This is a genomic window from Agrobacterium sp. ST15.16.055, from assembly GCF_027956555.1.
GTDB lineage: Bacteria > Pseudomonadota > Alphaproteobacteria > Rhizobiales > Rhizobiaceae > Agrobacterium > Agrobacterium salinitolerans.
Window position 1 is genome coordinate 342,691 of record NZ_JAQKGN010000003.1, and the last position, 56,466, is coordinate 399,156.

The 56,466-nt window shown below is 60.7% G+C and carries 55 protein-coding genes (2 of these 55 cut by a window edge); 28 read left to right on the forward strand and 27 right to left on the reverse strand.

The window, feature by feature from the left end; translation table 11 throughout:
- On the forward strand, window positions 1-419 hold the 3' portion of the coding sequence (locus PL599_RS07635) for an HAD family hydrolase (RefSeq protein ID WP_269823290.1). 319 nt of this gene lie to the left of the window's left edge; 419 of the gene's 738 nt are visible here — the last part of the coding sequence; its start codon lies off the left edge, out of view; the stop codon is at window positions 417-419.
- Window positions 420-567: 148 nt separating this feature from the next.
- Complete coding sequence (gene lpxK, locus PL599_RS07640) at window positions 568-1,614, forward strand: tetraacyldisaccharide 4'-kinase (protein WP_269823289.1); 1,047 nt, start codon at window positions 568-570, stop codon at window positions 1,612-1,614.
- A gap of 111 nt (window positions 1,615-1,725) precedes the next feature.
- On the opposite strand, the gene PL599_RS07645 is transcribed toward lpxK, so the two are convergent.
- Window positions 1,726-1,947 (reverse strand): DUF2093 domain-containing protein, encoded by a 222-nt coding sequence (locus PL599_RS07645; protein ID WP_137409844.1) that lies wholly within the window; start codon window positions 1,945-1,947, stop codon window positions 1,726-1,728.
- A gap of 139 nt (window positions 1,948-2,086) precedes the next feature.
- The gene (gene mutL, locus PL599_RS07650; protein ID WP_269823421.1) at window positions 2,087-3,919 is read right to left on the reverse strand and encodes a DNA mismatch repair endonuclease MutL; all 1,833 of its coding nucleotides are present in this window, start codon (window positions 3,917-3,919) and stop codon (window positions 2,087-2,089) included.
- Between the two features lie 410 nt (window positions 3,920-4,329).
- On the opposite strand from mutL, the gene PL599_RS07655 reads away from it, so the two are divergent.
- Together PL599_RS07655 and PL599_RS07660 are read left to right on the forward strand one after the other, a co-directional pair.
- The gene (locus PL599_RS07655; RefSeq protein WP_333782294.1) at window positions 4,330-5,940 is read left to right on the forward strand and encodes a response regulator; all 1,611 of its coding nucleotides are present in this window, start codon (window positions 4,330-4,332) and stop codon (window positions 5,938-5,940) included.
- 86 nt (window positions 5,941-6,026) lie between these two features.
- Window positions 6,027-7,379 carry a putative bifunctional diguanylate cyclase/phosphodiesterase gene (locus PL599_RS07660; RefSeq protein WP_077982856.1) on the forward strand — a complete coding sequence of 451 codons (1,353 nt, stop codon included), beginning with the start codon at window positions 6,027-6,029 and terminating at the stop codon, window positions 7,377-7,379.
- Between the two features lie 134 nt (window positions 7,380-7,513).
- Here the strand turns inward: PL599_RS07660 and PL599_RS07665 are convergent, their stop codons facing one another.
- The 4 genes from PL599_RS07665 to PL599_RS07680 are packed head-to-tail and all read right to left on the reverse strand — an operon-like array spanning window position 7,514 to window position 10,747.
- Window positions 7,514-8,401: an SMP-30/gluconolactonase/LRE family protein gene (locus tag PL599_RS07665; protein WP_142912828.1), complete on the reverse strand. Its 888-nt coding sequence runs from the start codon at window positions 8,399-8,401 to the stop codon at window positions 7,514-7,516.
- Between the two features lie 4 nt (window positions 8,402-8,405).
- On the reverse strand, window positions 8,406-9,035 hold the full coding sequence (locus PL599_RS07670; RefSeq protein WP_077982855.1) for a 2-dehydro-3-deoxy-6-phosphogalactonate aldolase: 630 nt from the start codon (window positions 9,033-9,035) through the stop codon (window positions 8,406-8,408).
- Window positions 9,036-9,050: 15 nt separating this feature from the next.
- Window positions 9,051-9,965 (reverse strand): 2-dehydro-3-deoxygalactonokinase, encoded by a 915-nt coding sequence (locus PL599_RS07675; protein ID WP_269823288.1) that lies wholly within the window; start codon window positions 9,963-9,965, stop codon window positions 9,051-9,053.
- The gene (locus PL599_RS07680) at window positions 9,965-10,747 is read right to left on the reverse strand and encodes an SDR family NAD(P)-dependent oxidoreductase (RefSeq protein ID WP_173988245.1); all 783 of its coding nucleotides are present in this window, start codon (window positions 10,745-10,747) and stop codon (window positions 9,965-9,967) included. Before PL599_RS07680 ends, PL599_RS07675 begins: the two co-directional genes overlap by 1 nt.
- A 71-nt stretch (window positions 10,748-10,818) precedes the next feature.
- On the opposite strand from PL599_RS07680, the gene PL599_RS07685 reads away from it, so the two are divergent.
- From PL599_RS07685 to PL599_RS07740, 12 genes are all read left to right on the forward strand, one after another.
- The gene (locus PL599_RS07685; RefSeq protein ID WP_269823287.1) at window positions 10,819-11,688 is read left to right on the forward strand and encodes an IclR family transcriptional regulator; all 870 of its coding nucleotides are present in this window, start codon (window positions 10,819-10,821) and stop codon (window positions 11,686-11,688) included.
- Between the two features lie 211 nt (window positions 11,689-11,899).
- Complete coding sequence (locus tag PL599_RS07690; RefSeq protein WP_269823286.1) at window positions 11,900-12,640, forward strand: helix-turn-helix transcriptional regulator; 741 nt, start codon at window positions 11,900-11,902, stop codon at window positions 12,638-12,640.
- 78 nt (window positions 12,641-12,718) lie between these two features.
- Entirely contained in the window at window positions 12,719-13,942 is a 1,224-nt protein-coding gene (locus PL599_RS07695; RefSeq protein WP_137409852.1) for a CmpA/NrtA family ABC transporter substrate-binding protein, read from the forward strand.
- Between the two features lie 122 nt (window positions 13,943-14,064).
- Window positions 14,065-15,195, forward strand: a complete 1,131-nt coding sequence (locus PL599_RS07700; RefSeq protein ID WP_173988249.1) for an Mrp/NBP35 family ATP-binding protein — start codon at window positions 14,065-14,067, stop codon at window positions 15,193-15,195.
- 338 nt (window positions 15,196-15,533) lie between these two features.
- Window positions 15,534-16,511 carry a magnesium transporter CorA family protein gene (locus PL599_RS07705; protein ID WP_162520479.1) on the forward strand — a complete coding sequence of 326 codons (978 nt, stop codon included), beginning with the start codon at window positions 15,534-15,536 and terminating at the stop codon, window positions 16,509-16,511.
- A gap of 15 nt (window positions 16,512-16,526) precedes the next feature.
- Entirely contained in the window at window positions 16,527-18,446 is a 1,920-nt protein-coding gene (locus PL599_RS07710) for a potassium transporter Kup (RefSeq protein WP_080791263.1), read from the forward strand.
- Between the two features lie 146 nt (window positions 18,447-18,592).
- Window positions 18,593-19,756, forward strand: coding sequence for a cell wall hydrolase (locus PL599_RS07715; protein ID WP_162520480.1), 1,164 nt, complete (start codon window positions 18,593-18,595; stop codon window positions 19,754-19,756).
- 270 nt (window positions 19,757-20,026) lie between these two features.
- Window positions 20,027-20,392 (forward strand): AtpZ/AtpI family protein, encoded by a 366-nt coding sequence (locus tag PL599_RS07720; RefSeq protein WP_077982850.1) that lies wholly within the window; start codon window positions 20,027-20,029, stop codon window positions 20,390-20,392.
- 60 nt (window positions 20,393-20,452) lie between these two features.
- Complete coding sequence (locus PL599_RS07725) at window positions 20,453-21,202, forward strand: F0F1 ATP synthase subunit A (protein ID WP_004440258.1); 750 nt, start codon at window positions 20,453-20,455, stop codon at window positions 21,200-21,202.
- A 73-nt stretch (window positions 21,203-21,275) separates the two neighbouring features.
- Window positions 21,276-21,503 carry a F0F1 ATP synthase subunit C gene (locus tag PL599_RS07730; RefSeq protein WP_003494147.1) on the forward strand — a complete coding sequence of 76 codons (228 nt, stop codon included), beginning with the start codon at window positions 21,276-21,278 and terminating at the stop codon, window positions 21,501-21,503.
- A gap of 79 nt (window positions 21,504-21,582) precedes the next feature.
- Window positions 21,583-22,224 carry a F0F1 ATP synthase subunit B gene (locus PL599_RS07735; RefSeq protein WP_271358973.1) on the forward strand — a complete coding sequence of 214 codons (642 nt, stop codon included), beginning with the start codon at window positions 21,583-21,585 and terminating at the stop codon, window positions 22,222-22,224.
- Window position 22,225: 1 nt separating this feature from the next.
- Window positions 22,226-22,711 carry a F0F1 ATP synthase subunit B gene (locus PL599_RS07740; protein ID WP_269823285.1) on the forward strand — a complete coding sequence of 162 codons (486 nt, stop codon included), beginning with the start codon at window positions 22,226-22,228 and terminating at the stop codon, window positions 22,709-22,711.
- Between the two features lie 328 nt (window positions 22,712-23,039).
- Here PL599_RS07740 and PL599_RS07745 read toward each other — a convergent pair whose 3' ends face one another.
- The 3 genes from PL599_RS07745 to PL599_RS07755 form a co-directional block, all read right to left on the reverse strand.
- Complete coding sequence (locus PL599_RS07745; protein ID WP_269823284.1) at window positions 23,040-24,215, reverse strand: peptidase S41; 1,176 nt, start codon at window positions 24,213-24,215, stop codon at window positions 23,040-23,042.
- A gap of 82 nt (window positions 24,216-24,297) precedes the next feature.
- Complete coding sequence (locus PL599_RS07750) at window positions 24,298-24,951, reverse strand: ribonuclease HII (protein WP_269823283.1); 654 nt, start codon at window positions 24,949-24,951, stop codon at window positions 24,298-24,300.
- Between the two features lie 336 nt (window positions 24,952-25,287).
- On the reverse strand, window positions 25,288-26,445 hold the full coding sequence (locus tag PL599_RS07755) for a PA0069 family radical SAM protein (protein WP_269823282.1): 1,158 nt from the start codon (window positions 26,443-26,445) through the stop codon (window positions 25,288-25,290).
- Window positions 26,446-26,719: 274 nt separating this feature from the next.
- Between PL599_RS07755 and PL599_RS07760 the strand changes: the two genes are divergently transcribed.
- Window positions 26,720-27,238, forward strand: coding sequence for a glycosyl transferase (locus tag PL599_RS07760; RefSeq protein WP_077983042.1), 519 nt, complete (start codon window positions 26,720-26,722; stop codon window positions 27,236-27,238).
- Window positions 27,239-27,251: 13 nt separating this feature from the next.
- On the opposite strand, the gene PL599_RS07765 is transcribed toward PL599_RS07760, so the two are convergent.
- From PL599_RS07765 to PL599_RS07775, 3 genes are all read right to left on the reverse strand, one after another.
- Entirely contained in the window at window positions 27,252-28,685 is a 1,434-nt protein-coding gene (locus tag PL599_RS07765) for an FAD-binding oxidoreductase (protein ID WP_271358974.1), read from the reverse strand.
- A 50-nt stretch (window positions 28,686-28,735) separates the two neighbouring features.
- A complete protein-coding gene (locus PL599_RS07770) occupies window positions 28,736-29,713 on the reverse strand; it encodes an L-threonylcarbamoyladenylate synthase (protein ID WP_269823420.1) in 978 nt (325 codons plus the stop codon).
- Between the two features lie 65 nt (window positions 29,714-29,778).
- A complete protein-coding gene (locus PL599_RS07775; protein WP_162520482.1) occupies window positions 29,779-30,387 on the reverse strand; it encodes a DUF6656 family protein in 609 nt (202 codons plus the stop codon).
- 331 nt (window positions 30,388-30,718) lie between these two features.
- Between PL599_RS07775 and PL599_RS07780 the strand changes: the two genes are divergently transcribed.
- From PL599_RS07780 to PL599_RS07795, 4 genes are all read left to right on the forward strand, one after another.
- Window positions 30,719-31,963, forward strand: a complete 1,245-nt coding sequence (locus PL599_RS07780) for an aromatic ring-hydroxylating oxygenase subunit alpha (RefSeq protein ID WP_077983039.1) — start codon at window positions 30,719-30,721, stop codon at window positions 31,961-31,963.
- A 7-nt stretch (window positions 31,964-31,970) separates the two neighbouring features.
- Window positions 31,971-33,053: a hybrid-cluster NAD(P)-dependent oxidoreductase gene (locus PL599_RS07785; protein ID WP_089153226.1), complete on the forward strand. Its 1,083-nt coding sequence runs from the start codon at window positions 31,971-31,973 to the stop codon at window positions 33,051-33,053.
- Between the two features lie 185 nt (window positions 33,054-33,238).
- Window positions 33,239-33,700 (forward strand): BA14K family protein, encoded by a 462-nt coding sequence (locus tag PL599_RS07790; protein WP_137409862.1) that lies wholly within the window; start codon window positions 33,239-33,241, stop codon window positions 33,698-33,700.
- A gap of 223 nt (window positions 33,701-33,923) precedes the next feature.
- Window positions 33,924-34,439 carry a BA14K family protein gene (locus PL599_RS07795; RefSeq protein WP_077982843.1) on the forward strand — a complete coding sequence of 172 codons (516 nt, stop codon included), beginning with the start codon at window positions 33,924-33,926 and terminating at the stop codon, window positions 34,437-34,439.
- Window positions 34,440-34,496: 57 nt separating this feature from the next.
- Here the strand turns inward: PL599_RS07795 and PL599_RS07800 are convergent, their stop codons facing one another.
- A complete protein-coding gene (locus tag PL599_RS07800) occupies window positions 34,497-35,492 on the reverse strand; it encodes a transporter (protein WP_269823279.1) in 996 nt (331 codons plus the stop codon).
- Window positions 35,493-35,712: 220 nt separating this feature from the next.
- On the opposite strand from PL599_RS07800, the gene PL599_RS07805 reads away from it, so the two are divergent.
- The 3 genes from PL599_RS07805 to PL599_RS07815 all read left to right on the forward strand — a co-directional run bounded on the left by PL599_RS07805 (window position 35,713) and on the right by PL599_RS07815 (window position 38,864).
- Window positions 35,713-37,497 (forward strand): acyl-CoA dehydrogenase, encoded by a 1,785-nt coding sequence (locus PL599_RS07805; RefSeq protein WP_269823278.1) that lies wholly within the window; start codon window positions 35,713-35,715, stop codon window positions 37,495-37,497.
- Between the two features lie 10 nt (window positions 37,498-37,507).
- Complete coding sequence (locus PL599_RS07810; protein ID WP_271358975.1) at window positions 37,508-38,266, forward strand: crotonase/enoyl-CoA hydratase family protein; 759 nt, start codon at window positions 37,508-37,510, stop codon at window positions 38,264-38,266.
- Between the two features lie 274 nt (window positions 38,267-38,540).
- Complete coding sequence (locus tag PL599_RS07815; protein WP_269823276.1) at window positions 38,541-38,864, forward strand: hypothetical protein; 324 nt, start codon at window positions 38,541-38,543, stop codon at window positions 38,862-38,864.
- On the opposite strand, the gene PL599_RS07820 is transcribed toward PL599_RS07815, so the two are convergent.
- Entirely contained in the window at window positions 38,865-40,115 is a 1,251-nt protein-coding gene (locus PL599_RS07820) for a class I SAM-dependent RNA methyltransferase (protein ID WP_191217018.1), read from the reverse strand.
- Window positions 40,112-40,864: a TlyA family RNA methyltransferase gene (locus PL599_RS07825; protein ID WP_077982838.1), complete on the reverse strand. Its 753-nt coding sequence runs from the start codon at window positions 40,862-40,864 to the stop codon at window positions 40,112-40,114. Before PL599_RS07825 ends, PL599_RS07820 begins: the two co-directional genes overlap by 4 nt.
- A 268-nt stretch (window positions 40,865-41,132) precedes the next feature.
- Between PL599_RS07825 and PL599_RS07830 the strand changes: the two genes are divergently transcribed.
- On the forward strand, window positions 41,133-43,154 hold the full coding sequence (locus tag PL599_RS07830) for a methyl-accepting chemotaxis protein (protein WP_269823274.1): 2,022 nt from the start codon (window positions 41,133-41,135) through the stop codon (window positions 43,152-43,154).
- A 78-nt stretch (window positions 43,155-43,232) separates the two neighbouring features.
- On the opposite strand, the gene PL599_RS07835 is transcribed toward PL599_RS07830, so the two are convergent.
- A complete protein-coding gene (locus tag PL599_RS07835; protein WP_269823273.1) occupies window positions 43,233-44,195 on the reverse strand; it encodes a nucleoside recognition domain-containing protein in 963 nt (320 codons plus the stop codon).
- Window positions 44,196-44,316: 121 nt separating this feature from the next.
- Here PL599_RS07835 and PL599_RS07840 point away from each other — a divergent pair, with 121 nt between their 5' ends.
- Window positions 44,317-44,769: an Lrp/AsnC family transcriptional regulator gene (locus PL599_RS07840; protein WP_137410964.1), complete on the forward strand. Its 453-nt coding sequence runs from the start codon at window positions 44,317-44,319 to the stop codon at window positions 44,767-44,769.
- A gap of 20 nt (window positions 44,770-44,789) precedes the next feature.
- Here PL599_RS07840 and PL599_RS07845 read toward each other — a convergent pair whose 3' ends face one another.
- Window positions 44,790-45,098: a putative quinol monooxygenase gene (locus PL599_RS07845; RefSeq protein WP_137409871.1), complete on the reverse strand. Its 309-nt coding sequence runs from the start codon at window positions 45,096-45,098 to the stop codon at window positions 44,790-44,792.
- Window positions 45,099-45,103: 5 nt separating this feature from the next.
- Window positions 45,104-45,898: a helix-turn-helix domain-containing protein gene (locus PL599_RS07850; RefSeq protein ID WP_137409872.1), complete on the reverse strand. Its 795-nt coding sequence runs from the start codon at window positions 45,896-45,898 to the stop codon at window positions 45,104-45,106.
- 107 nt (window positions 45,899-46,005) lie between these two features.
- On the opposite strand from PL599_RS07850, the gene PL599_RS07855 reads away from it, so the two are divergent.
- The gene (locus tag PL599_RS07855) at window positions 46,006-46,368 is read left to right on the forward strand and encodes a nuclear transport factor 2 family protein (protein ID WP_137409873.1); all 363 of its coding nucleotides are present in this window, start codon (window positions 46,006-46,008) and stop codon (window positions 46,366-46,368) included.
- A gap of 52 nt (window positions 46,369-46,420) precedes the next feature.
- Here the strand turns inward: PL599_RS07855 and dxs are convergent, their stop codons facing one another.
- From dxs to PL599_RS07890, 7 genes are all read right to left on the reverse strand, one after another.
- Window positions 46,421-48,340: a 1-deoxy-D-xylulose-5-phosphate synthase gene (gene dxs / locus PL599_RS07860; protein WP_077982831.1), complete on the reverse strand. Its 1,920-nt coding sequence runs from the start codon at window positions 48,338-48,340 to the stop codon at window positions 46,421-46,423.
- Window positions 48,341-48,439: 99 nt separating this feature from the next.
- Window positions 48,440-49,363 (reverse strand): pirin family protein, encoded by a 924-nt coding sequence (locus PL599_RS07865; protein WP_142914129.1) that lies wholly within the window; start codon window positions 49,361-49,363, stop codon window positions 48,440-48,442.
- 313 nt (window positions 49,364-49,676) lie between these two features.
- Complete coding sequence (locus PL599_RS07870; protein WP_003503059.1) at window positions 49,677-49,931, reverse strand: exodeoxyribonuclease VII small subunit; 255 nt, start codon at window positions 49,929-49,931, stop codon at window positions 49,677-49,679.
- A gap of 2 nt (window positions 49,932-49,933) precedes the next feature.
- Window positions 49,934-50,869 (reverse strand): histone deacetylase family protein, encoded by a 936-nt coding sequence (locus PL599_RS07875; protein ID WP_142914130.1) that lies wholly within the window; start codon window positions 50,867-50,869, stop codon window positions 49,934-49,936.
- 25 nt (window positions 50,870-50,894) lie between these two features.
- Complete coding sequence (locus PL599_RS07880) at window positions 50,895-51,458, reverse strand: biotin transporter BioY (protein WP_142914131.1); 564 nt, start codon at window positions 51,456-51,458, stop codon at window positions 50,895-50,897.
- Window positions 51,459-51,489: 31 nt separating this feature from the next.
- Entirely contained in the window at window positions 51,490-52,095 is a 606-nt protein-coding gene (locus PL599_RS07885; RefSeq protein ID WP_142914132.1) for an energy-coupling factor transporter transmembrane component T family protein, read from the reverse strand.
- On the reverse strand, window positions 52,092-52,772 hold the full coding sequence (locus tag PL599_RS07890; protein WP_269823272.1) for an energy-coupling factor ABC transporter ATP-binding protein: 681 nt from the start codon (window positions 52,770-52,772) through the stop codon (window positions 52,092-52,094). Before PL599_RS07890 ends, PL599_RS07885 begins: the two co-directional genes overlap by 4 nt.
- A gap of 112 nt (window positions 52,773-52,884) precedes the next feature.
- On the opposite strand from PL599_RS07890, the gene PL599_RS07895 reads away from it, so the two are divergent.
- Window positions 52,885-54,078, forward strand: a complete 1,194-nt coding sequence (locus tag PL599_RS07895) for a winged helix-turn-helix domain-containing protein (protein ID WP_269823271.1) — start codon at window positions 52,885-52,887, stop codon at window positions 54,076-54,078.
- 262 nt (window positions 54,079-54,340) lie between these two features.
- Here PL599_RS07895 and ribB read toward each other — a convergent pair whose 3' ends face one another.
- Together ribB and aroC are read right to left on the reverse strand one after the other, a co-directional pair.
- A complete protein-coding gene (gene ribB / locus PL599_RS07900) occupies window positions 54,341-55,441 on the reverse strand; it encodes a 3,4-dihydroxy-2-butanone-4-phosphate synthase (protein ID WP_077982825.1) in 1,101 nt (366 codons plus the stop codon).
- An 11-nt stretch (window positions 55,442-55,452) separates the two neighbouring features.
- Window positions 55,453-56,466 carry the 3' portion of a chorismate synthase gene (gene aroC, locus PL599_RS07905; RefSeq protein WP_269823270.1) on the reverse strand. It continues 84 nt past the right edge of the window, so the window shows 1,014 of its 1,098 coding nt (coding positions 85-1,098); its start codon lies beyond the right edge, outside the window — the gene reads right to left on this strand; the stop codon is at window positions 55,453-55,455.

Below are 56,466 nucleotides of genomic sequence, written 5' to 3' on the forward strand. Positions count from 1 at the left end.
CTGCGGATAAATCCGTGCCGGTAACCGATCTCAAGGCATTTTTCGCAAGGTTGAAGGCGCGGGGCTACAAGCTTGGCATCGCCTCCAGCGACAATGAAAACTCCATCCGCCAGACCGCCATCCGCTTCGGTTTCGAAAAGGACCTCGATTTTGTCGCGGGATATGACAGCGGTTACGGCACCAAGCCGCAGCCCGGTATGGTCCTGGGTTTCTGCGAGGCGATAGGCTTCCCGCCGGAACGCGTGGCTGTTGTCGGCGACAATAACCACGATCTGCACATGGCAAAGAGTGCTGGCGCCGGTCTGCGCATCGCCGTTTTGACCGGAACAGGCTCACGCGAAAGCCTTGACGCGGATGCCGATTATTGTTTCGATGACATTACCGCGCTCGAAGCGCTTTTGCCGGAACGGGCTCTCTGAACCCGGCGGGTTTCCGCCGGGCGGGGTGCGGCTCGGTCAGACCCGTTTATTCCATTTTTGCAATTTACGGTTTTTTCTGGCAAACAACCTCCTGACATGTGACGGGCGAACGGAATGCCGTGGGCGACGCGGCCGGGAGCGGGAATAGATGGTTTCTGAAGCGCCGCCGTTCTGGTGGCAGAAAGCGGGATGGCAGGCGTGGCTCCTGTCTCCTTTCTCGCTTGTTTACGGCAAGATAGCCGGCCGGCGGATGCAAACGGCGAAGAGGGCAAGCGTTGCCGTTCCGGTCATCTGCATCGGCAACTTCACCGTGGGAGGGGCCGGCAAGACACCGACGGCGATGGCAATTGCGAGAGCCGCCGTCGCCAAGGGCCTGAAACCCGGATTTCTCAGCCGTGGCTACGGCGGCACGCTCGACGTCACCACCCTTGTCGATCCCCGGCGTCACCGCTCCGCCGATGTCGGCGATGAGCCGCTGCTTCTGGCACGAGAAGCGATCACAGTCATTTCCCGCAAGCGCGTGGAAGGCGCACACCGTCTGGTGAAAGAAGGCGTCGATCTCATCATCATGGATGATGGTTTCCAGAGCGCGCGCCTGACGCTGGATTATGCGCTTGTCGTCATCGATACGATGCGCGGCATCGGTAACGGCCATCTCGTGCCGGGCGGTCCGGTGAGGGCGCCGCTTGCTGAACAGATGCGGCACATGACAGGACTTCTGAAGGTCGGCAAAGGCCACGCGGCCGATGCGCTGGTCAGGCAGGCGGCAAAGGCCGCCAAGCCCGTCTTCGTTGCGGCAATCACGCCGCAGGAGCCGCAGGATTTCAGGGGAAGGCGCGTGCTGGCCTATGCGGGCATCGCCGACCCGGCCAAGTTTTATCGAACCGTCGAGGCACTCGGCGGCGACATCGTGCTGCAGCGCTCTTTCCCGGATCATCACCATTTCAGCGACGACGAGATCGCCGATCTTTTGCAGGACGCCGGCAAAGATGATCTGCAACTGGTGACGACGGCCAAGGACGCTGTGCGGCTTAACGGACACCACGGCAGGGCGGAAGAATTGCTGTGGAACAGTCTGGTGATCGAAATCGACATGGTGTTCGACGACCCCAACGCGGCCGCGGCGATCATCGATACGGCGGTGGGAAACTGCCGCGCGCGTTTGCTGCGGGAAAATGCGCGGACGTCGGTTTAGAGTACCGAAGAAGATAAACCGCCGTGCACCCACTTCCTTCTCATCTCTGTGACAAGCACAGGGATGAGGGAAGGCACACGACGCGCAATACTCAACGCGCCGCTTCCCAACTCACGCGGGCAAATCGCCAGCCTTCTTTTCGGCCTCCAGCGAAGCCGCCGCATCCACATAGGCCTCCTGCCGCGCCACGCTCCAGTAGCGCAGCTCATCGAGCGGAATGGTCTTGGCCGTCATGGCGCAGATGACGTGCGAGCCGGTCTGGACGATGCGGAAGTCACCGTCGAGATATTCGATGACGGCGAGGCGGTTACCGCCTCCTTCAAATCTGTTCATCCGTTTTCGTCTCCTGCTCTGTCCTGTGAGCGCACCCAGTCCGAAACGGCGCAGCGTTTTCCTGAACAATTGGGTGCTCCAGTATCTCGAATTTATATAGCGCGGCGTGGCGCAAGGCCAGTCCCGCCTGCTTGCGGCGTCAGCTACGGCCGAAGAGCCGTTCTATATCGGAAAGTTTCAGTTCGATATAGGTCGGACGGCCGTGATTGCACTGGCCGGAACCCGGCGTGTTTTCCATTTGCCGCAGAAGCGCGTTCATCTCCTCCGGCCGCATGCGCCGGCCGGAACGCACGGAGCCGTGGCAGGCCATGGTGGCCGCGACATATTCCAGCTTGTTGGCAAGCGTTGAGGCTGCGTCCCATTCGGCGATCTCGTCAGCGAGCTGGCGCACCAGCCCCTGCACATTGACTTCGCCCAGCATGGCCGGCGTTTCCCGGACGGCGACGGCGCCCGGTCCGAAACGCTCGATGACGAGCCCGAGCGCATCGAAACCGGCGGCATGATCCATCAGCCGGTCGCAATCCTCTTCCGGCAGGTCGATGATCTCGGGGATGAGCAACACCTGCGAAGGCGGCCGCCTCGAATGCAGCGCATTGCGCATCTGTTCGAACACCAGCCGCTCGTGCGCGGCATGCTGGTCGACGATGACGAGGCCGTTTTCCGTCTGCGCGATGATGTAGTTCTCGTGCAGTTGCGCCCGCGCCGCTCCGAGCGGATATAGCACAGGTTCAGACGGGGGGCTTGCGGCGGTCTCGTCAGTGTCCCGAGGCTCGGCCCTCGCAGTCGGCATGGTGATGTCGGAAAAACGTGACTGCACCGCCTCGGCAAATTGCATGTCCCCGGAAACCGCAAGCGGGCGCGAAGGCGAGGTGGCAGCGGACCATGGCGCGGCGGCTGCTATGGAAGGCGAGGGCCGAAGGCCGGACGGGCTGTAGCCGGGGCGGAAGGCGTTCATCATCTGGCTCGCCCCCGTCGTCGCAGCCCTGTCGCCGTCGCGCGTCAGCGCCTGTCGGATCGCGCCGACGATCAGCCCGCGAATGAGGCCGGGATCGCGAAAACGCACGTCGGACTTTGCAGGATGCACATTCACATCCACAAAGGCGGGGTCGAGCGTGATGGACAGCACCGCGACAGGATATCGCCCATGCGGCACGGTTTCGGCATAAGCGCCGCGAATGGCGGATAAAAGCAACTTGTCCTGCACCGGCCGGCCGTTGACGAAGACATATTGATGCGCCGAGTTACCGCGATTGAAGGTCGGCACGCCGGCAAAACCGGAGAGCGTCACATCCTCGCGCCCGGCGTCGATCTCTATCGCATTGTCCTTGAACTCGGCGCCGAGAATTTGCGCCATGCGGGCCAGATGGTCATCGCCGGTGGAGGGGATTTCAAGCGTCGAACGATCGGTGCCCGATAGCACGAAACGAATATGCGGAAAGGCGATCGCCATGCGTTTGACGACCTCGGTGATTGCGGCCGCCTCCGCCCGTTCCGTCTTCAGGAATTTCAGCCGCGCGGGGGTGGCGAAGAACAGGTCCCGCACCTCGACGATGGTGCCGGCATTCGAAGCGGCGGGCCGGACATCGGACACCTTGCCGCCGGTGACGGAAATCACCGAACCCTGTTCAGCGCCCTGTTGCCGGCTGGTAATCGTCAGCTTGGCGACCGAGCCGATGGAGGGCAGCGCCTCGCCGCGAAACCCGAGCGTGCGGATATCGTCCAGCGTATCGGAAATTTTCGAGGTGCAGTGACGCCTGACCGCAAGCTCCAGATCGGCAGGCGACATGCCGGAACCGTTATCGGTAATCCGCACCAGTCCCTTACCGCCGCCGGCCGTCGCGATCTCGATCCGCGTCGCGCCCGCGTCGATGGCGTTTTCCACCAGTTCCTTCGTGGCGCTGGAGGGTCTTTCGATGACCTCGCCGGCGGCGATCTGGTTGATAAGGGTTTCTGAAAGCTGCTTGATGGCCATGATCGTCATTTTCGCGGATTCGCTACGGCTTCGAAAGCAAAAAACTCGGGCTGCGGAAATTTGCACATGTTTTGCGGCCTGTCTGGCATTTGATCATTTCCGTCAACATGGCGCTAAGCGTTAATCCGCCTTTAATCGGCCTTGATTATGGTGAGGCGGCTTGAAATGACCGCAGGAACGGGGGCCGCCTTCGCCGGGTGGCGTGTGACGTCGACTATGGGTGAGCGTCATCTTCCCCTCAAGACTGCTTCAAGTTGCAAACCCTGATGTCTCTTTTGCGGAATTTTTCGTTTCATCCCGGCATTTGCCCTGGACGATTCCACTAGAAACATAAGCCTGACCCCTGAAAAACAGGCGGGAGTTTGCAGTTGAGTGATTTGGCGTCCTCTGGCGCGGGCGTTCATACGGTGATGCTTGATGCCCTTTGCGACGCGCTTGGCGCGGCGATAGTCGTTTACGACCGGAACGATCACATTATTTTCGCAAGCCGGAAACTCCTCAGCTTTTTTCCACTGGAAGAGGCCGTTATCGGCCCGGGTGCGCGGCTGCGCGACTATCTGAGCGCGCTATATGATTGTTATCTGCTGGAAGCGGAAAGTGTTTCCGCCAATGCCCGCCCCCTCGGCCGGGAGGAATGGATCGGCGAACGCCTGGCGCTGCACTGGAAGGAAAGATCGGAAAAAACCGAACGGCTGAAGGGAGAGCGCTTCCTGCGCTTCGTCATGAACCGCCTGCCGTCCGGCCTCGGCATCAGCGTGGTTGCGGATATTTCCGAACAGAAGAAACGTGAAGAGCAATGGCGCATCGATCTCGAGCGCGTGCAGCTCATCGAGGACATTCTCGACAATCTGCCATTTCCCGTCTTCGTCAAGGATCGGAACATGGCCTATGCCGCTGTCAACAAATCCGCCTGTGCCCTTGTCGAGACAAGTCCCGAGAGCATTCTTGGCCGTACCGTTTTCGATCTCCACTCCCGCAAGGTTGCCGGACGGATCGATGTCGCCGATCGTATGGTGTTGGATAGCGGCGTGCCGAGCATCATCCCGGAAAGAGTGCGGCGTCTGAATGGCGAAGAGGTGCTGACCATCACCCGCAAGCAGCGTGTGGGCAGGCCCGGCCGATATTTTCTGGTAACGACGATGGAGGACGTGACCGCTCTCGCTACCATCGACGCCAACGGCACGCCCGTCATCCCCTCGCTCGAACATGTCCCCTTCGTCGCCTCCACCTATGGCAAGGACGAAGAGCCGGACAATCATGGCGGGGTATTAAAAAGCAAGGCAGTGCTGATCGTCTCTGCAAGCGGACATTTTGCGGAAGCCGCCGGTCGCCGGCTGACGGCGGGCGGCATGGACCATGCGGCGGTGACGAGTGAGGACGAACAGCGTGCCTTCATCGAGGTCGCAGCCTCCGCCGGGGTGAGCATCGATGTGGTGGTTGTCGATGCCCAAATGAGCGTTGCATGCCTCGATATTGCCTCGGCGCATGCCCTGCCCGTCGTCACTATCGAGGAAGAGGAGATTGAGGCCTCCCTGCTGCATTATCTCGCCGCTGCCTCCCCGAAGGAGAAAGCCGCTGACGAAGACTGGGAAATCATGACGGATGATCTGCCTGCAATCTTGAAGACCGGCGGTGTCTGCGAAATACTTCTCGTCGAGGACAACAGGGTTAACCAGATCGTCTTTTCGCAGATACTCGAAGGCCTTGGGCTTTCCTGGCGGCTCGCTACCTCGGGCGAAGAGGCGCTGCGGCTCTTTGCCGAACAGCCGCCTTCCGCCGTCCTGCTCGATACGACGCTGGGCGATATCGACGGCTTCGAAGTCGCCCGCCGCATGCGCAGCCTTGGCGGAGACAAGCACATCCCCATCGTCGGCGTCATCACCCACGCTTTCGAGGGCGATCTCGACAAATGCCGGGCATCCGGCATGGACGACATGCTTTTGAAACCCGTCAGCCCGGACATGGTCGAGGCGGTTTTCCTGCGGCTTTTCGGCAAGGACGGCTTGCGGCTACGGGCCTGAAATTGCCATTGCCGGAAGGCTATGGCTTTTTTAATACTTGCACTGCATTGTGACCGCGGGCGACACAGGATTCACGAGATGCAGAAATGAAACGGGCAGAGCCGCAAACGTTGCAGGTCAGCCAGAACGAGCTGCAGGCGATGGCCTACAGCGACCCGCTGACGGGGCTCGGCAACCGCTACCGTCTGCGGGACAAGATTCGCATGCTTGCCAGCGAGCGCTCCAGCGATCCGGCGCCCTTCACGGTCGGCATCGCCAATATAGACGGCTTCAAACCTATCAACGATCTGTTCGGCGTGCAGGCGGGCGATGAAATCCTCTGCCAGGTCGCGCACCGGCTGAAGGCCTGCATTCCCGACGGCGCGATCGTGACGCGCCATGACGGCGACGAGTTCGCCTTCGTGCTGCCGCTGGTCTTTGAGCGCATCGGCGCGGAACGCATTGGCAACATGATCAAGGACGTGCTTTCGGCCCCTTACGATCTCGGCGACCGCAACGTCCGTCTGTCCTCCTCCTTCGGTTTTGCCATCTATCCCTTCGCCGGCGATGAATTCGAGGATTTGCTGAAAAGCGCTGAAACAGCGCTTTATCGCTCCAAGAGACGCGGCCGCGGCCAGATCACCGTCTATTCGCGCGAAATCGCGCAGGAAATGAAGCGCGCCACGCAGCTGGAACAGGCGCTCAGAAACGCCATCATCACCGACGCCATCGACGTGCATTTCCAGCCCATCGTCAGACTGGAAGAGGCGAAGGTCATCGGTTTCGAGGCGCTCGCCCGTTGGAACGACCCGGATCTCGGCTTCGTATCGCCTGCCGTTTTCGTGCCGCTGGCAGAAGAGCGCGGCTTTATCGACGCACTGTCGGAAGCTTTGCTCCGAAAGGCGGCGGAGGCGGCCCTGTTCTGGCCGCGCGAGCTTTTCCTGTCTTTCAACCTCTCTTCCGCACAATTGATGGACCCAAGCACGGCGGACAATATTTTGTCCATTCTCTCGCGTGTCGGCCTCGACCCGCACCGGCTGGAGCTTGAAATCACCGAAACGGCTGTCATGACGTCTGCCGATACCGCGCAGCGTATCATCAGCGAATTGCAGAGCGCGGGTGTTCGCATCTCCCTCGACGATTTCGGTACCGGCCAGTCCAGCCTCGGCCGCCTGAGGGATTTCACCTTCGACAAGGTGAAGATCGACCGCGCCTTTGTCTCGCGTATCAGCAGCGACCGCCCTTCCGAACATATCATCAAGGCCATCGTCGCCATGTGCGAAGGACTCGATCTCGAGGTGGTGGCCGAGGGGATAGAAGAACGGGCGGAAGAGGAAAAGCTGCTCGCACTCGGCTGCGCCATGGGGCAGGGCTATTTCTACGGCCGCCCCGCCGACGCCGCCGCGACCCAGCGTTATCTGCACGAGAATTACCGCGAGATATTGTCGGATATTTCCTGATGCGGTGCGGCTTGGTCGTTACTCTTGTTGGAGAAAGCAGTATCTCAGCCGAGCTTGTGCGCGCCGGCGCATCCCCACAACCCTCATTTCTGTGACAAGCACAGGAATGAGAAGAGGTTGGCGGATGCCGCGCTTCACAACCGGTAAAGCGGCTCAAACCGGCCCTTGACGTCAACCCCCAGCTCGAACGTCAACCCATGCTGCGGATTGGTGGCAAGGGCGTCGTCGTCGAGATGTTCGCGCGCGGATGTCACGAGAAGGCGCGATGCGTCGGGGCCGATGAAGGCGGGGCAGGTCGTCTGTCCGCCGGGCACCTCATATCGGGCGATATGATTGCCGTCCGTATCGTAACGATCCACGGCGCCCACGCCCCAGCGGGCGTTCCATATATGCCCTTCGGCATCGCAGACCGACCCGTCGATGCCGCCTTTGATACCCGTGGAATCGATGAAGACTTCAGCCTTGCCGGAGGGCAGGCCGGTCTCGGCATCGAGCGGCACCCGCATCAGCTTGTTTACCTTGGTATCGACGTAATATCCCGTCGCGCCATCGGGCGAGAAACAGATCGAATTCGGAATGCTGATCCCGGCAAACAGCTTGGTCACGGTGCCCTTCGCGACATGATAGATGCTGCCCGCACCGGTCTCCGCCTTGCGGCCCATGGTGCCGATCCACAGCGCGCCGGAGGGGTGCATGCGCCCGTCATTGGAGCGGTTGTCGGGCAAATCCATTTCCAGCTCGGCATGCAGGGTCAGCACGCCGGTTGCCGTGTCGCGCAGGAAAAGCCCGTCATCGGAGGCGATCAGCTGCTTGCTGTCGCTGACCTTGGCGAGCGCACTGCCCATGAAGGGCAAAGCGTGCACGGTCTTGCGGCCGGAGGCGAGATGCAGCTCATGCAGTTCACGCTCGAGAATATTGAACCACCAGGCGGTGCCGGTCGCGGGGTCGAAGGTCGGGCCTTCGCCGAGCAGCATCGGCGTTTCGTCCAGAACGCGTCCGGTAAAGGGAAAAACAGTGGCCAAGCTCTTATCCTCCGATGGCAGCATCATAGGCTGAAAGTGTGACAGTGGCGCGTTCGCGCACCTCCGCCGCCGTCATGCCCGGCTTGTAAAGGCTGGTGCCAAGCCCGAAAGCCACGATACCGGCCGAGGTATATTCAGAAAAATTCTTGTCCGAGACGCCGCCGACGGCGGCTATGACCAGATCCTTCGGCAGAATCGTCCTGATGGCATTGATGCCGGCGGGGCCGATGATGCTGGCGGGGAAAAATTTGAGCCCGGTCGCACCGGCCTTCGCTGCCACCAGCGCCTCGGTGGGGGTGAGGACCCCCGGCATCGTCACCATGCCTTTTTCACGCGCAGCGGTAATGACCTCCGCATCGGCATTCGGGCTCACCATCAGCTTTCCACCGGCCGCATCCAGCGAAGCCACGTCTTCAACGCTGAGCACGGTGCCGGCTCCGATCAGGCAATCGGCGGGCGCCATCTTCGCGGCGATCTCGATGGAGCGGAACGGATCGGGCGAGTTCAGCGGAATTTCAATGGCGCGGAAGCCGGTTTCGATCAGCGCGCCGACGACGCCTTCGGTTTCCTCGGGTTTCAGGCCGCGCAGAATGGCGATCAGCGGATATTGGATGGAAGGGAAGGGAATACGCATGGTCGATCTTTCTTCTTATGGCCAGATGGCATTTGCAGCGGCCAGCAATCCGCGCCGCACGGCCTCGTCTGCATCAATGACCGTATAGTGGATATCAAGGGCGGTGAAGGCGCCTTCGTAAAGCGCGCCGAGTGCACCGGAGCCGATCAGCACCACCGGTGTCTCGCGCCGGGCGGTGGAATGCGCGCCGGCGATTTCCAGCCCGATCATGATACCGGACAGCTTGGCCTTGGCGTCGGTGGCGGTGAGGCCGTGCAGCAATTGGCCGGAGCGAAGGGTGAAAAAGCGATTGGTCGCAAGCTGCGGATTGGCATAGATGTCGCGCAGCGCCGCCGTGAAAGCCTCATGCTCGCCGGTAAAGGCTTCGGCCTCGGCCACCGCATGGGAAAGGATCGTCTGTTTCGAGACGACTTCGAAGAGCTCGCCGGTCATGAACGTGGCGAAGCCGGTCACGCCGCCATCCTTCACGGTCACCCATTTGGAATGGGTGCCGGGCATACAGACGAGTTTTTCACCGGCATCCGAGGAGGCGAGAGCGCCGAGCAATTGCGTTTCCTCGCCGCGCATGACGTCGGGCGCGGTTTTGTCCCGCTGCGCCAGCCCCGGCAGAATGCGCACATCCCGCGCCTGGCCCGGCACACGAACCGCGCCGCCCGGAACCGCCGAAAGCGACGCCGGCACGTCGATATAACCCGCCTCGACCCAGCCCTGCCGCGCCCCTGCCATGCCGCAGACGATAACCGGCAGATCTTCCGGCGCGCCGATGGCGTCGAGATGCGATTGCAGTACGTCGGCAAAACCGGTCCGCATGGCGGTCGTCATACCTTCCGTGCTTCTGCGCTCCGCCAGCACCGCGCCCGATCGGCTCATGAGCCAGAGCCGGAAACTGGTCGTACCCCAGTCGACGGCGATGAAAGCGGGTTCAGACATTATAGAAGGCCTCCGTCTACGATTATGGATTGCGCCGTGATGGCGCCCGATGCCGATGATGCGAGAAACAGGCACGGGCCCGAGAGATCGGCAGCGACGAGCGTGCGTTTCAGGCATTGCCGCGCGGTGGTGGCCGCAATACCCTCATCCGTCAGCCATAGTTCCTTCTGCCGTTCCGTCACGATCATGCCGGGCAAAAGCGTGTTGACGCGTATATTTTCCGGGCCCAGCCGGCCTGCCAGGCTTTTCGTCAGCCCGATGATACCGGCCTTGGCCGCCGCATAGGAGGGCAGATCGCCCATATTGAGCAGAAACGAGATGGATGAAAAATTGACGATGGACGCGTCTTTCGCCTGCCGGAGATAGGGCAGGGCTGCCTGAACCGTGAAGAACATCTGCTTCAGATTGACCGCCTGATTGGCGTCCCAATAGGCCTCCGTCACCGTGTCTATGTCGTGGCGGTCGTCCCAGGCGGCGTTATTGACCAGTACCTTGATCCCGCCGGTGGCGGAGGCCGCCGCCTCCACCGTCTTTCCGATCGCCGCAATATCACGGAGGTCGGTCTTGAAGAAGTGAACCGGATGCGGCGCCGTTGTCGCAAGCCGCTTGACGAGCGCCAGACTTGGTTCTTCGGCGATGTCGATGAAAGAAACCTTCGCGCCTTGCATCGCAAAGGCTTCCACCAACGATGCTCCGATGCCGGAACCGCCGCCGGTGACGAGCACGCCCGCATCCTTGAGGTCCGGAAATTGGGCTTGCGTCATCGGCGTCATCTCGTCCATGAAAGGCTTGCTTGTTCCAATATTTGGAACTAGATTTTACTAAATGGAATTATTCTCTTGGCGTCACGCTTATGTCAAGGCAGATGACGGTGGATGTTGCCATGCCCGATAATAAAAAGCCCAATCGTCAAAAGCCTGATGCGGTTCCAATGGCGCAGCGGAAGGCCGGCGTTGAGACGGGCACGCTCGGCAAAGCTGTCTCGCTGCTGGAGCTGATCGCCTTTGCTGAAAAACCGATGCGCTTTACCGATGTGGTCGAAGCCTGTGGCCAGCCGCGCGGCACGGTTCACCGCCAGCTCGCCCATCTCGTTGCCGAAGGCCTTGTCGATCACGCTGCCGATCAGACCTATGCCGTGGGGCTGAGGTTGCTGCAACTGGCCGCGAAAGCCTGGAGCGGTAACGACCTGCGCAGCGTCGCGGCACCCCATCTGGCGGCCTTGCAGGCGGTGACGCAGGAGTCGGTGCATCTCGCGGTGCTGAACGGTGGACAGGTCACCTATCTGGACAAGATGGAGGGCCGGCACACATTGCGCATGCATTCGCAGGTCGGCAAAACCTCCCCAGCCTATTGCACCGGCGTGGGCAAGGCGGCGCTGTCGCTGCTCTCCGCCGACGATCTGGCGCAGCTGGCCGCGGAACTGGATTTTCATCGCTTCACGGAAAGCACGGTCACAACGCCGGAAGCGCTGATGGGGGAAGTGGCGACAATTCGAGACAACGGCTACGGTTTTGACCTTCAGGAGCACGAGATCGGAATTCACTGCGTTGCCGCACCGGTCCGGGCGCCCGGCCGCAATTTTCGCGCGGCGATTTCCGTCACCGGTCCGGCCTATCGCGTGGATGTGGAACAGCTTCGCAAATGGGGCCCCCTGGTGCGCGAAACCGCCGACAGAATTTCCGACGATCTTGCGTGCAGATTATCCCCGGTGGCGGATGGTTGAGGAAAACGAAGACTTCTGACCCATGGATTTTATGGGGTGAAACTGCCGGCCTTGCACCCATTCAGACACGTTCAATATTATTTTCGACTATTCTGAATTAAGTTTTCAACTTTCGTTTGCATGAATCGTTTTGGTGAGTAACATCCGCAACAATTTCCGGGCAAGGGCAGGCCTTTGCGGCGGCATTTCTCATTCTCGAAGAACAGCTTTGATGCAAAAAACAGAGGCGGCCGCCGTTCAGTCGATTGGTGTTGATTGCGTTCGCGAGATCGCTGGTCTGAACACGCAATTCGATATATTCCGGTTCCTGAAACGGCTGACGGAAGCCTGGGAATTCAAGGCTTTCATGGTTCTTGACCTGTCGTCGGAAGCGGCGAGCGAATTGTCGCAATATACGATCATCACCAGCTGGCCGGCGGAGCTTCTGCAGCGTTACGATGAAGAGGGCATGCTGCAAAACAGCCGGGTGATGGCGCAGTTGAAAAAATCGACCGTTCCCTTTTCCGTCTCAATGGATTTTCTGGTCGGAGGCGAGGGAGAAATCGCCAGGAAAACCGTGATCAACCTTTTAGAACGTTTCGAGATGATCAATTCGGTCTGGTTTCCCGTTCACGACATTACCATGCGACGCGGCGCGGTATCTTTTTCCGGCAACAGGACGGCCGTGCCCACCAGCCGGCTTGCCGAGCTTTTATATATTTCCAGCCATGTCTTCGCCCGGCTGTCTGAAATCCGCCGGCTCGATCTCAGGGTCCCCGAAACACTGAGCGAGCGGGAGATCGACTGCCTGAACTGGACCGCCGCTGGCAAGACCAGCGCCGAAATCGCTGAAATCATGATGCTGTCGGAACATACCATCAATCATTACCTGAACCGCGCGACGAAAAAACTCGACACGGTCAACCGCACCCAGGCCGTCGCAAAAGCGCTGCGGGTCGGCCTGATAAAATAGCGAAACCGTAATTTTATCATTGTGATAAACCGTTTCCTGGGCGATCCTCTTTTCGAATCACCGGAAAGGAGAAATCGTTTGCCGGAACGGCATAGGGTAAAAGCAGGATTTTCTCCGACTATCGATTGCGCCGTGCTGATAGCCGCTGCCGAAAAAGGCTTTGCTGCCGATGAAGGCATAGAACTTGAACTTTTCCGAAAACAGTCCGCCCGCGCCGTGCTTGCGGCGCTTGGCGAGGATGGCGTTCACGTCGCGCACCTGCCCGCCCCGGTTCCGGTCGGCTCGGCTGTCGGCCTCGACGATCTGCCCGCCGATATTGTCGGCGTTTTCACGCTTTCCCTCGGCGGATCGGCGACGACCGTTTCCCACGGATTTTATAACGAGCTCTACCGCGAAGGGCTGAAGTTACCGGACCCGGCGGCTTTTGGACGCGCCATGGCCCGTGTCTGCGCCGCGCGCCGGGCGGCGGGCGGAAATCCTCCGGTCTTTGCGGTCGAAGATATCGTCTCCACGCCTTTTTATACCCTGCGTTACCTGCTCGGAAGCTGCGGCGTGCTGCTCGGCCGGGATATGGAAATCGTCGAGGCGCTGCCGAAGGCCATGCCGGCGCTCCTGGAAAACGGCAAGGTCGATGCGCTCTGTACCGCCGAGCCGGCGGGCAGCGCCGTGGTGCTCGGCGGCGCGGGGCGTATCGTCACCACCGGGGCGTTGATCTGGCGCAATGCGCCGGAAAAGATGCTGGCCGCGAAGAAGCGCTGGGCGGAGGAGAACCCAGCCCTGCTGGAAGGGCTGCTGCGCGCCCTCTACCGCGCCGGCGAATGGTGCGCCAATACCGCCAATATCGAGGAACTGGCCGGCATCCTCGCCGCTCCTCAATATATGGATGAGAACGGTGAATTCCTGCTGCCGGCGCTGACGGGCTATATTTCCACCTCGCAGAAGGACATGCAGCGCTTTCAGGAATTTTTCGTGACGAGCGCCAAGGCCGCCAATTTTCCATGGCAGAGTCAGGCCCTGTGGTTCTTCAGCCAGATGCTGCGCTGGGGCGAGGTTTCCGCCGATTACCGGTTCGATCCCGCCATGGTGGAGGCGGCCCGTAACGCCTACCGGCCGGATATTTTCCGCAAAGCGATGAAGCCGCTTTTTGCGCCGGTGCCGGGCGCAAATCTGAAGCTTGAGGGCACGTTGCGTGAGCCTGTTCATGTCGGCGCATCGCGCACGGGTCTGGTGCTGGGCCCCGACTGCTTTTTCGACGGTCATGTTTTCGACCCGGAAACGCTGGAGATGGACGACGAGATCTGAAGCCGCAGCGTCAAATCGTCGCGAATGCCTGACTGTTGTCGCGCTTTGGCATTGGCGAAGCGCTCCGGCTTGTCTATGGATGGCACGCAATACCCGGTCGGATGATGAAGCGGAGCAGGAATATGGCAGATGTCAGCAGGAGCCAGGTGGAAAAGGCGCTGGAAGCGGTGGTCTATCCCGGCAGCGGCAAGAGCATCGTCGCACTCGGCATGGTCTCGGAAATTTTCATCGCCGATGCGAAGGCCTATTTCTCGATCACCGTCCCGGCCGACAGGGCTGCGGCGATGGAGCCGTTGCGGCTTGCCGCCGAACAGGCGGCCAAGGGCGTTGATGGCATCGTCGGCGCGGTCGTGGCGCTGACGGCCGACCGCAAGCCTGGCCAGCAGCAGCCCGCGCCTGCGCGCCCCGCCGCCGCAACCGGCCGGCCGACCACTCAGCCCGGCTCGTCAAAGGTCGGCGTGCCGGGGGTCAAATCCATCATCGCCGTGGCCTCGGGCAAGGGCGGGGTGGGCAAGTCGACGACCGCCGTCAATCTGGCGCTCGGCCTCCAGTCGCTCGGCCTCAAGGTCGGCATGCTCGATGCCGATATTTATGGCCCCTCGCTGCCGCGGCTGCTGAAGATTTCCGGCCGTCCGAAGCAACAGGAAGACCGCATCATCCTCCCCATGGAGAATTACGGACTGAAGGTCATGTCCATGGGCTTTCTGGTGGATGAGGAAGCCGCGATGATCTGGCGCGGGCCGATGGTGCAGTCCGCCCTGATGCAGATGCTGCGCGAAGTGGCCTGGGGCGAACTGGACGTGCTGGTGCTGGACATGCCGCCCGGCACCGGCGATGCGCAGCTTACCATCGCCCAGCAGGTGCCGCTCGCCGGCGCCGTCATCGTTTCCACGCCGCAGGATCTGGCGCTCTCCGATGCGCGCAAGGGCGTCACCATGTTCCGCAAGGTGGAAGTACCGCTGCTGGGCGTCATCGAGAATATGAGCTATTTCATCGCGCCCGATACCGGTGCGCGTTACGATATTTTCGGTCATGGCGGCGCGAAGGCTGAAGCGGAAAGGATCGGCGTTCCGTTTCTCGGCGAAGTGCCGCTCACCATATCCATCCGCGAAATGTCAGATGCCGGAACGCCGGTCGTCGCAGCAGAACCCGATGGCCCGCAGGCCGCAGTCTACCGCGATATCGCGCAAAAAGTCTGGGCGCGCATCGGTGCAAGCGAGCAAAAAGCCGCCCCGAGGATTGTTTTCGAATAACACCCCAGCCATGGAGCAAAGCCGGACAGGGTTTCTTCTTCCTCGATAGTCGTTTGAAAACATAAGATTAAACGGGAGTATCCGAAAGCATTTCCGGATTTGAGATCCAGAAATGCTTCGCCTGCAATGCTGTCGAGAAAAAATATTGCTTGATTGCGTCTCGCTTTGGGCGCATACGCCTGCGCCGTTTGGCTCTTGGTCCATCGGGCCGGCGAGATTGTCAAAATCCCGCCTGTTCCGACGGTCCCTGAAGTGTCGTCCAAAGGTTTGCCGAGCGCAAACAGGATATGTTAAGCAGCATTGCGGCTGAAGCCTGCAATGTGGAGCGGAGAAACGGATTGATAAAAGCCTATCGCGCCAATTGCGAGGCGATCAGCCTGTCGTCAGACGACGGCTCCGGACAGGTCCCCGACGACATCGTCTGGATCGATCTCGTCGATCCGGACAGGGCGGAAGAGCAACATGTGGAAAAGCTGCTGGGGCTCGATCTGCCCACCCGTGAGGATCTGAAGGATATCGAACCTTCCAGTCGGCTTTATATGGAAGACGGTAATGTGTTCATGACCGCCTCTCTGGTGTGGAAGGCGGATTCGGACGATCCCCGCCTCACCGACGTCGCCTTCATCCTTGCCGGCAAGCGTCTGGTGACAATCCGTTACGCCGAGCCGAAATCCTTCCATCTCTTCACCGCCGCCATCACGCGCGTTCCGCATGAGATGCGCAGCGGCGCGGCGCTGCTCCTGAAGCTGCTCGAAACCATCGTCGACCGCACGGCGGAGATTCTCGAAAACTCGGTTACGGGGATCGACAATCTCGCCGCCGATATTCTCGGCAGCCAGGCTCGTTCCAAACGCAAGGCGCCGCGCTATCTCGAAGACCGCCTCGGCAACATCGCCGCCTATCACCGGCTGATATCGAAGGTCCGCGTGAGCCTTGCATCGCTGGCGCGCCTTCAGACCTTTCTGTCCACCAGCGATCAGGTGCGCGAGGACAAGGGCGCGCGGGAGCAGGGCAAGTCGATCGGGCGCGATATCCAGTCGCTGAATGAACATGCCTCCTTCGTTTCCGGCAATCTGACCTTTCTCTTGGACGCCTCGCTCGGGATCATCAATATCGAGCAGAACGGCATCATCAAGATTTTTTCCATCGCGTCGGTGGTGTTCCTGCCACCCACGCTGGTGGCCTCCATTTACGGAATGAACTTTCAGCTCATGCCGGAGTTGAGCTGGACATTTGGTTATCCGCTTGCGCTGATCGTGATGGTGATGTCCGCGATCATTCCGTTTCTCTTTTTTCGTTGGAAGGGCTGGCTCTGAGGAGCCAGGATCATCATGTCTCAAATCGTCGACAAGGATGTTGCCGAGAAACCGGATGCGGATGACAAGCATCAGAACAAAGGGCTTTATGCCGCGATCCTTGGTTCCATCGGCGTCGTCTATGGTGATATCGGCACCAGCCCGCTCTACGCCTTCCGCGAAGCCCTTCGGCCGATCGCCTATGACGGCGTGACGCAGGAAGAAGTCATCGGCCTCACGTCCCTGATGATCTGGGCTTTGACGATCATCGTGACGTTCAAATACATCACGCTTCTTCTGCGTGCGGACAATGACGGCGAGGGCGGAACGCTCTCGCTGCTGGCGCTGCTGATGAAGACGGCGGGCACCCACCGCAGCGTTCTCATCGTGCTCGGCCTCATCGGCGCGGCGTTGTTTCTGGGCGACGCCATGATCACGCCGGCGCTATCGGTGCTTTCGGCGGTGGAAGGCCTGAAGCTCGTCACGCCGGAAATGGACGCCTTCATCATTCCGATTTCCGTCGGCATCCTCATCGGCCTCTTCGCCATCCAGTCCCACGGCACGGGCACGGTGGCGAAATTCTTCGGACCGATCACCGCCGTCTGGTTCATCGTCATGGGTCTGGCCGGTCTTCTTCATATCGCCGATGACTTCAGCATCCTCTTCGCCTTCAATCCGTGGCATGCGGTGGAATTTCTGGCCAATGAAGGTTTCTACGGCGTCGTCGTGCTCGGCGCGGTCTTTCTGACGATCACGGGGGCGGAAGCGCTTTACGCCGATCTCGGCCATTTCGGCCGTCGTCCCATCCAGTGGGCGTGGTTCTGTCTGGTTTTCCCGGCATTGACGCTGAATTATCTCGGGCAGGGCGCGCTGGTGCTGAAAGACCCGGCGGCGATGTCCAATCCCTTCTATCTGATGTTCCCGCAATGGGCGATCCTGCCGGCCGTCATTCTGGCAACCGCCGCCACCATCATCGCCAGCCAGGCGGTCATAACGGGCGCGTTTTCGCTCGTGCGCCAGGCGATCCATCTCGGTTATCTGCCGCGCATGGAAATCCTCTTCACCTCGGAAACCAATACGGGGCAGATTTACCTTCCGGCCGTCAACACCATCCTCTTGTTCGGCGTCGTCGCACTGGTCATCACCTTCAAGAGTTCGGATGCGCTTGCCACCGCCTACGGTATTTCCGTGACCGGCGCGATGGTCGTCACCAGCCTGATGTTCTTCGAATTCGTGCGCAAGCGCTGGAAATGGTCGATCTGGCTGGCGCTTGCGGTGCTGACGCCGCTTCTGCTGCTGGAACTGATCTTCCTCGGAGCGAACCTCCTGAAGATCCACGACGGCGGTTATGTGCCGGTGCTGTTGGCCATCGCCTTCACCATCATCATGACCACATGGCAGCGCGGCTCAAAGATACTCTTTGCCAAGACCCGCCGCATCGATGTGCCGCTGAAGGCCTTCGTCGCCTCGGTGGAAAAGGAGAGCGCCCATGCGCCGGTGCGTGTGCCCGGCACGGCAATCTTCCTTACCGGCGATCCCGAGACGGCGCCGGCGGCGCTGTTGCACAATCTCAAACATAACCACGTCCTTCACGACAAGAACGTCATCTTGACGATCCGCACCGAGGACCAGCCGCGCGTCCACCCCGAAGAGCGTTATACGCTGACGAAGCTGAGCGACCGTTTTGCCGTGGTCGAATTGCATTTCGGCTTTATGGAGACGCAGAATGTCACCCAGGCGCTGGGCTATCTGAGACGCACCGGCTACAAGTTCGACATCATGTCGACCTCGTTTTATCTCGGCCGCCGCAAGCTGGTGCCGGATCCGAAATCCGGCATGCCGGGCTGGCAGAACCGCCTGTTCATCGCGCTCGCCGAAACCGCCGCCGATCCCTCGGATTATTTCCGCCTTCCGGCCAACCGCGTGGTGGAGCTGGGTTCGCACGTCGTCGTGTGACTATTAGAAGATGGTTACACATTAACGTGAATCCGCGTCCGCGCGCGGCGTTAACCAAGCATCAAGGTTAATAAGAGATTCTCGAACACCTGTAGCAAATTTGGTTATCGGTGTTCGGAGTGCTGGTTTTGCGTTCGAAAAGAGTAATGCGTCGTCGGTCCCCCGTGTCCCGTGAGGCGTGGGCGTCAAAATGGACCTCGCCCGTCGTCTTCGGCCTTGCCGCCTGGCTCGTTTTTCCCTCCCTCGCTGCGCGCGCGGATCTGGCCTCGCTTCTGGCCGGTCTGGATAATGGCGGCGAGCAATGGCGCATGGTGCTGACGGCCTCTCCGGCGGGCTCGGTGCACAATGCCTCGCTCACCTTCAACGATGCCGCAGGGGAGGCGGCGCTGCACGGCGGCGGCATGACCCTGCCCAATGGCAGCAAGGTCGCTTTCGTCACCAACAAGAAGGGCGAGGCAACGACGCCCGACAGCGAGCGCGTCAACCGCGCCGCCAAGAAGGGTCGTGTCGTCGCCACCGAAATCATGCAGCCGCCCAAGGCTTTCACCGCCGGTTCCGTCTTGCAGCGCACGAGCATGCTGGACATCGAGCCGCTGAAGCGTAAGGACCGCACCGCTTTCGTCAAACCGAAGCGTGGCAAGGACGTGGAACTCGCCTCCTTCTATTTCCGTCGCGAGGAAAAGAAGGCGGACAGAAGCGTCTCGCCGATGCTGGCCGAACTCATCAACAATCGTACGCCGGATATTCTTGCCACGGCCTATGCGCCGGCCGAACCGGATTTCGCCCGCGAGTCACCCTTCGACGCCATTCTCAAGAAGCCCGACGCCGGCCGTTTCGTGCCGCAAATCGCCGAGGGCGACCACGCCTGGGCGGCCACCCCTTTGCCCGCCGCCGTATTTTCGGCAGCCGAACAACAATGCCTCGCCTCCGGCATCTATTTCGAGGCGCGCGGAGAATCGGTGAAGGGACAGGCGGCGGTCGCACAGGTCATCCTCAACCGCGTGCGCAATCCCGCCTATCCGAAAACCATCTGCGGTGTCGTTTACCAGAACAAGGACTGGCGCAACCGCTGCCAGTTTTCCTTCGCCTGCGACAATATCAAGGATCGCGTGAATTCCGAACGCCACTGGAAAATGGCGCGCGAAGTGGCAATGGCCACAACGGCTGGCAAAATCTGGTTGAAGGAAGTGGGATCGGCAACCCACTATCACGCCGTTTATGTGCGTCCCGCCTGGGGTCGCACGATGAAAAAGGTCGGCAGGATAGGTTTGCACGTGTTTTACCGTACCTATGGCGGCGGCTGGAGCTGATACCACCGCCAATTTGTCGCATTTTGCGTGTCAAAAATGCCGATTCCCTGGGGAAACATCGCCGCCAAACCGCGACTTGATGTCAAGCCATTGTTTTTGCATGATTAATTTGTGTCGAAACAACCGTCGACAGTGCCTTGACTAGAGAAGCCCCTAAAACTATGTTGCGCGCGACTTCAGAGCGGGCTGGAACAGGCTTAATCCGTCACCGTTTACAACTCCAAAGGGTTCTGGCATGGCTGGAACGGAGAAAATGGGTGGGATTTTAAGATGACTGGCAACCGTGACGATAGTCTGGACGAGCGTCGCAAGCGCCTAGCCGATGAGTTGGCGAAGGTGAAGGCGGAGGATGAGGCGGAAGTGAGGGCGGAGACCAACGCTGCGGAAAACCGGAAAGGTTTTGCGATGGCGGTCAAGCTCTCATCGGAGTTCATTTCTGCCATCGTGGTCGGCGCTATGCTGGGTTATCTTCTGGACTATTTTGCCGGCACGACGCCGTGGGGGATGATCGTTCTTCTTCTTCTCGGTTTCTGCGCAGGCGTATTGAATGTGTTGCGCTCCACGGGCGCGGTGGCCAAGCCGCCGCTACTTGAGAAGGCGGACAGACAGGATGAGGGTGGAAAAGGCGGCCTTTAGGCTGTTTTTCCTTACAGTTGAGATGCCGCGACAGGCGGCGACAGGTAAAGAGGGCAGCCGGTGGCAAACGATCCGACCCATCAGTTCTTGGTGCAGCCGATCATTCCGATCGAAATAGGCGGCGTCGATTTTTCCTTCACCAATGCGTCGCTCTTCATGGTCGCGACCGTGGCTGCGGCTTCCGGTTTCCTTTATTTCGCAACGTCGAACCGCGGTCTGATCCCGACGCGCATGCAGTCCGTTGCCGAAATGTCCTATGAATTCATCGCCTCCATGCTGCGCGAAGGCGCCGGCAAGAAGGGCATGGTATTCTTCCCGTTCGTGTTCTCGCTCTTCATGTTCGTGCTGACGGCCAACCTTCTCGGCATGTTCCCGTATTTCTTCACGGTTACCAGCCAGATCATCGTCACCTTCGCGCTCGCCTGCCTCGTTATCGGCACGGTCGTCGTTTATGGTTTTTACAAGCACGGTCTGCATTTCTTCGGCATCTTTGCCCCTTCGGGCGTTCCGAAGGCGCTTTTGCCGCTGGTCGCGTCGATTGAAATGATCTCGTTCCTGTCGCGCCCGATCAGCCTTTCGGTTCGTCTTTTCGCGAACATGCTGGCCGGCCACATCACGCTCAAGGTTTTCGCAGGCTTCGTCGCCTCCATGAGCGCGCTCGGCGCGCTCGGCGTCGGCGGTGCTGTCCTGCCTCTCATCATGACGGTCGCCATGACCGCTCTCGAATTTCTCGTTGCCTTCCTGCAGGCTTATGTGTTCGCGGTACTGACTTGCATGTACCTGAACGACGCCGTGCATGGTGGTCACTGAGAAGTAAAGTCGCTGGCCCCGGCAACGGGCGCCAAAAGATAGCCGCAACAACCTATATCTCAAGGAGTCTCACATGGAAGCGGAAGCAGCAAAGTACATCGGCGCAGGTCTCGCATGCCTCGGCATGGCTGGTACGTCCCTCGCACTCGGCCGTATCTTCGGTGATTACCTGTCCGGCGCACTGCGCAACCCCTCTGCTGCCGACAGCCAGTTCGGCCGTCTGGTATTCGGCTTCGCCGTTACGGAAGCTCTGGGCATCTTCTCGCTGCTCGTTGCTCTCCTTCTCCTGTTCGCTGTTTAATACCGGCATCAGGTCTGGATCACGGCCCGCGAATGGCGTGCCGTGATCCTTCGCATTTGCAGTACCCCTGGAGGTGAGCATGTTCGTGACCGAGGCTTATGCCCAGTCAGCACCGACCGTAGGTGAAACGCATACGGAAACTCCGGCTGTCGGCCAGCCGCAACCGGAAGCCACGCACACGGAAACCGGTGTGGCGCACGGCGCCGAACACGGCGCTTCCGGCGTATTCCCGCCGTTCGATCAGTCCACTTATGCATCGCAGGTTCTCTGGCTGGCGATCACCTTTGGCCTTTTCTACCTGCTGATGCAGAAGGTCATCGTTCCGCGCGTCGGCGGCATTCTCGAGAACCGTCATGGACGCATCGCACAGGATCTCGACGAAGCGGCACGGCTGAAAAGCGAAGCCGACGCAGCCGTCGAGACCTATGAAAAAGAACTCGCGGCAGCCCGCGCCAAGGCAAGCTCGATAGGCTCCGCGGCTCGTGACGCCGCCAAGGCCAAGGCTGATGCCGACCGCGCCTCAATCGAGGCAGGACTTGCTGAGAAGCTTGCCGCCGCCGAAAAGCGCATTGCAGGCATCAGGGATCAGGCATTCGCCGATGTCGGCGCCATCGCCGAGGAAACCGCGACCGCAATCGTTGACCAGCTGGTCGGCGCCAAGGTCAAGGATGCCGACGTCAAGGCCGCCATCGCTGCCGCTTCTGCCGTGAAGGGAGCCTGATATGGCATTTGATGCATCATTTTTCGCTCTCGTCGGTCTCGTCCTTTTCTTCGTTCTGATCGCCTATCTCAAGGTTCCCGGCATGTTCGCCAAGTCTCTGGACGAGCGCGCCCAGAACATCCAGGACGAGCTGGCCGAAGCCAAGCGCCTGCGCGAAGAGGCTCAGCACTTGCTGGCCGAATATCAGCGCAAGCGCAAGGAAGCAGAAGCCGAAGCCGCAGGTATCGTTGCCGCCGCTGAACGCGAAGCAGCAGCGCTGACGGAAGAAGCCAGGCAGAAGACGGAAGAATTCGTCGCCCGCCGTACGGCCCTTTCGGAACAGAAGATCAAGCAGGCCGAAGAAGACGCCATCGGCGCCGTCCGTTCCGCCGCCGTCGACATCGCCATCGCCGCTTCCGAGAAGCTGCTGGCGGAAAAGACAACGGCTGCCGCAAAGGCCAAACTTTTCGCCAACACCATCGGCGAAGTGAAGTCTAAGCTGAACTGAGTTCATCGCGGTATTGTTCAAAACCCCTCCGGCGCAAGCCGTGAGGGGTTTTTTGTTTGAGGTGGAAAAGCTGGTTCGGGATATGGTGCCGCCTGTACTATGGAAATGCGGTATGCGCTCCAGCAGGCCTCCCTCGGAGGGGCGGTGATTGGCTTTATTGTTTTTGATACTGAATGTCGGATTGCGCTTCCGCTTTGCGCCAGAAGCGAACGGATGAAGTGTGCATCGCTGATTGCCGTGGCGCCGAAAGCGAAGGCGGCCATTCCATACCTGGCGCAGCATTTTCCGAGGGTCGACCGTCAGCAGTGTGGGCTTAAGCGCCGTTCGTCTAATCGTTCAGACTCTTTAGAATTTGTTGGTAGAATGCGCCTTGTGCGTTCTCAGCAGTAGACCTTACGACCCATTCCCAATCCAAATTCAGTTTTCCTGCCGGGACCATTTGCTGCGCGATTTCAGTCGGTGTGGTTTCGTTGCTGGTTCCGTTCTCCCAGTCGTGAAAGGCCGATGAGTATCGAACGACCGCTCCGCTGACAGGCAAATCGAGTAACCCTCCCTCGGCAAAAAAACTTAACCCGTCGCCCATTTCTTCGCCGATGAGTTTGAGCCTGCGTCCCAGACGATGTTTGAGAATGGCTACAAATACTATCGCTGCGGAAAACGTGAATTTGTCGACAAGCACAGCGACCTGCCCGCCTGCGTTTTCTGAGATGGCGTCGATCAAGGGCATCGTTTGAAGGAAGTCGCCACCGGTGTTTCCGCGAACGTCAATCAAGAGTTTTTTGTTCGGGCAGGCGCTTACATGCTCCGCTGCACCGGAGATGGCTTTCGGCAGCGCAGTTTCGCTTGGATCGAAGAAACTTGGCAATGATATTGAAAGCCCAAGCCCCTGCCAGTCCTCGATCTCCACAAATCGCTCGGGCTTCCAGGCTGGATCAGCCTTGCCATGCTCGTTTCTCGGGTAAAGCATCGGTGCAGGAACTGTCTGCCCGTTCTCCAGTTTGAAATTGGATATCCGCCCATTATCGTCTTTCACGCAATATTCGGTCGTATTCTCTTTTGAAGAGAAACCGAGGTGGGCCAATGCATACGGCCATGCGAGAAGAATCGGTCCGATGACCCTTTTCCTCTGACGTGTTCCTGCCAGAAATTTTTCTGCGGCGGCTTCAATATGGCCCAACGGTGTGCCGTTGACTGCTATCAGCTCTCCTCTTGGTGCAGTTGTTTCCAGTGCCGTTTCAGTTAACTGCACCGCCGTCCCGACGCTCACGAACCTCAGCGGCAGCACCGAGATGCAATCGTTCGGGATCAGCCGTGTATGTCCGTTTTGAGGAAGTGCGAGCAGGCGCATCGCAGAAAACAGAAAGGCCTCTTTGGAGCCCTCCAAAGCATATCGTCGAGTGTCACAAATGCAGCTGTCTATCGCCGCCTGTTCGATCCGTCGAAAGCTGGGATCGATTGGCAGGACGGTGTCCAGAATTTTCTCGAGATCTTGCGTCAGGGACATGATTTACGGTGCGCATAGTTGCTCGTCGATGTCCAGATCGGGTCGATAGCGGTTGTTCTGGTTGGAACTCCAATAGTTGTCATCAATCCCGCTTCAGCGGCCGAAAGCTCATCCGGTGCAGCGCGCAAGGCCCGTGGCTTTCGATAGCGCGCAGGTGGGCCGGCGTGCCGTAACCGGCATGGCCTTCGAAGCCGTAGGATGTGTGCACCACACCCGCGCGTTCCATCATCCGGTCGCGGGTCACCTTGGCGATGATCGAGGCGGCGGCGATGGAGAGGGAGCGGGAATCGCCCTTGATGACGGCCTTGGCTTCGCAGGCGATGCCGGGCGGGCGGTCGCGGCCGTCGGCCAAAACGAGGGCAGGGGAGATTTCGAGGCCCAGCACGGCGCGGCGCATGGCGTCGAGGCTGGCGCGCAGGATATTCATGCTGTCGATCAGGCCGGGGCCGGAGGAGGCGACGGATACGATCGAGCTTTCCATGATCTGGACGAACAGGCTTTCCCGTTTCTGCTTCGTCAGCTTCTTGGAATCGTCCATACCCTTGGGAATATTATCCGGATCGAGAATGACGGCTGCCGCAACCACCGGGCCGGCAAGTGGCCCCCGGCCTGCCTCATCCGTGCCGGCCACGGGCCAGAGGCCCTTCTTTTTCGCTTCCAGTTCGAAGGAAAAATCCGGGCCGGTATCGGCAAGGTCAAAAAGAGCAGGAGAATCGGGTGTGGCCGTGCGTTTCATGCGGCGAAACTCGCATACACACCCGATCTCCTGCAAGCCCCCGGAAGCGGGCGATGACAGGCGCGGTGAGCCGGGGTCAAGGGGCGTGGCTCACCGTGCCCCTGAGGTCATCATGACCTTTGATCCTCCAACGGGGCGGCGGAGGAAAAACGATCGCACGCGAGGCGGCGGTTCCGGGGGCAATGTCCGGCAGGCCAGGGAAAACCCACCGGGCATTTCGCGGGAGTGTGGCGGGTCTATAAAAGAGGCCACCGCTCCCTGTCATAGTCTGCCTGATATCGCCGCACGTTCCGTATGGTGCTTCGATCAGGCGGAGTTCTTTTCAGCATCGGTCTTTCAAAGCAGCGACAATTGCACGCCTGCACCGCCCGGCGGCACGAAGAGATCGTCGCGCAGGTGGATGCCACGGCGGATGAGGCCGAGCCTTTTTGTCGCCATCTCGAAACGCCTGCCTATCTGCCAGGCATAGGGGCCGGCACCCTTCATGCGTTTCCCGAATTCCGCGTCATAGTCTTTGCCGTCACGCATGGAGCGCACCAGCGACATGACATGACGGTAGCGGTCCGGATAGTTGCGCAGCAGCCAATCGCGGAAGAGCGGGCTCACCTCCAGCGGCAACCGCAAAAGCACATAAGACGCCTCGGTCGCACCGGCAGCCTTGCCGGCCTCGAGAATACGTTCGATCTCATGATCGTTGAGCGCCGGAATGACGGGCGCCATCATCACGGCCACGGGAATGCCGGCCTCGGTCAGCGCCTTGACGGCTTCCAGCCGCTTCTCCGGCGTGGCGGCGCGCGGTTCCATGTTGCGCGCGAGCTTCCGGTCCAGTGTGGTGACGGAAATACCGACCTTGGCGAGCCCCTTTTGGGCCATGGGCGCCAGAAGATCGATATCCCGCTTGATCAGCGCCGATTTGGTGACGATGGCGACGGGATGATCGGCCTTGGCCAGCACTTCCAGTATCTGCCGCATGATGCGCCATTCGCGCTCGATCGGCTGATAGGGGTCGGTATTGGTGCCGATGGCGATCACCCGCGGCTTGTAGCCCGGCTTCGCCAGTTCCCGTTCCAGCAGCTTTGCCGCATCCGGCTTGGCGAAGAGCTTGGCCTCGAAATCCAGCCCGGCCGAAAGCCCCATATAGCTGTGCGTGGGGCGAGCAAAGCAATAGATGCAGCCATGTTCGCAGCCGCGATAGGGATTGATGGAGCGGTCGAAGGGGATGTCGGGCGATTCATTGCGGGTGATGATGCTGCGCGGCTTTTCCACCTGCACCTCGGTGCGGAATTCCGGCATGTCCTCGAGAGTCTGCCAGCCATCGTCGAAAACCTCGTGCTGCAGGGTCTCGAAGCGTCCATCCGGGTTCAGCCCGGCGCCACGGCCGCGACGGCGGTCGATCTCGATGCGCAGGCCGGATGCATCGGCCAGCGCATTGGCAATATCCGGCATATGGCTCGGCTGGAATGCAGCCTGCCCCGAAAGTGTATGGTTTCTCATCTGGATGCTCCCAGGACGCCGCACGCCTTTCGAGGCACGCTCAACGCCCTAAACCGTTTCCATCCGGGCAGGCTTTCAACCGCCTTCCGAATGATTAAATTCCTACATCAGGAATGAGAACAATACAAGAACAAAATTGCAAATTCGGCTCGTTCTCCAGAGGTGGGCGCGGCCCCGTCCGGAGACTGTGCGCCGGGTGGGCAAGGACAGCCTTGGATTTTTACCGCGACGAGCGTAGTGGCAATTTATTGTGCGATGCGTTAGAGCTATGCAGATGTTGACAGTCATAATGGAATGCCGGGATCACGAGCCGGAACTGGCGCACACATTGTCTGCGCTCGTCACCGGGGCCGTGGAAGGGCTTGTAAGCGATGTTGTGATTCTCGATCACGGTTCGCGCGATGGATCGTCGCGCGTCGCCGATGCCGCCGGCTGCCGTTTTTATGGGCAGTGGGACATCGAAGACGTGGTGAAGTCCGCACGCGGCGGCTGGCTGCTTCTGATTGAGCCCGGCGCGCGCCCGCAGGCGGGCTGGATCGACGAGATTCTCGAATATGTGGCGATCTGCGCGCAGCCGGCCCGGTTTTCGCCCTCGCGCTATCACCGGCGCAATGTCCTCAGCCGTATGCTGCGGCGTATTCCGCCATTGGAACACGGATATCTTCTGCCGAAGAAGCATGCGGTGTCGATTGCGAAATCGGGCATGAGCCTGACACAATTTGTCGGCGCGCAGAAGCCGCGCCGGCTGAATGCGGAAATGGTGCCCGCCTGGGCGCTGCGGGCCTCGGCCTAACCTCGGGGCCGCTTTAGCCGGCCAGAACCTTGCCGGGGTTCATGATGCCGGCGGGATCGAAAGCGTGCTTGATGCGCCGCATCAGTTCCATTTCGATGCCGGGGCGGATGGCCGCCAGTTCGTCGCGCTTCAATTGCCCGATGCCGTGTTCGGCCGAAATGGAGCCGCCGAGCGACAGCACGATGCCATGCACGATCTCGTTCATGTCCCGCCAGCGGCCAATGAATTCGGCCTTGTCGGCTCCCACAGGCTGGGAAATATTGTAGTGAATATTGCCGTCGCCCAGGTGTCCGAAGGCGCAGACGCGGGCGCCCGGCATGGTGGCAAGAACCGCCTTTTCCGCCGTCGCCATGAATTCCGGTATTTTCGACACCGGAACGGAAACATCGTGCTTGATCGAGCCGCCTTCGGGTTTCTGCGCCTCCGACATGCTTTCGCGCATATGCCAGAGCGCCTGCCGCTGCGCTTCGGACGCGGCGATCACCGCATCCTGAACCAGCCCGGCCTCAAAACCGCGCTCCAGCAGCGATTGCATCATGCTATCCGCCGTCTCGGCCGAATCGGAGGTGGAGATATCGATGAGCGCGTACCAGTCATGCGGCTGTTCCAGCGGATCGCGCACGCCGGGAATATGCCGGGCGGTGAATTCGACGCCGATTCGCGGCATGAGTTCGAAGCCGGTCAGCGCCGTGCCGCAGAGATTGGAGGCCATTTCGAACAGTTTCAGCGCGTCTTCGGTGGAGGTGAGCCCCGCAAAGGCCACCTGATGGCCGAGTGGCTTCGGGAAGAGCTTCAGCACCGCGCCGGTGATGATGCCAAGCGTGCCTTCGGAACCGATGAAGAGATCGCGCAGATCGTAACCCGTATTATCCTTTTTCAGCCGGCGCAGCCCGTTCCAGATTTCGCCGGTCGGCAGCACGACTTCCAGCCCGAGGCAGAGCTGGCGCATATTGCCATAAGCGAGCACCGCCGTGCCGCCGGCATTGGTGGCGAGATTGCCGCCGATGCGGCAGGACCCTTGAGAGCCGAGCGACAGCGGGAACATCCGCTCCACGGAATCAGCAGCCTTGTGAATGTCATCGAGAATGCAGCCGGCATCCGCTACGATGATATTGGCGACCGGATCGATATCGCGAACGCGGTTCATGCGCTCCAGCGACAGGATGATGTCGGTGCCATCAGCGCGCGGTGTCTGTCCGCCCACGAGGCCGGTGTTGCCGGTCTGCGGCACGATGGCGGTGCCGGTTTCGCTGGCGAGCTTCAGGATGGCGGCAACCTCTTCGACCGAACCGGGCTTGATGAGCAGCGGCGAGGCGCCGCGATAAAGCCCGCGATTTTCCACGAGGCGCGGCGCCATTTCCGCCGGGTCGCGGACCGCGTTCTTTTCGCCGACAATGACGGCAAAGCGGTCGAGAATGTCGGAGGAGGGGATGGCGGTGGTCGTCATGGGCGGCGTCTCGCTGGCTTTTGAAACATGGGCGAAAGGATTGGGCGCCGTTAGCCGCGCGGCGCGGCAGCGCGGGACAGGCGGTCGTTGATCGCCTCTCCGAGGCCATGGGTGGGAATGGCGGTGATGGCGATCATGTCTGCGCCGCTTGCATCGGCGGCTTTCAGATAGTCGAACAGATTGGCGGCGGCCTCGGCAAGATCGCCGGAAGGGCTGAGATCGAGCACGGCGCGCGCCATTTCTTCGCCGGCAATGGCGACGCTGCCGAATCGGATCAGCGCTTCACCTGGCCGAACCGATGTGGCGTGAAGGCGCACGGCCGCACCCGGCGCATAATGCGATGCCAGCATTCCCGGCGCCTCAATGGCGGCGGCGGCTTTTTTCGGCCGTTCGAGGTTTCTTCCCGCAACGCGTTCTATATCCTCGGTGATGACGCCGCCGGGACGAAGCAGCCGCACCCGGCCATCCTCTTCCACCTTGACGATGGTGGATTCGACGCCGACGGTGGCCGCGCCGCCATCGAGAATGAGATTGATCTTCTGGCCAAGATCCGCCTCCACATGGGCTGCACTTGTCGGGCTGATTTTGCCGGAACTATTGGCGCTGGGGGCGGCGAGCGGCCTGTCGAATCGGCGGATCAGATCACCGGCAAAACCCTGCGGCACACGAATACCGACCGTATCGAGCCCGGCCGTCGCCAGCGAATGAATGTCGCTTCCCGCCTTCAGCGGCAGCACCAGCGTCAGCGGGCCGGGCCAGAAGGCCTTTGCGAGCTTCAGCGATATGGGATCGAAGACGGCGTAACGTTCGGCCATGGCGATATCGGCCATGTGGCAGATCAGGGGGTTGAACTGCGGCCGGCCTTTCGTCTCGTAAATGCGGGTGATCGCCGCCGGATTGGTGGCGTCGGCGGCAAGGCCGTAGACGGTTTCCGTCGGCAGGGCGATGGGTTGGCCGGCGGCAAGCTCCGCCACGGATGCTTGCAGGGCTGTTTCCCGCTCATGTTCAATGTTGATGTGACGCGCCATGATGCTGCCTTTCAGGGCGGTCAATAGCGTATTTCAGGCTGGAATGGAAATCGCTATCGCGGCTTTTATATCGCCTTGATGATCCTGCGCATCTCCTCGGACCGCGCGCCAAGCATCAGTACGTTTTTCAACGCCACGCGCGGATCGTGGGTCTGGAACAGCAGGCCGCCGCGATGCACGGAGGTATCGACGGCGACCTCCTGGTCGGGAAGCGCGTTGATGGCGACGGCGAAATACATCCGCGAGTAGCGCGCATCGATATTTTCGAAGAAGTTTTCAGCCCCGCTCAGCTCGGCGAAGAAATTCGCGAAATAAAAGGACCAGAGCACATGGCGCTCGGCATCGAAGCTGGTTTTCGCCGCCGTGACGTGACAATAGCCGAGATGCGGCCGGTCATTGAGCAGATGGTGAAAAACCATCTTCGGAAAACGGATGGACTGGTGAAAGCCGTTCAGACGGCTGTGGGTGGCGTCGGCGGCAGCTTCCAGCTTTCGCCCCGTCAGAGCAGCCACTTCGTCATGGCTGTAATAGGCACGTTCTTTCGGCAGCCATCGCTCTTCATAACGGCTGATGCGCCCTGTCCGCAGAAAATCGGAATGCGCGGTCTTCGAGCGTATCGGTGCGACCGAATGCCTGCTCGCATCGAAATAGCGTATGCGTGTCGCCTTCTCCACCAGGAACACCCTCGTTGCTGCGGTCCGGCAAGATAAATTGGGGTGCGTTAATACTCCGTTGCGCCGCATCCCCCGTTTTCTTACGGGTGGGGAGTAAAGAGTGCGGTATTATGCGTCATATTGCGACGTCGTTGCAGGCGCTAAATAGCTGTCGGATTTAGCAGTGGAATGGCTTGTGGCGGCGGATTGCGCATGTCGCAATTTGTCGCCAATGCGGAAGCCGATGTCGCTGTCTGTGCTGCCGCAAATGACCGCCGGTGTTTAGATGAGTACATGCTTCCGCAACCCCGCAAATGGTGTCGGGCAGGGCGGTTTGATCGAGGATTTGGCCATGGAATTGCGTGATACCGTATTGCGCCAGCTGAAAAACCGCCGCGAAGGCTTCAGCCTGGAGCAGCCCTTCTACACGGACCCGGATTATTTCAAACTGGACATGGAAACCATCTGGTATCGCGACTGGCTGTTTGTCGGCCATGATTGCGAAGTCCAGAAGTCCGGCAGCTATTTCACTGTGCAGGTCGGCGCTTATTCTGTGGTCATCGTTCGCGGCCGTGACGGGCAAATCCGCGCTTTCCACAATTCCTGCCGCCATCGCGGCTCCCGCGTCTGCACCACGCAGAAGGGCCAGTCGGCCCGCCTTGTCTGTCCCTATCATCAGTGGACCTATGATCTCGACGGCAAGCTGCTGTTTGCGCGCCATATGGGCGAAGAGTTCGACAAGGGCGATTTTGGCCTGAAGCCGGTCGCCTGCGAAACCGTCGCCGGTTACGTCTTTATCTGCCTTGCCGATCAGCCGGCCGATTTCGAGCCGATGCGCAAGGAAGTCGAGAGCTACATGGCCCCGCACCGCATCTGGGAGGCGAAGGTCGCGCATGAGAGCACGATCATCGAAAAGGGCAACTGGAAGCTCGTCTGGGAAAATAACCGCGAGTGCTACCATTGCGCCGCAAACCACCCGGAACTGTGCCGCACCTATCCCGAAAACCCGAGCGTGACGGGAACGGACGGCGGTGCGAGCGATCCCGAGATCGGCGGCCACTGGGCGCGCTGCGAGGCCGCCGGCCTGCCGAGCCGTTTCAAGATCGACAAGAACGGACAGTTCCGCGTCGCCCGTATGCCGCTGATCGGTGAGGCGGAGAGCTACACCATGTCCGGCAAGCCCGCCGTGCGTCGGCCGCTGTCTGATGATGTGAGCATCAGCCATATCGGCGCGCTGTTGCTGTTCCATTACCCGACGACCTGGAACCACTTCCTCGGCGACCACACCATTTCCTTCCGGGTGCTGCCGCTCAGCGCCACGGAGACCATGGTCACCACCAAATGGCTGGTGCACAAGGATGCCGTCGAAGGCGTGGACTACGATCTCGAAGACCTCACCCACGTCTGGAACGAGACCAACGATCAGGATCGCCGCATCGTCGAGGAAAATGCCTTCGGCATCCGTTCCCCCGCCTATGAGCCCGGCCCCTATTCCATGGAGGACGAAGGTGGCGTGATGCAGTTCGTCAACTGGTATTCCGATTTCATGATCGACCGGCTCTCGGGCGACAAGTCCCGGCTTTCGGCTGTAGCGTGATGCGAAGATGAATATGGTTGTGACCTATAAACATATTGATGAGATGAAGCCCTGGAGCGACAAGCTCCAGCTTCTGGAATGCATCTCGGTGACGCCCGAGACGGCGGATGTGATGACGTTTCTGTTCCGTTCGGAGGATCAGAACTGGTTCCGTTATCTGCCGGGCCAGTTCGTCACGCTGGAACTGCCGGTGGGCAAGGAGCCGCTTTACCGCACCTACACATTGTCCTCCAGCCCGTCGCGGCCCTATGCGCTGTCGGTCACGGTCAAGGCGCAGGCCAACAGCATCGGCACGCGCTGGATGTTCGACAATCTGAAACCCGGCATGAAAATCCGGGCGCTCGGCCCGCTCGGCGACTTTTCCTACGTCAAGCATCCCGGCGACAAATATCTGTTCATTTCGGCAGGCTCCGGCGTCACGCCGATGATGTCGATGGTGCGCGACATGAGCGACCGCGCCCCGCAGAGCGATATTGCTTTCATCAATTGTTCGCGCACGCCCGGCGATATCGTCTTCCGTCACGAACTGGAATATCTCGCCCGGTTCATGCCGAACCTGTCGCTCGGCTTCATTGTCGAAAAATGCGGACGCACCGATCTGTGGTCGGGGCTGAAAGGCATGGTCGACAAGGCCAAGATCGCGCTGCTGGCTTCCGATTTCATGGAGCGAACCGTCTTCTGCTGCGGCCCGGAACCGTTCATGGCAGCGGTCCGTTCGATGCTCGACGCGTCCGGTTTCGACATGGGGCGCTATCATCAGGAAAGCTTCGCGCCGGCTGCGCCGGTCACCGTTGGTGAAACCGTACTTACTGGTGCGGATGGCGAAACGCTGTCGATGGTGGGTTTCACCCTTTCCGGAAAAGAGATGGCCTGCCAGCCCGGCCAGACGGTCCTGATGACGGCGCGCGCCGCCGGCGTCCGTATCGGGGCGGCCTGCGAATCCGGCATCTGCGGCACCTGCCGGGTACTGAAGCTTTCCGGCGAGGTGGAGATGAACCACAATGGCGGCATTCTCGACGAGGAAATCGAGGAAGGCTATATTCTCGCCTGCTGCTCGCGCCCGTTGACAGATGTGAAGGTGGAGGCCTGACGCCAGCAGGCGTTTCAAACCTCCTTCATTCACCGGATGGTTGTCATGGAACCAAATTTTCCTAAATTCGTTTGCACGTCATCGAATTCTTTTCGGGCATAGAGCGGGGGCTAACCTTGATCTCCGACAAGAGCGAGTGAGTGAAAAAGGCGCGGTCAACGCGCTGAAGCAAATGGAGGAAGGTCATGATGAATTTCCGGAGAACGAGTGTCGCGACAGCGATTGTCGTGTTCCTGACCAGCTTTACCCCATCGCAGGCGTTTCAGGTTCCTGTTCCGGTGACGAAGCCGGCTGTGGCGACTGAAAATGTGGTGCCGGTGCAGTACCGTGAATGGGATCGTCGCCGACATTGGGATGGGCGACACATGCGCCGCCCGCCACCGCATCGAAACGGCTGGTACAACGGTCACCGTGGTTATCGCGATCGTCGGCCGGGTTACCGTTACCACAACGGTTACTGGTTCCCGCTGGCAGCCTTTGCGGCAGGTGCGATTATCAGCGGCGCCATGCAGCAGCCGCGTCCGGCCTATGGCGGCAGCCATGTGGCTTGGTGTCAGAACCGCTGGCGCTCGTATCGCGCCTATGACAACACCTACCAGCCGTATAACGGTCCGCGCCGCATATGCGTGTCGCCTTACAGCCGCTGATGACGGTTTTTCGAGAGCCCGGATTAATCCGGGCTTTTGCTTTTGCAGCGCCGCTGTCGATAAACGAAGCGTGATGACGCCGTTAATGCTGGGTTCAGGCGCAAACGCCTAGCTTTTATTTCGTAAGTTGCAGCCAGATGAAACAAACTGGCCCAATGGGAAGAAGAAAGTGTTATTATTCACGGACAACGGCCTGTTGACCGTCGTGGATGGAGGAAGTCAGATGAAAAGCTATATGAAAAATATCCTGGCTGCCGGTCTTTCTGCAATCGTGGTTGCAGGAGCGATCGTTCCGGCGGAAGCGGCAATGCCATTGCCGACCGCGCCGAAGAGCGTCGAGACCGCCGGCAGTGACGCCGGCAACAATGTCGTGAACGTGCAATATTGGCGTGATCGCGACCGCTGGGGCGATCGCCGCGGCTGGTATCGCGGTCATCGCGGTTATCGCGAATATCGTCCGGGTTACCGCCACCACGACGGCTATTGGTTCCCGCTCGCAGCCTTTGCGACGGGCGCCATCATCGGCGGCGCATTGTCGCAACCGCGTGAAGTCTACCGCCCGGTTCCGGAATATCGTCCGCGCCCGGTCTATCGGGAATACCGCCCGATCTATCGTGGCGGTCTGAGCCAGGCGCATGTGAATTGGTGCTATGGTCGCTATCGTTCCTACGATGCCCGCACCAACACCTTCCAGCCCTATCACGGCCCGCGCCAGCTTTGCTATTCGCCTTATAGCTGATGGCTTGCCAGGCTGAAATTGACAGAGCCGTCCGATCATACCGGGCGGCTCTTTGCGTTACAGGATTCGCGCGCGCTTCAGCACGAACCAGGCAAGCGCCACCGAAATAACGATGAAGATACTGGCCGACAGCGTGCCGCCGGTGCCGACGGTAAACGGCAGTTCATCCGTGTTCATACCGAAAAAACCGGTCACCAGCGAGGGCGGCAGCAGGAACGCCGTCATCAGCGACAGGATATAAAGATGTCGGTTGGTTTCGGAGGAGAGCTTGGAATCGATTTCCTCATGCAGCAGCCTTGCCCGCTCCTGCAGGGCGTAGACGTCGTGATCGACAGCCTCCAGACGGCCCATCAGGCGTGAGGCGACATCCTCGAAACCATCCGGCATCTCGTCATCATCGGCGGCCGAAGCTCGCCGCATCAGGGTCAGCACAGTGCGCAGATGCCGGTGCAGGCGAACCACCGTGCGGCGCAGCGGGGCAAGACGCCGCCGTTCGTCGCGTGTCTCGCTGTCATAGACCAGATCTTCGATGGCGTTGAGTTCCTCCGTCGTCTCCATCACCAGATTGATGAGCGAGCGCTGGAATTCCGCCACCAGCCCCTCGAAGACATGCGACGGCGTGAGGTAGCGGTTGGAATTTTTGTCCACCGCGGCCTTCAGCCGGTCCACCGAATGCAGCGGTTGCAGGCGGGTGGTGATGATGAAACGGTCACTCACCGCAAAATGCAGCCAGCCGAAATCGCGCGTTTCCTTGTCGAATTCCCGCTGGAAATCGACCAACGTGCCATAGAGCGATTTCTCATCGACCACGATGGAAGGATGCGTCTCATGGGTGGTGAGGCTTGCGCGCGCCGCCGGGTCGAGGCCGTCGATGGTCTCGAGAAAACCCGCCACACGCTGATCCGCAAGGTTGAGGTGCAACCAGAAGAACCCGGCGCATCCGGCCATTTCATCAAAGCCGGCATCGGGCGCAAGCCGGCGGCACGGGGCTGTGCCGGGGTGGAATTGATAGGCCCAGACAAGGCCCGGAATAACGGGTGTAACGAGATCCATCGTGGCAGTCCTGACCGGCTGGATGGGAGGAAGGAGGCGTCCGTCGTTCCGGTGTGGGAGCGGCGGCGGCGAGGCGCCTTTCAGCGCATGCTGAACAAATTCACATGACAGTTTTATAACAATCCCGCTGAATAGGCCGGAATTTTCAAATTGACGTTTACGTAAAAATCATTTAGCCCGAGGGCAGTAGCAAGATGCCAGAGCTTCGGGAGGAGGCAGCATGTATAGCGCGCCGGTGGACGATATCGCCTTTACACTCAAACATGTAGCGGGTCTCGAAGACGCGCTGTCGGCGGGTGCGCTGGGAGACCTTGGGGAAGATCTGGTCGATGCCATTCTGCACGAAGCCGGCCGCTTCGCCACCGCAGAGGTCGCACCTCTCGCCGAAATCGGCGATCGCCAGGGCGCAAAGCTAACCGATGGTAAGGTGACGACACCGGATGGCTGGGCCGATCTTTACCGCCGCTGGGCGGAAGCGGGCTGGAATAGCCTCACGGCGCCTGAAGAATTCGGCGGCCAGAACCTGCCGCATATGCTGAATGTCGCAGCACTCGAAATGTGGAATTCCGGCTCCATGGCCTTTGCGCTGGCCCCGACGCTGACCATGGGCGCGGTGGAGGCCCTTGTCGCCCACGGCAGCGATGCGTTGAAGCGCACCTATCTGCCAAAACTCGTCTCCGGCGAATGGACCGGCACCATGAACCTCACCGAGCCGCATGCGGGTTCGGACCTCGGCGTCCTGAAGACCCGGGCGGAACGCAACGGCGACGGCACCTACCGCATCTTCGGCCAGAAGATTTTCATCACCTGGGGCGAACACGACGCGGCGGACAATATCATCCACCTCGTTCTCGCCCGCCTGCCGGATGCGCCGGCCGGAACGCGCGGCATCTCGCTGTTCCTCGTGCCGAAGTTCCTGCCCGATGAAAATGGCGCACCGGGCAGTCGCAACGATCTTTTCTGCCATTCGCTGGAACACAAGCTCGGCATTCACGGCTCGCCCACCTGCACGATGATCTTCGGCGATGGCAAATTCGGTGACGAAAAGGGCGCGCTCGGCTGGCTGATCGGCGAGGAGAACAAAGGTCTCGCCTGCATGTTCACCATGATGAACAACGCCCGCCTTGCCGTCGGCATGCAGGGCGTGGCGATCTGCGAGGCCGCCACCCAGAAGGCCATCGAATACGCCAGGGAGCGCACGCAGGGCAGGGCGCCCGGCTGGCAGGGTTCCGGCATGAGCCCGATCATCGAACATCCTGATATCGCCAGAACACTTCTGACGATGAAGGCACTGACGCAGGGATCACGGGCGATTTCTTTCAGCTGCGCGCATGCCATCGACATGGCGCATGCGACTGAAGACGCCTCGCAGCGCGCTCACTGGCAGGAGCGCGCTGCTCTTTTGACCCCGATCGCCAAGTCTTTCTCCACCGATGCCGGCGTCGATGTCGCCTCCATGGGCATTCAGGTGCATGGCGGCATGGGCTTCATTGAAGAAACAGGTGCTGCGCGTTATCTACGCGATGCTCGCATCGCGCCGATCTACGAGGGCACCAACGGCATTCAGGCCATCGATCTGGTGCTGCGCAAGCTGCCGCTCTCCGAGGGTGCGCAGGTGCGCGGTTTCATCGCTGAGCTGCGTGAGATTGCTGCCCGGACGGCCGCGTCTAACCGCGATGACCTTGGCGAGACCGCCCGTTATCTCGAATCGAGCCTCAACGATCTGGAAATCACGACTGACTGGCTGCTGGAGCGCATCAAGGCTGGCGAAACCGAAACCGCGCTTGCCGGAGCGACGGCCTATCAGCGGCTCTTCGGCCTGGCGCTGACAGGCGCCTATCTCGCCAAGGGCGCATTGGCCGCCGTCGATGATGGCAGGGGCGGGCATCGCGCCGCCCTTTGCCGGTTTGCAGCGGAAAACCTGCTGGCGGAAACGACGGCGCTGAAGGATCGCGTTATATCAGGTGCGGCAAGCCTTGCCGCCGCCCGCACCGTATTGGCTTGAGGAGGCTCAGATGTCGGACGAACACATTCTCGTCGAGCGCGTCGGCCATGCGCCGGAAGTCTCGACCATCCGCTTCAACCGGCCGGACAAGAAAAACGCCATCACCGATGCCATGTATCTGCGCATGGCAGACGCCCTGCATGCCGCCAATGCGGACCCGGAAATTCGCGTCGTCGCCTTTCTCGGCACGGAAGGCTGCTTCTCCGCCGGTAACGACATGGCCGATTTCCTCGCCTTCGCCATGTCGGGCGGCAAGGGCAAACTCGCCGCGCTTGAGCTTCTGAAAGCGCTCGTCGCCTTCGAAAAGCCGATGGTATCCGGCGTCGACGGGCTCGCCATCGGCATCGGCACGACGCTGAACCTGCATTGCGACCTGACGGTCGCCTCCAGCCGCAGCCTGTTCAAAACCCCATTCGTGGACCTCGCTCTGGTGCCGGAAGCGGCCTCCAGCCTGCTCGTGCCGAAACTCATGGGACACCAGCGCGCCTTTGCGCTGCTTGCCATGGGCGAAGGTTTTTCCGCCGAGCAGGCATTGCAGGCCGGAATGATCTGGAAAGTCGTCGCCCCTGAACATGTGGAAAGCGAAACGCTGGCGCTCGCCACCCGGCTTGCGGCCAAACCGCAGCAGGCGCTGAAGATCGCCCGCGATCTGGTTCGCGGCAATCCGCAGGACATACTGGCCCGCATCGAAGAGGAAGGCCGCCATTTCATCGCGCAGTTGCAGAGTGCGGAAGCGCGCGCCGCCTTCGAGGCATTCATGCGTCGCTGAGTGCCGCGGGAACCGGGAAGCCCGCCGCTTGTTTCTTCTCCCCGCCGGGGAGAAGTCCGCGGCAGCGGGATGAGGGGGCGACGGTGGAGATATACGGAGAGCTAGCCCCCTCATCCGACCCTTCGGGCCACCTTCTCCCCGGCGGGGAGAAGAAGCCGGCGGCATCGTCGGAAGTTTGAAGCCACTGTGCTTGCGAAGGTGGATTATGTATGGTCGATCAAATCGGTCCGACCAAGACCGGATCGTACAAGCTCTACGCCCGAAAGCCACCCGCATGCGTCACGTCGTTTTCGCCCTGTCCGTCTTCCTCTGCGCCGCCACTGTCACCGAAGCGGCGGCGATAACGCGCCCTCCGGCGGCTTCCGCCGGCAATGTCATTCTGGCGCAATCCGTCATTACCGAAGACGATGGCTCGGATCATTACTCCGGCAGCAACCGCGACCGCCAGCGCCGCGCCCGTTTCGTCTGCGTCATCACCCCGCCGGAGAGCGCCAATCGCCGCCGGCCCTATATCTGCCCTATCGAGCGCGGCCGTGTTGGCGGCGCCTGCCGGTGCTCGGGGGTCGTTGGCAACGGCACGGTCGATACGGCCTGGTGATTATTTCTCCAGCGTCGCCACCGCTTCCACATGCGGCGACCACAGGAACTGGTCGACCGGCGTGACACGGGTGATGCGATAGCCGCCTTCCGTGAGGATGGTAAGATCACGCGCAAGTGTCAGCGGGTTGCAGCTCACCGCAACGATCTTCTTCACCGTGCTGCGGGCCAGTTCCTTGCACTGGAATTCCGCACCGGCGCGCGGCGGATCGAACACGACGGCATCGTAATTCTTCAGTTCGCTTGTCATCAGCGGCCGGCGGAAGAGGTCGCGTTTCTCGACGCTCACCGGTTTCAGGCCCTGTGTGTTGCGGGCGGCGAAATCCAGCGCCTTCAATGGCTTGTCTTCCGCTTCCACCGCATGCACCTTGCCGATGCGTGCAAGCCTCAGCGCGAAAGTGCCGGAACCGCAGAAAAGATCGGCAATACGTTTGGACTTGCCGACATGGGCCAGCACCAGCTCGGCCATGGCGTCTTCCGCCTGCTTCGTCGCCTGCGTGAAACTACCGGCTGGCGGGGAAACCGCAACGCCACCGAATTCGATGATCGGCTTTTGCGGTTCGATCAGAATTTCACCTGAGAGCGAAACACGGGCAATGCCGCGCATGGCAAGCACCGTTTCCGTGAGTGTGCGCCGCTGCTTGTCGCTGACCGACTTGATGCCTTCGACCGAAATATCGAGACCCGAGAGCGTTTCGAGAACGGTGATGCGGAACGGTTCGGCATTCGCCACCATGGAAAGCCCGATGGCTCTGATAGCATCCAGCCGCGAAACGATGCCGGGCGATGTGACCGGACACTCCTCGATGGCGACGATGTGATGGCTGTTCGCCTGGCTGAAACCGAGCAGCAGGCCCTTTTCCGTCTTGCGGGCGGCAAACACCGCGCGGCGGCGCTCGCCGGGACGACAGATGACGAGATCGTCGACATCAGGAGTCAGGCCCTTCGATTTCAGTGCCGTAACCACCAGCTCCCGCTTGTAGGCGTGGTAAGGCTGATCGGAAAGATGCTGCAGCGAACAGCCGCCGCAGGTGCCGTTCTTGCCATCGGGACCGAAGTGGCGGCAGGCCGGTTCACGGCGCTCCGCCGAGGCTGCCGTTATCGACATGACGGTGCCGTGATCCTTCACCTTGGCGATGGCCACCGTTTCTCCAGGCAGTGCGAAGGGCACATAGACCGGGCCGTCGGGACAGTGCGCGATGCCGTCGCCCTGCGCGCCGAGGCTCTTGATGGTGACGGTCTGTGTGCTCATGGCTTTTCGCCTCCGAGAAGAAATTCGATATTGCCGTCGCCGCCGGAAATCGGCGAAGGAATGAGGCCGAGGCTTTTCCAGCCCATGTCCTCCGTCAGCCAGCGCTCCAGCTCGGCGGCCACGGCAGGCGCCGTTTCCGGCTCTTTCAGAAGCCCGGCCTTGCTGATGGCATCACGCCCCGCCTCGAATTGCGGTTTCACCAGCAGAACCGCGAGAGCACCATGCTCAGCAAGTTCGAGCGCCGGAGCAAGCGCGAGCTTCAGCGAAATGAAGGACACGTCGGAGACAATGAAGCCGATCGGCCGGTCATCGATATCTTCCGCCGTCAGGAAGCGAGCATTCAGCCCCTCCAGATTGGTGACACGCGGATCGTTCTCGATCCTTGCATGCATCTGTCCGTGGCCGACATCGATGGCGGTGACGTGTCTGGCGCCACGTTCCAGCAGCACCTCGGTGAAACCGCCCGTCGAAGCGCCGACGTCGAGACAGTCATGGCCCGAAGGATCGAGCCGGAAATGATCGAGCGCGGCCACGAGTTTCAGCGCCGCGCGGGAAACATAGGCCTGTGCCGGGTCGCTGATGGCGATTTCGGCATCGCCGGCGACCGTCTGGCTCGGTTTGGTGACGATTTTGCCGTTGACGCTGACGGTGCCGCGCGCAACCGCGTCGCGCGCACGCGAGCGGCTGGCAAAGTGGCCGAGCGACACAAGAAGCTGGTCAAGCCGTTCATTTTCAGATGTTTTGGACATGGTCCCGTGTCAATGACCGCCAAACCCCGCCGATGCAAGCAATTTATCGCGAAAAGGGACCGGCGATGCCCGCCGCCCTCCATCGATGTTGCACCGCAAAGTCCGAATGTTCGATTAATCCAATATAAAGGCTTGTATTGCACTTTGTGCCCACGGCCCGTGCGGCCGCCGGAACCTGCCATGACGGCGTCTCCTCCCATTCACAAAATTGCGGCCGTTGCAGCGCAGACGCTTGCTTCGAGGCATCGGGTCGCCGAGAGAGTTTGCGATGTCGCTGAAAAACCTCCCCATTAACCTGAAGCTTATTGCCACCTTCTGTGCCTTGATGAGCGTGTGCCTGCTCGCTTCCGCGGTCGTATTCTGGCAGACGCTGGGGAGCGAGCGAATCGCGATTGAGAACAATCGCACCAACAACATCATGCACGCCGTGGATGGTGCCACGGCCGCCATGCTGGAGCAGGCCGTTAACCAGCGCGGCTTTCTGTTGTTTCGCAGCGATAGCACCTATAGTGATGTTTTCGCTCAGCGCGACATCATGCTGAAGAAGCTGAATGAGGCGCGCACTTTGGCCGCCGGTGAGCCCGAAATTCTGAAATCCATTGACGGTATGGAAAAATCGGCGACCGTCTTCTTCAAGGAACTGGCGGAACCGCAGATTGCCGCGCGCAAGACGACCGAAGCGCCGATTTCCGACATCATCGAGATCGGCCGCAATCAGGCCAAGGGCCAGCTCGACGGCTTCCGCGCCTCCGCCGCCAAGATCAAGGAGCAGCTGAACGGTCTGTCCGCCGCTTATGCCGCAGAACAGCAGGCAGCCGCGCTCCACCTCAAATATGCGCTTCTGGGCGGCGGCGCGGTTGCCGGTCTTCTGGCCGTCGCCCTTATCTGGGCGCTGTCGCGCTCCATCGTTACGCCGATTGTCGGCATGACGGCGGCCATGAGCCGGCTTGCCGATGGCGATCTGACGACGGAAGTACCCGCCACGGATCGGGGAGACGAAGTGGGCAAGATGGCGAAGGCGGTTCTTGTCTTCAAGGAAGCTGGTCTCGAAAAGTCGCGCCTTGCCGGCGAGACCGATCGCATGCGCTCCGCGACAGAGGCTGAACGCCGCCGCAACGAGGAAGAAAAGGCCAAGGACGAAGCCGCCAGCGCTTTTGCCAGCGCCGAGCTTGGCAAGGGCCTTGCCGCTCTCGCAGATGGCGATCTTTCCTATCGCATCGAGACGCCTTTTGCGCCCGCCATCGATCCCGTTCGCGTGAATTTCAACAGCGCCGTCGAAAAACTCCAGCAGGCGCTGCGCACCGTCGGTGAGAATGCAGCCGCGATCAATGCCGGTGCTGCGGAAATGCTCTCCGCCGCCGACGATCTTTCGCGCCGCACCGAACAACAGGCGGCATCCATCGAGGAAACCGCCGCAGCGCTCGAAGAAGTCACCACCACGGTGCGCGACAGCGCCCGCGGCGCAGAAGATGCCGGCAATCTGGTCCAGCGCGCCCGCGCCGGTGCGGAGAAATCCGGTGTCGTGGTCCGCAAGGCGGTTGCCGCCATGCGCGAAATCGAGAAATCCTCTGGCGAAATCGGTAACATCATCGGCGTCATCGACGATATCGCTTTCCAGACCAACCTGCTGGCCTTGAACGCTGGCGTGGAAGCCGCCCGCGCCGGTGACGCCGGCAAGGGTTTCGCCGTGGTTGCGCAGGAAGTCCGCGAACTTGCGCAGCGTTCGGCCAACGCCGCCAAGGAAATCAAGACACTTATTAGCGCCTCCAGCCAGCAGGTGGAAAATGGCGTCAATCTGGTCGATGAAACCGGCAAGGCCCTGGAACTCATCGTGGCGGAAGTCGAAGAGATCAACGCCCATGTCAGCGCCATCGTCGTCGCTTCCCGCGAACAGGCAACCGGCCTGCAGGAGATCAACACGGCTGTGAACACGATGGATCAGGGCACGCAGCAGAACGCCGCCATGGTGGAACAGCAGACCGCCGCTAGCCATTCGCTGGCGCGCGAGGCGGAAGCGCTGAACGGCCTGCTCGGCCAGTTCAGGATGGGCGGCGCGCGCGCTGCCGTTGCCAGTGCCGGAGGATATTCCGCGCCGCGCCAGTCCTCCGCCAAGCCCGCCTTCCAGCCCGCGCCCGCCGCACCGGTTCGCAAGGCTCCGGTCAAGCCGGCTTCCGCAACCGCACGGCCGGTAGCATCGCCAGCCCGTGCACTTGGCCAGAGCCTCGCCCGCGCCTTCGGCGGTGCGGCCGAAGCGCCGGCCGCCAAGGATCAGGACTGGACGGAGTTCTGAGACGGGTTTTCAGACCGAACCTATGGATTGGGGGCCCAAAGGCCCCCTTTTTATTTTGGCGCTTTTCCTGAACATGCTCTATGCGCCCTGTAGCCGGAACATTCGCGCAAAGAACAGTTCATCCGACAGGCGGTGAAGCAGGGCGGCAATGCCGGCGGTCGCGGCAATGGCGAAAACAAGCCGTCCGGCCAGTACGCTATAGACATCCGCGCCGAGCGACATCACCACGAGCGTGTCTTCAATCACGCTATGGGCAAAACCCATGAACACGCAGGACAGAAATACCTGCCGGGGCGATATTGTGCCCGATCGCGCCTCGCGGATCAGGAAGCCGGCGCCGTAGGAAATGCCGAGAAACAACCCGATGGCGGTGAGATGTTCGGCCTCGCCGCGAATGCCCGCAAGACGCAGCAGGGGCGAGAGCGCTTTCATCATCAGCGCCAGCAGGCGCGTCAGTCTGAGGATTTCAAGGCAAAGAGAAAGTGCCAAGAGGATCACGAACATCCAGACCATGGTTTCGCCGAGGCCAAGGAAGTAGGCGGACCATTCGGGCGTGGCGCTCATCGCAATCCAGGCAGGGTTGACCGGCGCGGAAAGCCACCCCGTCGCCTCCAGAACGTGATGCAACATGAAGGCATAGAGCAATCCGCCTCCGATTCGCAGGGCCGTGGTGACGATCATGCCGGGCCCCGCCTTTTCAATGATCTTCTGCTCGATGGGCAGGCCATGGGCGAACAGGATGAGCGCCGAAAAAACGGTGATATCCGCAACGGTCAGCGACGATGCGGGAACAAGCGTGAAGATGAGCGGTACGGCACCCCATATGCCGACCAGCATTGCGGTCAGCCAGGCAAGACCGAGCTCCGGCGGCAGCCCCACGAGGTTCATGACCGGCGCAAAGGCAGGCGCCACCGCCTCGATCGCGCCCATCCTCGACAACAGCTCGGTCAGTATTGCGATCGGAACCGTAATCCGCACCAGCACCCAGTAGATTGCAAGCGTTTCCCGCGTTTTTTGCCAGATGGACTGAAGAACTGACATGTGAAGGCTCTCCTGAAGATTGTTCCCAATCACTACTGCCGGCCCATTCGCATTTGCGATCAAAGATTGCAGTTTCATGCAATTTTATTGCAAAGATATCGGTGGGCATTATGCTGCCGGCATGGACAGGATCGACCGGAAACTTCTGAACCTTTTGCAGAACGATGCCTCGCGCACCAATTTGGATATGGCCGACGAGGTGGGGCTGTCTCCATCCAGCTGCCTGCGCCGCCTGCAGCGGTTGCGCAAGTCCGGCGTGATCGACCGCATCGTGGCGATCCTCAACCCGGCAAAGGCGGGACGCGTCCTCAAGGCTCTGGTGACGGTTGAACTGAAACTGCACGGTGAGCAGCAGATGCGCCGCTTTCTGGATATTGCCAGCGCCGAAGAGGCCGTGTCACAGGCTTATGCCGTCACAGGCGCAACAGATGTGGTGCTGATGTTGCGCCTGCGGGATATGGAAGAATTCGACGCCCTGTGTGACCGATTGTTCCGCGACCAGCACAATGTGGCGCGCTTTTTCACCATGGTCGTCATCAAGACGGCGAAAGAGGAGACGGCCATTCGGCTTTGATTGTTGTCCCGCTCGTCGATCTATGCGGCGTGATCTGCCCGCATGGGGCGCCAGACGGAAATATCGCGCGGGGCGTCGAGAAGCTCTGGCAGGGCGTCGTGCCATGCCTGGCGATAGGGCCGGTGGATCTGAACGTCGATGACGTCCTGATGGTCGCTCCAGGTCTCATGCAGCAGGAAGCGGTTCTCGTTCTCGCCATCCCGGTGCAGGGTTACGTTCACGAAGGTTTTCTCGTGTCGCATGGCGTCGAGCAGCGCGTTCAGCAATTCGAGAAAACGCTCGCGCTGGCCGGGGCGCACCTGAAAGCCGATAAGATAGGTGGTGTGCATGGGCCTTACTCCTTGGTGCTGGGCATCAGTGCTTCGCGGGTTGCCGCATCGGCGGGGTAGAAACATTCCAGCACCAGCTCGGACAGTGTCACGTCGGTGGCAGTGCCGAAAACCGTGGTGGTTGAAATGAAGCTCAGGATAGCGCCCGAGGACGGATCACGAAGCTGGAGAGGTATCGCCAGCGGATCGGCACCGGCGGTATAGGCAGAAAGCTTCGGTGCGGGATAGGCCGCAAGCTCTGCTTGCAGGCGGGAAAGTACGTCGTCTCCCGTTTCCTCCACCTGACGTTTCAGCCGTTCCAGCAGGTGGTGCCGCCATTCGGCAAGGTTGACGATGCGGGAACTCAAGCCATCGGGATGCAGGCTCAGCCGCAACGCATTGAGCGGCGACTGAAGCAGTTCGGCGGAAACGCCGGCGAGCAGCGATGTGATCGCATCATTGGCAAGAACCACGTTCCAGTGCCGGTCAACGGCAAGAGCGGGGAAGGGCATGTGCCCATGCACCACGGTTTCGGCGGCTTGCCGCGCTGCTGCCATGTCCGGTGCATCCAGCGATCGTTCGGAATGAACAGGCGCATAACCTGCCGCCAGCATCAGCCGGTTGGCGGCGCGGGCGGGCATTGAAAGCTGCTCCGCCAGCCTCACCAGCATGTCACGGCTGGGAGATGAGCGCCCGCTTTCCACAAAACTCAGATGGCGCGTGGATATGTCAGCCTCTACCGCCAGATCGAGCTGGCTCAATCTGCGGCGGGCTCGCCATTCTTTCAGCACCTGGCCGACATGTTCTCGATGATGTGTCATGCCCCGCAGCCTAGCAGAAGATATCGCCAATGCGATTACCTCGCAGGTAATTGTTCCGCTTCCCAGACCCCGGCATGTTTGGGCCGTCAACCCACAGGAGAACAATCATGACACAGCATCTCGCAATCGCCGAAACCTATCTCGCGGTCTGGAACGAGGAAGACGGCGAACGCCGCAAGCAGTTGGTAAACAAGGCATGGGCCGAAACCGCCCGTTATATCGATCCCCTGATGCAGGGCGAGGGCCAGAAGGGGATCGCCGCGATGATCGAGGCGGCGCGGCAGAAGTTTCCCGGATATCGCTTCGTGCTGACGGGAACCCCTGACGGACACGGCGATTTCACCCGTTTCTCATGGCGTCTGATTTCGCCTGACGGAGACGATGTTGCCGGCGGCACCGATGTTGTCAGCCGCGATGCCGACGGGCGGATCGATAATGTCGTCGGCTTTCTTGATGGCGCGGCAGGATAACACCAGGGGGGCGGGATCATCTGCCCGCCTCCTTCACCTTGGGAAGCGTGATTCAGCCCGCAAATCCCACGCCGGCCTGACGCTGGCCAAGCGCATTGAACACGGTGGAAACGATGCCGGCCCGGTCGAGGCCGGCATTGGCATACATGGTCTCGGGCTTTGCCTGTTCCACCCACTGGTCGGGCAGGGTTAATGTGCGAACCTTCGGGCCGTGGTCGAGCAAACCGGCGCTGGCCATGAAATGCAGCACATGCGCGCCGAAACCGCCGACGGAGCCTTCCTCAATAGTCACCAGCACCTCGTGATGGCTGGCAAGCTGGCGGATGAGATCGAGATCGAGCGGCTTGGCGAAGCGCGCATCGGCAACCGTGGTCGAAAGTCCGGCAGCATCCAAGTCTTCGGCAGCCGCCAGGCACTCCGCAAGGCGTGTGCCGAAGGAGAGCAGCGCAACCTTGGTGCCTTCCTTGATGATGCGGCCCTTGCCGATCTGCAAAATCTCGCCGCGTACAGGCATTTCGACGCCCACACCTTCGCCGCGCGGATAACGGAATGAAATCGGGCCTTCATCGTAAGCTGCAGCCGTGCGGACCATATGTTTCAGCTCCGCTTCGTCCGATGCAGCCATCACCACCATGCCGGGCAGGGTGGCAAGGAACGTCGTGTCGAAGGAGCCGGCATGGGTCGGTCCATCGGCGCCGACGAAACCGGCGCGGTCGATGGGGAAACGCACGGGCAGGCTCTGGATCGCCACATCATGCACCAGCTGGTCGTAACCGCGTTGCAGGAAGGTGGAATAAAGCGCGCAGAACGGCTTGTAACCGTCGGCTGCAAGTCCCGCCGCAAAGGTGACGGCGTGCTGCTCGGCAATGCCGACATCGAAGGTGCGGGCCGGGAAAAGCTCGGCCATCTTGTCGAGACCGGTACCATTCGGCATGGCGGCCGTCACACCGATGATCTTGTCGTCGAGCGTCGCTTCCTGGATCAGGGCTTCGGCAAAGACGCTGGTATAGCTCGGCGCATTCGGCTTGGCTTTCGCCTGCGCGCCGGTGATGACGTCGAACTTGTTGACGCCGTGATATTTGTCCGCGGCAGCCTCCGCCGGCGCGTAACCCTTGCCCTTCTGCGTCACCACATGAATGAGGACGGGGCCTTTCTGATTGTCGCGCACATTGCGCAGCACCGGCAAAAGGTGATCGAAGGAATGACCGTCGATCGGGCCGATGTGATAGAAACCAAGCTCCTCGAACAGCGTGCCGCCGGTCACGTAACCACGCGCATGGGTCACGGCGCGGGTAATGGCGCGATCGATGGTCTTGCCGAGATAGGCCGTCAGTTTCTTGCCGAAATCGCGAAAGCCCATATAGGTGCGGCCGGAGGCCAGCCGCGCCAGATAGGCGCTCATCGCGCCCGTCGGCGGCGCAATAGACATATCGTTATCGTTGAGGATGACGATCAGCCTCGCATCGAGCGCGCCGGCATTGTTGAGCGCCTCAAACGCCATGCCCGCCGACATCGAGCCGTCGCCGATGACGGCGATCACCTTGCGGTCGCTGCCTTCGAGACCTGCCGCCACCGCCATGCCGAGACCGGCGGAAATGGAGGTGGAGGAATGGCCGGCGCCGAAATCGTCATAGTCGCTTTCCGCACGGCGGGTGAAGCCGGAAAGCCCGTTTTCCTGGCGCAGCGTGCGGATGCGGTCACGACGGCCGGTCAGGATCTTGTGCGGATAACATTGGTGGCCGACATCGAAGATCAGTCGGTCTTCCGGCGTGTTGAAGACCTTGTGGATGGCAATCGTCAATTCCACCACGCCGAGGCCGGCCCCCAGATGGCCACCGGTTTTCGACACGGCGTCAATCATCTCGTCGCGCAGTTCCCGCGCCAGTTCCGGCAGGTCGCGATCGTCGATCTCCTTGAGATCGGAGGGAAAATTCACCCGGTCGAGCAATGGTGTCTGTGGCATTCCGGTCAATCGTTCGGCCTTTTCTTGTCGTCAGCAGGGCGCGCCAGAGCGGCTTTCATGGTGAAAGCCAACGGTTCGGCCTTGCATGTCGTACACTTCTATAGAATTTCAACCTTCCGGCAAAGGGACAAACTCTTCTTCGTCGCCGGGAACGATGTCGAAGCGTCCGGTTCTCCACTCCTGTTTGGCCTGTTCTATGCGTTCTTTTGATGACGAAACGAAGTTCCACCAGATGTAACGGCGCTCATTCAGCGCCGCCCCGCCGAAGATCATGATGTGACAGCCATTGCTGCCGGCCTGAAGCGTGATGTCGTCGCCCGGCCGGAAAACGAGGAGCTGGTCGGCGGCGAAGATATCACTGGCCACATCCAGCGAGCCGGAGAGAATATAGATCGCCCGTTCTTCATGGTCGGCGGAAAAGGGAAACTTTACACCCGGTTCCAGAGTCAGGTCGACATAAAGCGTATCGGTAAAGGCCGAAACAGGGGAGGTGAGCCCCTCGAATTCACCGATCACCACCCGGCCGGACGCGCCCTTGATATCGATCAGCGGCATGTCTTCCTTGGCCGTATGGGCAAAGGCGGGTGCGATTTCTTCCATATGCTCTGGCAGGGCAAGCCATGTCTGCAGGCCGGACATGGACAGCGGATGGCCGCGCAGGTTTTCCGGCGTGCGTTCCGAATGCACGATGCCACGCCCGGCCGTCATCAGGTTGATGTCGCCGGGGCGGATGACAAGCTCGGTGCCGAGACTGTCGCGATGCTTGATTTCGCCGTCGAACAGATAGGTAACGGTGGAAAGGCCGATATGCGGATGCGGCTTCACATCAAGCGCCTCACCGGCCTTCAGGATCGCCGGGCCCATGCGGTCAAAAAAGATGAACGGGCCGACAAGCCGCCGCTGCCGGGTCGGCAGCGCACGCCGCACCGCAAAGCCGCCAATATCGCTGGTGCGGGGAATGATGAGGTTCTCGATGGCGTCGCAGGCAAAAGCATCACCCGCGACGGGATCGTTACCGGGAAAGAAGGACATGGCTTGCTCCTCGTATCGTCAGTGGCGGAGTTTAGCATAACCGAAGGTCTGGGGAGCATAGCGATATAGAACGCAGTGTTAACTGACCCGAGGGAACACGAGATTGTGAGATGCTTAATTCACGCGATCATCGCTGACAAAGATTTGCAAACCTCTCCTCCGTCGTCCTCGGCCCTGTGCCGAGGATCTAACCACGTCGAATAAAATCAATCGGTTGCAGATAACAGGGACAAGCCCGAGGATGACGTCGAGTGTGCAGATCGGGGACGTGGCCGCGTGTGGGGCCACATCAAAACGCTCCCGCTAAACGCGTTCACTCCCCGTCGAGCGGCTCCACACCCTGCGGCTTGCCCGCCCGGTCAAGACGGATTTTCTCGATGCGCTTTTCGGCGGCATTCAGCAGCGTCTCGCAATGTTTCTTCAGGGCTTCGCCGCGCTCATAGATGGCGATGGATTCGTCCAGCGCCACGTCGCCGCGTTCCAGACGTGCGACAATGCTTTCCAGCTCGGCGACGGCTTTTTCGAAAGAATAACCGCTGACATCGGCTGTGTTGGCATTTTCCGTCATGTTCAACCCTTCATCATTCTCAAAATATGCATGGCTGCCGATTCCGCCAGCCCTTCCAGATCATAACCGCCTTCAAGCAGGCTGACGACCCGGTTGGAGGCGTATTTGTCGGCCATTTCCAGAAGTCGGCCCGTCGCCCAGTCGAAATCCTCGCCCACCAGATTGATCTGCGCCAGCGGATCGCGGTGATGCGCGTCGAAACCGGCGGAGATGAGGATGAGATCAGGCGAAAAATCGGCAATCGCCGGCAGCACGCGCGACTTGAACGCCTCGCGGAAATATTCGCTGCCGGTGTTGGGCGAAAGCGGGGCGTTGACGATATTGTTCTTCACGCCGGTTTCGTTTTTATCGCCGCTCCACGGGTAAAGCGGCATCTGGTGGGTGGAGCAGAACAGCACTGACGTGTCGTTCCAGAAGATGTCCTGCGTGCCGTTGCCGTGATGCACGTCCCAGTCGATGATGGCGATGCGTTCTGCGCCGTGCGCCTTCTGGGCATGGCGGGCGGCAATCGCCACATTGTTGAAGAGACAGAAACCCATGGCCTTGGCTGTTTCGGCATGGTGGCCGGGCGGACGGGCCGCGACGAAGACATTGTCGGCCGAGCCGGTAAACACGTCATCCACGGCCGCCATGGCAGCGCCAATGCCGGTCAGCGCCGCCTGCAGGCTTTTTGGCGAGAGATAGGTGTCGGACTCGATCCGGTTGATCTCGCCATCCTCTTCGGGCACCTGCCGCATGACGGCAAGCAGATGCTCTTCCGGATGCGCCAGCAGCACCGCATCCTCATTGGCCTGCGGTGCTTCCTTCCGGTCCAGCCGCTCGAAATTCGGATGTTCAAGCGCGATGTTCAGCGACCGCAGACGGTCCGGCCGCTCGGGGTGGCCTTCCGGCGTGATATGCTCAAGGAAGATCGGATGTTCGTAAAGACGGGTCGCCATTCTTTTCCTCCCGGAGGCACGGTATTCAGGCGCGCTGCGGCAGAAGCGGATAACCGGCCATCACGGCGCGGCCGGCCAGCGCGGCAAGAACGGCCTTCAGCGCATCGCCGGGAATGAAGGCGAGCGAACCCATGAAGGCCTTCTCAAAACCAAGCCCGACGACCAGCGCCAGATAGGTGATGCCGAAAGCATAAAGCACCACCACGCCGCCGATCAGGCTGGCGACGAAGAAGCCGACGCCCTGCGTCAAAGCGGATTGGCCGCGATGGACGAATTTTTCCGAGAGCGTGCCAGTCACGAAAACGGCTGCAATCCAGCCGATCAGGAAGCCCGTCGTTGGCGTGGTGAAAATCGAAAGACCACCGCGTCCCCCCGAAAGCACTGGCAGGCCGATGGCGGCAATCAGGATCGTCAGCAGCACCGCAAGCGTACCGCGCTTAGCGCCCAGCACGACACCCGCCAGCATGACGCCGAGCGACTGCGCGGTGATGGGCACCGGAATGAAGCCGAGCGTGATCGGCGGCAAAAGCCCGAGTGCGATGATGATGGCGGAAAACAGCGAAATCAGCACGAGGTCGCGGGTTGTCATGGCTCGGAAACTCCGGATGGTTATCTGGCCGTCAGCTTTGGCCTCTGAAACCGCGCGCGTCAATGGCGTCGGCAATGGCGTCCGCATCCTTCAACGTCATAATCACCAGCGGCACGATGATGGTGGCCATCCGCACGGGCAGGCCGCGCGCCCGGTGCGCATCGCGCACCGCATGGTAACGATTGACGATCTCAGGCACGAACCGCACCACCAGCCCGACGGCAAGCCCGATATCGGCGGCCTTCACCAGCCCCAGCCTTTCAAGCGGCGAAGCGGAAAGGGTGATCTCGTCCATGAACTGCGAAATACTGACGGTGATGGTGACGGCGGTTGCAAGCAGCGCCAGCGCCGTCAGCCGCAAAAGATTGACGCTGGCGTCATGGGCCGGAAGCAGGAGAAAACTGAAGGCGGCGACAAGGAAGATGGTCAGCATCACCGGCCGCAGCCGCAAAGCGATCTCGCGGAAGGGCAGCCGCGTAGCGCCCAGAATAAGGGCGGCCAGAACCGTCGCGCCTGCGAGAACCAGCAGATCGCGGGTGAGGAACAATGCGATGCTGAAACCCATGAGCGTCAGGAGCTTGAGGCGTGGCGAGACGCGGTAGAGCCAGCCGGTGCCTTCCACATGCAGCGATTTCATCGCGATGCCACCTCCAGATAGCGCGCCACCGCTTCTTCGGGGGCGGCGTCGGCAACCAGTGCGCCTTCATGGAAAACCAGCACCCGGTCGAAACCCGCAACCAGCGGCAGATCGTGGGTGATGACAACAAGCGCCTGCGACAGCGCCGCCATGGTCTTTTCCACGATGGCGCGGTTCTTGAGATCAAGCTGGTTGGTCGGCTCGTCGAGAATGAGGATTTGCGGTTCGGTAATCAGGAGCGCGGCCAGCGCCGCAAGCTGTAATTCCCCGCCGGAAAGCTCATGGGCGCGTCGTTTCTCGAGATGTGCGATACCAAGCCGGGCGAGAACGGCCTTCACCTTGATTTCCGTGTCGGCCTTATTGAGACCAAGCCGTTTCAGACCGAAGGCAACATCGTCGCGTACGATCGGCAGGATGATCTGGTTCTGCGGATTCTGGAAGATGAAGCCGACCGTCTGCAAGACCGCCCTGGCGTCCGTCACGGTATCGAGACCGTTCACCGAAACCGTGCCTTCGCTCGGTCTGTTCAGCCCGTTGATCAGCCGCGCAAAGGTAGTCTTGCCGGAACCATTAAGGCCGATCACGCCGACACGCCGTTCGGTCAAGGTCAACGACAGCGGCCGCAAGGCCTGCCGGCCCTCGAAAGCGACACCGGCGGCGTTAAAACGGATTTCCAAGCTTACATCCTCACGCTCGTTTCCGGTTCTATACCCCGTCATCAACAGAAGTGAAACAAGGAACAAAAAAAGAACATTGCAATCCTGAAAAAGCCGTTCTACCTTCGCCACCATGGCGATCAAGGTTTCGAACGAAGCGGCAAGACGAATTTTTCTGGCGCGGCAGGGGCTTTCCTCTCCGCCCGGCAAGGCGCTTTCCAAGAGCGACCTGTTGCAGCTCATCACCGATATCGGTTTTGTGCAGGTGGATAGCATCGGCACGGTGGAGCGCGCCCACCACCAGATTATTTTCTCCCGCAACCAGACCTACAGGCGCGGCCATCTGACCACGCTCTTGGAAAAGGACCGGGCGCTTTTCGAGCACTGGACACATGACGCCTCCATCCTGCCGACGGAATTTTATCCCTATTGGAAACATCGCTTCCGGCGCCGTGAGCCGATCATTCAGGAGCGCTGGCGCAAATGGCATGGCGAGGGTTTCGATGCCGCCTTCGGCGAGACGCTTCAGCGCATTGCCGCAACCGGTCCGGTTCTGGCGCGGGAGTTGAAGGAGGAGGGGCACCAGTCCGGCGGCTGGTGGAACTGGCATCCCTCCAAGACCGCGCTCGAATATCTCTGGCACACCGGCAAGCTTGCCATTTCCGGCCGCGTGAATTTCCAGAAGGTCTATGATCTCGCCGAACGGGTCATTCCCGGTGAGCATCACGAGACCGAGGTGGAGCACGCCGAATTCGTTGACTGGGCCTGCCGCGAGGCGCTGAAGCGGCTGGGTTTCGCCACCCATGGCGAAATCGCCGCCTTTTTCGATCTCGTCACCCCGCAGGAGGCGAGGGACTGGGTCAAGAGCAACCGCGACGAGCTATGTGAGGTGTCGCTTCTCGCCCGCGACGGCACGGCCCGCCCGTCCTATGCCTTTGCCGGTTTTACCGCTGACCTGACTGACGTGCCCGAACCCTCCGCCCGCGTTCGTGTGCTGAGCCCCTTCGATCCCCTGTTGCGAGACCGCAACCGTATGGAACGGTTGTTCGGATTTTATTACCGCATCGAGGTCTTTGTGCCGGAGCCGAAGCGGCAATACGGCTATTATGTTTTCCCGCTTCTGGAGGGTGACAGGCTTATCGGCCGCATCGACATGAAGGCGGATCGCAAGCGCAGCACGCTGGATGTACGCCGCCTGTGGCTGGAGCCGGGCGTGCGCGCCTCGGCTGGACGGCTGGAGAAACTCGATGCGGAGCTGGTGAGGCTGGCGCGATTTACGGGGGTGGAGAGCGTGAATTATCTGGAGGGCTGGCGGGCGGAAAGCTGAGGTTTTTTGCTCAAGGATATTTTGAGACGGCTTCGCCCCGCACTCGAATATCGCCCTCGACGAAGCACGGCGTCGCCGCGTGTTTCTTCTCCCTGCGGGGGAGAAGGTGGCCCGAAGGGTCGGATGAGGGGGCAAGCTCTCCGAAATCCGGCAAGGGCGCCCCCTCATCCCGCTGCCGCGGACTTCTCCCCCCGGGGAGAAGAAACAAGGGGCACCCACTCGCTTCACAATTGCCCTGGAAAACCAAGGCAAACCCCGGAAATCAGCAGATATCCGTCGCCGAAATCTGGATGCCGAACCCTTCCAGCCCGACATAATGCCGCTCGCGCGTCGTCAGCAACTTGATGGAGCTGATGCCAAGGTCTTTGAGAATCTGCGCGCCAAGGCCGATTTCCAGCCATTCGTTTTCGCGAGAACGGGCCTGTGCATGCGCTTCATCCGGGTCGCGCGCCTTGCGGCGTCCAGCTACCTGGCCGACGCCAACGGAGCCTTCGCGCAGATAGACGATGACACCGCGGCCTTCTTCGGCAATCTTCTGCATATAGTGCCGCACCGGCTGGCGGTCGCCGAAGACGTCATCGGCAACGTTTTCCGGATGCAGGCGCACGGGGATGTCGACGCCGTCGCGGATATCGCCAAAAATCACCGCCATATGCTGCATCGGGTCCCAGGGCAGCGAATAGGTCTGCGCTTTCGCCGGCCCGAAGGGCGTCTCGATGGTGAAGGAGGATTCCATCTCCACCAGCGTTTCCTTGCGCTGGCGATAGGCGATGAGATCGGCGACCGACACGTGCTTCATGCCGTGTTTTTCGGCAAAATCCAGAACCTGCGGGCCGCGCATCACGCTGCCATCGTCATTCACCAGCTCGCTGATGACGCCGATGGGCGGCAGGCCGGCGAGCCGGCAGAGATCGACGGCCGCTTCGGTATGGCCGGAACGCATCAACACGCCGCCTTCGCGGGAAATCAACGGGAAAATATGGCCCGGCCGGGTGAAATCGGAAGCGCCGACATTCGGGTTGGCGAGATTGCGAACCGTCAAGGTGCGGTCATCCGCTGAAATACCGGTCGTGGTGCCGTGCTTGAAATCGACGCTGACGGTGAAGGCCGTCGTGTGGGCGCTGTCGTTTTCCGCCACCATGGCGTTGAGGTTCAGCCGCTTGGCCTCCTCGCGCGGCATGGGCGCGCAGACGATGCCGGAGGTGTGGCGCACGATCAGCGCCATTTTTTCCGGCGTGCAATGAACCGCCGAAATGATCAGGTCGCCTTCGTTCTCACGGTCGTCATCATCGGTCACGACGACGATTTCGCCGGCTTCGAAAGCGCGGATGGCGTCGACAACGCGTTTCTGGTCATAGGCCATGGCGGTTCCCTCTATTTCAAGCGGCCGGTCTGGCCGCGGTCTCGCAGATAATGGTCGGCAACGGTGCAGGCGATCATCGCTTCACCGATCGGAACGGCGCGGATGCCGACGCAGGGGTCGTGGCGGCCCTTGGTGCGCACATCGACATTGTTGCCATCGGTATCGATGGACAGGCGCTCCGTCAGAATGGAGGAGGTGGGCTTGATGGCGAAGCGGGCGATGACAGGCTCACCTGTCGCGATGCCGCCCAGAATGCCGCCGGCATGGTTGGACAGGAAAATCGGTTTGCCGTCATTGCCCATGCGCATCTGGTCGGCATTTTCCTCGCCGGAAAGCTCGGCCGAGGCAAAACCTTCGCCGATCTCCACGCCCTTGACGGCGTTGATCGACATCAGGCTGGAGGCGATATCCTGATCGAGCTTGGCATAGATCGGCGCGCCGATGCCGGCCGGAACGCCTTCCGCCACAACCTCGACCACAGCACCGATGGAAGAGCCAGCCTTGCGGATGCCATCGAGGTATTCTTCCCAGACAGGCACCATCTCGACATCGGGGCAGAAGAATGGGTTCTGGTCGACCTGATCCCAATCCCAATTGTCGCGGTTGATCTTGTGCTTGCCGATCTGCACCAGCGCGCCGCGAACGTTGAGGCTGGGCACCACCTTGCGGGCGATTGCGCCGGCGGCAACACGCGCCGCCGTTTCGCGTGCGGAGGAGCGACCGCCGCCACGATAATCGCGAACGCCGTATTTCAGGTCATAGGTGAAATCCGCATGGCCGGGGCGGAAACGTTTCGCGATCTCGCCGTAATCCTTGGAGCGCTGGTCGGTATTTTCGATCAGCATAGAGATCGGCGTGCCTGTCGTCGTCATCGTCTCGCCGTCCTCATCCAGCATCACGCCGGAAAGAACTTTCACGATGTCGTCCTCGCGGCGCTGGGTCACGAAACGGCTTTGGCCCGGTTTGCGTTTGTCCATCCAGTACTGCAGCTCGGCAAGGGTAAAGCGGATGCCGGGCGGGCAACC

Excerpts from the sequence above, each read along its gene's own strand:
- lpxK (WP_269823289.1), top strand. The coding sequence starts at position 568 with ATGGTTTCTGAAGCGCCGCCGTTCTGGTGGCAGAAAGCGGGATGGCAG.
- PL599_RS07645 (WP_137409844.1), bottom strand. The coding sequence starts at position 1,947 with ATGAACAGATTTGAAGGAGGCGGTAACCGCCTCGCCGTCATCGAATAT.
- mutL (WP_269823421.1), bottom strand. The coding sequence starts at position 3,919 with ATGGCCATCAAGCAGCTTTCAGAAACCCTTATCAACCAGATCGCCGCC.
- PL599_RS07655 (WP_333782294.1), top strand. The coding sequence starts at position 4,330 with ATGCTTGATGCCCTTTGCGACGCGCTTGGCGCGGCGATAGTCGTTTAC.
- PL599_RS07660 (WP_077982856.1), top strand. The coding sequence starts at position 6,027 with ATGAAACGGGCAGAGCCGCAAACGTTGCAGGTCAGCCAGAACGAGCTG.
- PL599_RS07670 (WP_077982855.1), bottom strand. The coding sequence starts at position 9,035 with ATGCGTATTCCCTTCCCTTCCATCCAATATCCGCTGATCGCCATTCTG.
- PL599_RS07675 (WP_269823288.1), bottom strand. The coding sequence starts at position 9,965 with ATGTCTGAACCCGCTTTCATCGCCGTCGACTGGGGTACGACCAGTTTC.
- PL599_RS07680 (WP_173988245.1), bottom strand. The coding sequence starts at position 10,747 with ATGGACGAGATGACGCCGATGACGCAAGCCCAATTTCCGGACCTCAAG.
- PL599_RS07685 (WP_269823287.1), top strand. The coding sequence starts at position 10,819 with ATGTCAAGGCAGATGACGGTGGATGTTGCCATGCCCGATAATAAAAAG.
- PL599_RS07690 (WP_269823286.1), top strand. The coding sequence starts at position 11,900 with ATGCAAAAAACAGAGGCGGCCGCCGTTCAGTCGATTGGTGTTGATTGC.
- PL599_RS07700 (WP_173988249.1), top strand. The coding sequence starts at position 14,065 with ATGGCAGATGTCAGCAGGAGCCAGGTGGAAAAGGCGCTGGAAGCGGTG.
- PL599_RS07710 (WP_080791263.1), top strand. The coding sequence starts at position 16,527 with ATGTCTCAAATCGTCGACAAGGATGTTGCCGAGAAACCGGATGCGGAT.
- PL599_RS07715 (WP_162520480.1), top strand. The coding sequence starts at position 18,593 with ATGCGTCGTCGGTCCCCCGTGTCCCGTGAGGCGTGGGCGTCAAAATGG.
- PL599_RS07720 (WP_077982850.1), top strand. The coding sequence starts at position 20,027 with ATGACTGGCAACCGTGACGATAGTCTGGACGAGCGTCGCAAGCGCCTA.
- PL599_RS07730 (WP_003494147.1), top strand. The coding sequence starts at position 21,276 with ATGGAAGCGGAAGCAGCAAAGTACATCGGCGCAGGTCTCGCATGCCTC.
- PL599_RS07735 (WP_271358973.1), top strand. The coding sequence starts at position 21,583 with ATGTTCGTGACCGAGGCTTATGCCCAGTCAGCACCGACCGTAGGTGAA.
- PL599_RS07740 (WP_269823285.1), top strand. The coding sequence starts at position 22,226 with ATGGCATTTGATGCATCATTTTTCGCTCTCGTCGGTCTCGTCCTTTTC.
- PL599_RS07745 (WP_269823284.1), bottom strand. The coding sequence starts at position 24,215 with ATGTCCCTGACGCAAGATCTCGAGAAAATTCTGGACACCGTCCTGCCA.
- PL599_RS07750 (WP_269823283.1), bottom strand. The coding sequence starts at position 24,951 with ATGAAACGCACGGCCACACCCGATTCTCCTGCTCTTTTTGACCTTGCC.
- PL599_RS07755 (WP_269823282.1), bottom strand. The coding sequence starts at position 26,445 with ATGAGAAACCATACACTTTCGGGGCAGGCTGCATTCCAGCCGAGCCAT.
- PL599_RS07760 (WP_077983042.1), top strand. The coding sequence starts at position 26,720 with ATGTTGACAGTCATAATGGAATGCCGGGATCACGAGCCGGAACTGGCG.
- PL599_RS07765 (WP_271358974.1), bottom strand. The coding sequence starts at position 28,685 with ATGACGACCACCGCCATCCCCTCCTCCGACATTCTCGACCGCTTTGCC.
- PL599_RS07770 (WP_269823420.1), bottom strand. The coding sequence starts at position 29,713 with ATGGCGCGTCACATCAACATTGAACATGAGCGGGAAACAGCCCTGCAA.
- PL599_RS07780 (WP_077983039.1), top strand. The coding sequence starts at position 30,719 with ATGGAATTGCGTGATACCGTATTGCGCCAGCTGAAAAACCGCCGCGAA.
- PL599_RS07785 (WP_089153226.1), top strand. The coding sequence starts at position 31,971 with ATGAATATGGTTGTGACCTATAAACATATTGATGAGATGAAGCCCTGG.
- PL599_RS07790 (WP_137409862.1), top strand. The coding sequence starts at position 33,239 with ATGATGAATTTCCGGAGAACGAGTGTCGCGACAGCGATTGTCGTGTTC.
- PL599_RS07795 (WP_077982843.1), top strand. The coding sequence starts at position 33,924 with ATGAAAAGCTATATGAAAAATATCCTGGCTGCCGGTCTTTCTGCAATC.
- PL599_RS07800 (WP_269823279.1), bottom strand. The coding sequence starts at position 35,492 with ATGGATCTCGTTACACCCGTTATTCCGGGCCTTGTCTGGGCCTATCAA.
- PL599_RS07805 (WP_269823278.1), top strand. The coding sequence starts at position 35,713 with ATGTATAGCGCGCCGGTGGACGATATCGCCTTTACACTCAAACATGTA.
- PL599_RS07810 (WP_271358975.1), top strand. The coding sequence starts at position 37,508 with ATGTCGGACGAACACATTCTCGTCGAGCGCGTCGGCCATGCGCCGGAA.
- PL599_RS07815 (WP_269823276.1), top strand. The coding sequence starts at position 38,541 with ATGCGTCACGTCGTTTTCGCCCTGTCCGTCTTCCTCTGCGCCGCCACT.
- PL599_RS07820 (WP_191217018.1), bottom strand. The coding sequence starts at position 40,115 with ATGAGCACACAGACCGTCACCATCAAGAGCCTCGGCGCGCAGGGCGAC.
- PL599_RS07825 (WP_077982838.1), bottom strand. The coding sequence starts at position 40,864 with ATGTCCAAAACATCTGAAAATGAACGGCTTGACCAGCTTCTTGTGTCG.
- PL599_RS07830 (WP_269823274.1), top strand. The coding sequence starts at position 41,133 with ATGTCGCTGAAAAACCTCCCCATTAACCTGAAGCTTATTGCCACCTTC.
- PL599_RS07835 (WP_269823273.1), bottom strand. The coding sequence starts at position 44,195 with ATGTCAGTTCTTCAGTCCATCTGGCAAAAAACGCGGGAAACGCTTGCA.
- PL599_RS07840 (WP_137410964.1), top strand. The coding sequence starts at position 44,317 with ATGGACAGGATCGACCGGAAACTTCTGAACCTTTTGCAGAACGATGCC.
- PL599_RS07845 (WP_137409871.1), bottom strand. The coding sequence starts at position 45,098 with ATGCACACCACCTATCTTATCGGCTTTCAGGTGCGCCCCGGCCAGCGC.
- PL599_RS07850 (WP_137409872.1), bottom strand. The coding sequence starts at position 45,898 with ATGACACATCATCGAGAACATGTCGGCCAGGTGCTGAAAGAATGGCGA.
- PL599_RS07855 (WP_137409873.1), top strand. The coding sequence starts at position 46,006 with ATGACACAGCATCTCGCAATCGCCGAAACCTATCTCGCGGTCTGGAAC.
- PL599_RS07865 (WP_142914129.1), bottom strand. The coding sequence starts at position 49,363 with ATGTCCTTCTTTCCCGGTAACGATCCCGTCGCGGGTGATGCTTTTGCC.
- PL599_RS07870 (WP_003503059.1), bottom strand. The coding sequence starts at position 49,931 with ATGACGGAAAATGCCAACACAGCCGATGTCAGCGGTTATTCTTTCGAA.
- PL599_RS07875 (WP_142914130.1), bottom strand. The coding sequence starts at position 50,869 with ATGGCGACCCGTCTTTACGAACATCCGATCTTCCTTGAGCATATCACG.
- PL599_RS07880 (WP_142914131.1), bottom strand. The coding sequence starts at position 51,458 with ATGACAACCCGCGACCTCGTGCTGATTTCGCTGTTTTCCGCCATCATC.
- PL599_RS07885 (WP_142914132.1), bottom strand. The coding sequence starts at position 52,095 with ATGAAATCGCTGCATGTGGAAGGCACCGGCTGGCTCTACCGCGTCTCG.
- PL599_RS07895 (WP_269823271.1), top strand. The coding sequence starts at position 52,885 with ATGGCGATCAAGGTTTCGAACGAAGCGGCAAGACGAATTTTTCTGGCG.
- ribB (WP_077982825.1), bottom strand. The coding sequence starts at position 55,441 with ATGGCCTATGACCAGAAACGCGTTGTCGACGCCATCCGCGCTTTCGAA.